Here is a 57671-nt window from a genome sequence, read left to right as displayed (position 1 = left end):
ACAAACGCTTTTTCGACTTCCTCATACCTTTGGGTGGTTAAGAAGGTACTGAACCATGCGTTGCAGATCTGCAGTCCACGAAGGTCCAATGCCTTCTTCAGTACAGTGGTATCTCGTGGGTATTTATTTCCCACTTCACTTCCTGTAAATCCCGCCAAGGCCATCTCGCTGATGCACTGCTCAAATGGGATTTCTCCACCAAGTTCTGGAAGATCATCATTCGTCCAACCAATCGGAGCGATAGCCAAATGAATTTTTTGTGTGCTCATGTCTCTATCCTTTTTTAGAATTGTCTTGACTTTTTGATTTCAGCCTGCATCTCTTTCCATGCCTGTTCAACTTCTGGATTGGTAGAGACTTCTGCAGTCCCGACACGCCACCATGATTCATAGCCTCCAGTCATAGACTTGGGAGCCACATGGCAATGAATCACTGTGGAGCGGTCTTCCTGAAGAGCTTGTTTCATTGCATCTTCCAATGCTTGTACAGTATCGGCATGAAGTCCTACTGCTCCCCAGCTCTCTGCATTCATGGCATAGTCAACGCTGAGTGAAGATCCGGTAAGCCTTCCAGTGGATGCTTCCCTTCGTTTCCATTCATTCCCATAATGCACGATGCCCTGGCTATGCTGAAGATTGTCAATGCAGTGGAATCCTGCATTATCCAGTATTACCACAATTATCTTTTTCCCCTCTTGGATGGATGTAAGCAGTTCTGTGTGGAGCATGGTATAGGCACCGTCACCAACGATTGCCACCACTTCAGTATCGGGGTGGGCAATCTTAGCCCCTAGGGCTGCAGCAATCTCGTATCCCATACAAGAGAATGCATACTCCATATGGTAGGTTCCTCTGACTCTCGTTCTCCAGACCCGTTGCATATCACTAGGAATGGATCCTGAGCCAGAAACTACGATTGCAGATTCTGGAAGCAGTCGGTCGTTAAGTTCACCCAAAACGCGTACTTGGGAGAGTGAAGAAGGAATGTCTTCACTATAGAGGCGGTCGACTTCCTTGTCCCACAGTGCCCGTTCTTGTTTGATTTGCTCTGCCCATCGGCTATGATAACCTTTTAGCAACTCTGTATCCTTGAGCGCTTCAAGTGTCAACTTTGCATCTGCAATAATTGGCATGCTATTGAGTTTGTAGGCATCTGCAGGTGCAACATTAACAGAGACGAACTTGCATTCCGGGTTCTGGAACAGCCACTTCGAACAGGTGGTAAAGTCTCCGAAACGAGTTCCGATACCAAGGATCAGGTCAGCCTGTTTTGCCAATCGATTTGCGGCCTGGCTTCCTGTATTTCCAATGCCACTCAGGTTGTATGGGTTGTCCCAACGGACCATCCCTTTCCCTGCCTGGGTTTCTCCGAATGGGATATGATACTGCTCACAAAACGAAGCAAGCGCATCCCCAGCTTCACTGTAGCGAATTCCACCTCCACAGATTACCAATGGCTTCTTTGCTTCTTTCAATAATTCGGCAAGGCGTGTAATTTGTCCTTCACTCGGGATTCGTCTCTCAATGTAGTGTACTCGCTTCTCAAAGAACTCAACAGGATAGTCATAGGCTTCACCTTGAACATCCTGCGGAAGTGCGACCGTGACTGCTCCTGTCTCGCTCGGGTCAGTGAGGACTCGCATGGCGTTGAGCATGGCACTCATCAGTTGTTCTGGTCTGTTTATTCGGTCCCAGTACCTGCTTACGGAGCGAAATGCATCGTTTGCTGTATTGGTATAGTCATGCGGTATTTCAATTTGTTGTAATACCGGGTCAGGTTGACGGCAGGCAAATACATCACCGGGAAGTAGCAATACAGGGATATGATTAGCGGTGGCAGTTCCTGCTCCCGTTACCATATTCAGTGCACCTGGTCCAATAGAGGAGGTGACTGCCATGATTCTTCTTCGGTTGTGCTCCTTTGCAAATCCTGCAGCAGCATGGACTGCACCTTGCTCGTTCTTTGCCTGGTAGAAGGGAAGCTTGTTCTCTTTTGCTGCCAAGGCTTCTCCAATCCCTACGACACAGCCGTGGCCGAAGATACCGAAAACTCCTTCGACGAATTTTTCTTCAACTCCATCGTAAGACACATATTGATTGTCTAAAAAACGTAACAAGGCACCAGCCATTGTCAGTCGAATCGTATCCATAGATTACTCCTTAATCTCTCTCAAAGGCCCAATTCATCTTTCATTTCTGCAATCGTTACTACTCGTCCTTCTTTCAGACTTTTTCCTGCAGCAAGCGCTGCAACCATGTCTTCAAGCCCGTCCTCTCCACTGACCACCACTTCCTTGTTTTCAAGGATTGCCTCTGCAAACGAGCTGATTTCGTCGACGAAAGCATCCTCATAGCGTTCTAGGAAGAAATAGAGCGGCTTATCCGTGGATACCTGTTCTGCAGTGGATAGTGTCACATTGGTGGGTCTATCATTCTCTGCTTGAGCGGCGCCCTTGCTCCCGAATACCTCAACGCGTTGGTCATAGCCATAGACTGCTTGACGAGAATTATCTATAACCCCGATTGCACCATTGGCGAATGTGAGGGTGACGATGGCGGTGTCTATATCTCCAGCTTTGCCAATCTCCGGGTCAACAAGAACTGCACCGGTAGCATAAACACTGGTGATTTCACTTCCTGCCTGGAAGCGTGCCATATCAAAGTCATGGATCATCATGTCCAGGAAGATACCACCAGAGACAGCCACATAGGCAGGAGATGGGGGAGCTGGGTCACGGCTGGTAATCTTAACAATATGTACATCTCCTACCTTTCCAGCAGTTCTTAGGTCATGGATGTGCTTGAAGTTATGGTCAAAGCGTCGGTTAAAGCCCAGTTGCAGCTTCACCTGGTGTTTTCTTGCGACTTTGATAGCTTCCAACCCCTTCGTTACCGAGAGATCGATGGGTTTCTCACAGAAGACATGCTTGCCGGCCTTTGCAGATGCCATGGTGAAGTCTGCATGCGTCGATGTAGAGCTGCAAACCAGGATCGCATCAATTTCCTCATGATTGATCAAATCAGAAGGATCTTTCGTTGCAATGCCAATTCCCAATGAGTGAGCCCATTTCTCCATCTCATCGTTCATCATGACATCGCTAATTCCAACCACCTGTACCGAGGGTACCAGCTTGGTAATGTTTTCTGCGTGTAATTTTCCGATACGGCCTGCACCGATGATACCAATGTTAACGACTGCACTCATGGTTTTTACTTCTCCCTCTTTGGTATAGTCAATATTGAAAACGTTATCAAATATCTAAAGGTTATACCATGTTTGTATGATTTGTAAAGGTAAAAAAATAGTGAGTAATATCGTGTATCACAGGAAAGTAATAAAAAAATGTTTGACAAATCGTAAAAGTGATGCAAGCATACATTTATGATAACGTTTTCAAATTTAGGGAGAATACCTCAGTTCTTTGCACGAATAGACAGAGGATGCAGATGCATATCCGTCTAAGGGGGGAGAAGTGAAAGAAGATACAAATATTTTGGAATTACGAAATATTACCAAACGCTATCCGGGTGTACTTGCTTTGAACGCAGTTTCCATGAACGTAAAACGAGGTGAAGTTCATGGATTGGTAGGGGAGAACGGTGCTGGCAAATCCACCCTGATAAAGGTACTCGCTGGTGCCCATGCACCGAATGATGGCGAAATTTTCTTTGATGGACAGTCCTTCTCTGCTTTGACTCCCCGCCAGGCAATGGGGTTAGGCATTTCTTGCATCTATCAAGAACTCAATCAAGTGAATTACATGACCGTAGCCGAGAATATCTTTTTAGGTCGGGAGTTGAAAACCAGTCACGCCTTCGTAGATAGGAAGACACAGGTTGAAGTGGCCCGTGAGTTGCTTGCTGATTTCGAATTGGATATTGATCCGAATACACCGGTAGGTCTTCTTGGTGTCGGTAAACGGCAAATGGTGGAAATATGCAAGGCAGTTCATTCCAAGGCTAAGCTCATTATCATGGATGAGCCCACTGCCAGTCTGAGCGAGAAAGAAGCTGGCGAGCTTTTTAAAATCATTAAGAAATTACGACAGCAGCAGGTCACCATGATTTTTATTTCTCACCGGCTTGAAGAAGTGAAATCTGTTTGTGATTCCCTCACGGTAATGCGCGATGGGGAGGTGGTTGCAAACCGTCGTATCGAAGATGTTTCAGTGGACAACATCATCAAGTTGATGGTCGGGCGTGATATCAAGAACAAGTATCCCAAGGTGGAGACACAGCGAGGGGATGTCGTACTCGAAGTCAAAGGTCTTACCAAGGCAGGAGAGTATGAGAATGTTAGTTTCAAGGTCCATGCAGGCGAGATTCTTGGGGTGTCAGGCTTAGTTGGGGCAGGACGGACTGAAAGTATTCGTGGACTGACTGGAGCCGATCCTATAGATGCCGGGGAGGTATACATCCATGGGAAGAAGGTAAATATAAAAACCCCTCAGGATTCCATCAGAAACGGCATTGCATTTCTCACAGAGGATCGTAAGGGTCAGGGGTTGGTTCTCCTTGAGACGGTAGAATTTAACACCACGCTTGTTGATCTGAAGCAGTTCAAAACCAGAAAACCGTTTCTTGATCTTAGAAAGATGAAGGATGTAGCAAAGCAAATGGTGGACAGCCTTCGTATCAAGGTGCCCAATGTCACTACCCTTGCCGGGCAACTGAGTGGAGGAAATCAGCAGAAAGTGGTTCTTGCCAAGTGGCTGCTGAGTGAATCAGATATCTTTATCTTTGATGAACCAACACGAGGTATCGATGTCGGTGCAAAGATTGAAGTATACAACCTGATCAATGAACTCGTATCCAACGGGAAGGCAGTAATCATGATCAGTTCTGAAATGGATGAGTGTATGGGTATGGCAGATCGGATCATTGTCTACCATGAAGGGCAGGTGATGGGTGAGCTGGACCGTGAAAACTTCTCGGACGAGAAAATCATGTACGCTGCAAGCGGTTACCACATTTAGGAGAACAACAGATGAAAAGACTACGATGTGCAGCGATTGGACTAGGCCGGCTTGGGTATCGTCATGCGGCAAATCTTGCGGGGATCATCCCCCAGTCAGAGCTGGTTGCCGTTTCCGATGTTTCCCAGGCCTCTCTTGATGCTTTCTCTGCCAGCTATCCCGACGTGCAAAAGTACCTAAATTATCAAGAAATACTGAAGCGTGATGATATTGATGCGGTCGTAATCGCCTCCTCAACGAGCAGCCACGGGCAGGTGCTGAAGGATACAATTCTTTCTGGGAAGCCTGCTTTCCTGGAAAAACCTCTATCTCTGGACTGGGATGAGGCAGTTGAGCTTGATAGGCTCGCCACCGAAAAGAAAGCTTTTGTACAGCTCGGTTTCATGCGACGGTTTGACCGATCCTATATGGAGGCCAAAGCACAGATAGCCAGTGGAACAATGGGAGAACCCGTTTCGATTCTGGGAATCAGCCGGGATCCCGGCTGCCCGCCGCTAGCGTTTGCGAAGACAAGTGGTGGCTTGGTGCTTGATCTGTGTGTCCATGATATCGATTTATGTCGTTGGTTTTTCAATGCAGAAGTAACCGAGGTATATGCCCGTGGAGCTGTAGTTCGTTATCCCGAGCTGGGGGAGATAGGTGATATTGATCACGTGAATATTGAACTGACTTTTTCAAACGGCAAGGTTGCCTCTCTCGAGGGCAGTCGTAACAGCCAGTACGGTTACGATGTACGGACAGAGATTGTGTGTAGCGAAGGGTCAATGAATGTGGGGAGTGTACAGCAACAAGGGCTTTCAGTGCTTGATGCAACCGGCACCCGTCAATATTCCGTGCCAGGATTCCTCGAACGATTTCTCGATGCATATCAGATGGAACTACAGCAGTTCGTTCTCGATGTGCTCGGGGAAAAGGATGCTCCGGCAGTAACCGTCACAGATGGAGTTCGCGTATTGGAGGTAGCACTCGCTGCCAATGAATCGATGCGGCTGAATAAACCAATAACAATAGATCAATGGAAGAGTGAAGTATGAACAGGAAGAAGAATGAAGAAGTACGCAAAGATGGTGCGGTAGAAGCGACACAGAGCGAAGAAACAAAGGAAAAGAAAAAAACAAAAAAGCGGGGAAGCCTGGGTATCATGCTGAGCTTGATTGTGCTCTGTGTGATTATCAGTATTCTCTCTCCACGATTCCTTACGGTGGCGAACTTGACGAACGTCCTGTCTCAGGCAACGGTCAGTGCCATCATCTCCGTAGGTGAGTTCCTCGCGATTCTGACAGCAGGAATTGACCTTTCCATTGGATCCATACTAGCACTTTCCATCATGATGCTCGGTATATTTGCAGTGAACATGCAGATGAATCCAATGCTGGCAATACTACTTGCCCTTGCAGTAGGAACTCTGATTGGGCTATTCAACGGTATTCTACTTACCAAACTCAGACTACCCCATCCATTTATTTCTACCATGGGTACAAAAATGATTGCTCGAGGTCTTGCTCTTGCAGTCACCGCTGCACAGCCGATCAGTGGATTTGCTCCATCCATCCAGTTCTTGGGGAATCGATCCATCGGCCCTGTTCCTGCAAGTGTCATTCTTGTAGCGATAGTGTACGGTATTATGTTCATTTTCATGACCCGCACCAGTACCGGTCGGCATATTTATGCTGTAGGGGGAAATGTGGAGGCAAGCCGCCTCAGCGGTATCAATGTGCATAAGGTACTATTGATTGTCTATGCCTTGAGTGGCTTCTTTGCTGCCCTTGCAGGTTTGTTGCTGGTTGGACGTGTGAATGCTGCCTATCCGCTGGCTGGAACCGATTATGAGACTGATGCGATTGCAGCGGTCATCATCGGTGGAGCAAGCTTTAGTGGTGGTGTAGGTAAGATTCTCAATACCGTCATTGGTGTTCTGATCATCGCTGTGCTGCGTAACGGATTGAACCTGCTGAATGTAAACTCGGCATACCAGACAGTTGCTATTGGTGTTGTCATCATCCTAGCGGTGTACCTTGATGTAATCAGACAGAAATCTGCACCTGTGCAGAAATAAGAAAGCGTATAGTGGAGACGTTGTCTCCCTTTGAATATGTGTTATTTCATGACCTAATAAGGAGGTTCACATGAAAAAAACAATGATGATTCTTTTGGCTCTCGTATTGATTGCCAGCCAGACAGCTCTATTTGCCCAAGGCCAGAATGAAACTGCTGACTCAGGCAAGATGAAGGTAGCTGTCGTCTTGAAGACTCTCAGCAGTGAATATTGGCAGAGAGTGGTCAACGGCGCAGAGGAAGCTGCTGCAAAGTATGATGTTGAGCTGATCAAACTTGGTCCTCCCACCGAGGATGCTGTTGAGCAGCAGATCAACATGGTTCAGGATGCCCTTACTGCAAATCCTGCAGCTCTGGTATTCTCTCCCAGCCAGCCTCCCACGGCAGTCAATGTAGTCAACCGGGCAAAGAATCAGGGAATTCCCGTGATTCTGGTTGACACTCCGATGGCTGATGGATTCGAAAACTATGACACCTTCATTGGTACCGAGAACTATGTTGCCGGTCAAATGGGTGCCAAAGCTATGGTTGATGCGCTTGGCCGTGCAGGGAAGGCAGTGGTTATTGAAGGCGCTCCAGGAAACCCGACCACAACACAGCGTGCTGATGGTGCAGAAGATGTATTCAAGGAAGCAGGTTTTGAAATTGTAGCTCGTCAGCCGGGATACAGTGACCGTGAACGTGCTTACACCGTTATGCAGAATATCCTGCAGGGCAATGCCGACATCGACGCAGTATTCTGCTCGAATGATGAGATGGCTCTTGGCGCTCTTCGTGCTCTCCAGCAAGTTGGTATAGATGCTCTGGTTCTTGGCACTGATGGTAACAAGAGTGCACTTGAATCCATCCTTGAAGGCGGTTTGTTTGGTACTGCTGCACAGAAGCCCGAGGCCATGGGGTATCTTGGTGTTGAATACGCGATCAAGGCTGCCAATGGGGAGACCATTGAGAAGCGTATTGATAGTGGCGTTGACATCATCACCATAGAGAATGCGCAAGCTGCATTGGATGCTTTGCAGTAAATCGTTGTTAATCAAAGGGCTCTCATTCCCCAACGGAGCGAGAGGAGAGGAATCAGCATGATGGTTCCTCTCTGGAGCGAGTGCCGGGAAAGCAAAGTGAGATACCCCGTCCCTTGGGGCGGAAAAGGAGGCAACGCCTCCTGAGTCCAGGGCTTGCCCTGGGGTATTGATACCTTTCATTGGAGAGCCCTTTCTTACCAAAGAGGATGAGATGAGTAGAACCATTAAGGTGGGAATTATCGGTACCGGAAGCATGGGAGCGAACCATGCAATTACGCTCTCTCGTAACTGTCCAGAGGTAGTCGTCACTGCCTTGGCTGATATGGATGGAAAGCGAATGGAGGTTCTCGCGCAAGAGCTCTCTAACCCGCACTGTTTTACTGACCCCTCTTCATTGATCGAAGAAGTCGATGCTGTGGTGGTTGCCAGTCCAGATGCCACCCATGCCGGGTATGTCATGGAAGCATTGGAGCTGCATAAGCCGGTATTCTGTGAAAAACCCTTGGCTGGCAGTATAGAGGAGATACACAGGATACTCAGCAAGGAACAATCCATAGGGAAAAAGCTTGTGAGTGTTGGGTTCAATCGACGCTTTGATCCGCATCATACTGCAGTCAAACAAGCAGTAGACGAAAAAAGTTTGGGTAGCCCACTGCTTTGGAAAGGCGAGCATCGCAATGCAAAGGCAATGTACCATAATACTGGGGCTTTTATTCTCAATAACAGTGCAGGCCACGATGTGGACTCAGCACGTTGGATTCTTAACTCTGAGCCAAGGGAAGTCTACTGCTATGGCATTAAATCACGGGAAACGCTGGGAAGTGATGCCTGTGACCTACTGGTAATGAATCTTCTCATGGATTCAGGAAGTCGTGCACTAGCGGAAGTGTACGTGAATGCATCCTATGGCTATGAAGTAACGTTGCAAGTGGTTTGCCAAGAAGGGGTCGTTCAGAGCAATCCTGTGCAGCTGACAACCCTCAGGCACGCGAACCATAGAAAGAGCTATGTGAGTGATGATTTCAGGTCATATTTTGCCCGATCCTATGCTTTGGAACTACAGGAATGGGCTGCCAGTATTGCAGAAGAGAGACCATTTCGTGGAGCTGATGCTTGGGATGGCTATATGGCACTTGTAACGACTGATGCGGCGGGAAAATCGTTGAAAGAGGGTACTGTTTGCCAGATTGAGGCTGTCAAGAAACCCGCACTGTATCAAGAAGGTGTATTGTGTTAACCTTTTCAATCATGACCGATTCCCTCTCTTCCCTCCCCTATCCACAAATGGTAGAAAAAGCCAAGGAGTTGGGTGCTGAACAGTTGGAGATTGCAACAGGGAATTGGTCGAAAGCTCCTCATATGCAGCTTGATACCTTGTTGGAATCTACCGATGCCCGACAAGAGTATCTTGGAATACTGGAAGAGCACGGTCTCAGTATTTCTGCATTAAATTGTAGTGGGAACCAGCTCGCCCCGAATGCAATGGGCGAATCACATATGAGCATAGTGAAAAAGACCTTTGCTCTTGCTCCTCTCTTGGGGGTGCACACGATAGTGATGATGAGTGGACTTCCTGGAGCTTCCGCTATTGATTCTCATCCTAATTGGATAACCACCAGCTGGCCTCCTGAGAATCTCGACATCCTTGATTGGCAATGGAGAGAGCGGCTGATTCCTTCCTGGAAAGAATTGGTAAAACGTGCCGGGGATTCCAAAATCAACCATATAGCATTGGAGAATCATGGTTGCCAGCTGGTATATAACGCACAAACGCTTAAGCAGTTACGTGCAGAAGTAGGGGAAACAGTAGGTATGAACCTCGATCCCAGTCACCTGCTTTGGATGGGTGGAGACCCACGATCGATGGTACGTTCGCTTGGTCCTATGATCTATCATGTGCACGCAAAGGATGTTCGCCTGGAGGAGGGGATATGGCAAGCACAAGGGTTGTTGGATACACAGCCCATCGCTGCATATGCAAATCGGAGTTGGAACTATGTAGCGCTCGGCTACGGGCATGACCTGTCCTGGTGGAAAGAGTTTTTCAGTGTACTGGTGATGGTTGGGTATGATGGACCGATAAGCCTGGAAATGGAAGACATGACCATGGACCAGCTTACCGGTGTCATGAAATCTGTTTCAGTTCTCAAGGCTGCGATGCCAAGAGTGTGGGAGTAGCGGGGGATGGTACCATTTTCAGCAAATATTGAGATGCTCAATGACCAAGAACCGTTTCTTGAACGTATTGGGAAAGCCAAATGTTCCGGGTTTGATGCGATTGAGTTTTGGTCTTGGGAAAATAAAGATCTGGTGGCAATCAGGGAATTATGCGAGGAATTTGGTCTTTTTGTGAGTTCAATATCGGGAGATGGGAGTGATTATTCGCTCTGTGATGATACCCAACTCAAAGGTTATGTCGATTATGCGCGAGCTTCCTTTGAAGCTGCCAAGCAAGTAGGCAGTTCTATCGTGGTGATACACTCCAATGCATTATCTGATGGAAAGGTGGTAGATTCATATTCCGATATACCGATAACCAGACTTTACATGAATATGGTAAAGACACTGCTTGCCTTAGCTCCCTATGCAGAAAAGGCTGGTATTACCTGTGTCTTGGAACCATTGAACCGGTATATTGATCATCAAGGGAACCTCCTGCATACACTGTATGATGCGGCACAAGTTGTCGAGGTGGTAGGGTCTCCCAATATTGCATTGTTGTATGATCTATATCACATGCAGATAGAATCAGGCAACCTTTGTGGAAACTATGACCGCTTTGCAGCGCATGTGAGACATATCCATGTTGCTGATTATCCTGGTCGTCATGAACCGGGAACCGGGGAGATCCAGTATGACCAGGTAGCATCTCATATTCTCAAACAGGGCTATTCAGGGGTATTTGCTTTTGAACTGAGTCCTTCAAGGACATATGAAGCAGCGGTGCGGTCAATTATGAATTTACGGAATACGCTCTTGTAGCAAAGGCTTTAAGCACAGTATGATTCCACCTATCATACCAAAATATAGGATGATTGCATGGTTAGTATCAAAGACATCGCTAGAATGGCAGGAGTTTCGGTATCAACAGTATCGCGAGTGCTGAATGACAGGACTTGTGTGAGTGCTGACAAACGAGCCAAAATCCTGGAAGCAATCAAGCAGACAGGGTATGTCCCCAATCGTGCAGCTCGGGATATGGTCAGTAAACATTCATCCACAGTAGGAATCGTAATGCCTGGTACTTTCAATATGTTTCAACGCCAGTTGTTCAGTACCATTGAGCATCACTTGGAGCAATTTGGGTATCATACCAGCTTCTATTTTGCTTCCTCTGATTTGGATGGTGAAAGAGCCTGCCTCAATCGGTTGAAGGCTGATCGTCTTGATGGAATCATCATTCTTCACGAAATTGAGCTACCTGAGATACAGCAGTATCTGCAGGAATATAAGATACCCACGGTATTGGCTACCTTTGAGAGAAGCGGGTGGAAAGCTACTTCGATTCATATCAGTGAGGAAGAAGCCGCACTTACCGCGGTGAATCATCTGCTTAAACTCGGGCATCGAAAGATTGCCTTCATCGGGGGAATGAAATATAGCTTCCCCGGGCAACGTTTTGCTGGATATAAAAATGCGCTTGAGTCAGCTTCACTGGAGTATGATGAGACATTGGTAGCGTATGCAGAGACGTATAATATGGAGGGTGGTTCCAAGGCACTCGAGGAACTTTTGTCTCGAAGTACTTCCTTTACTGCAGTCTTTGCTATAACTGATGAGCTTGCTCTTGGTGCAATGCGAACATTGGCTGACCATGACCTCAAGGTGCCAGAAGATGTCTCTGTCATTGGGTTTGACAATATCGAACTTGCCTCGTTCTCCATGCCCAGGCTTACCACCATTGCTCAACCGATGGTAGAGATGGGGCAAACAGCCGTGGCACTCCTGCACTCCTTGATTACCAGCAAGAATCGTTTTCCACTGAGTATTTCACTTCCTTTTACGTTTATAGAAAGAGAGTCAACTGCTCAGCTCAGGTAAACTGGGTTGGTCATTGCATCGAGCATTTCGAAAGCGAGTGTTTTACGGTAGAGTTCTGTCTGGTAGAATTTTCGTTTCTGCACCAAGAAGGGGAGTACAAGCGTTCCAGCATATGCAATTTCCCAGCTTTGTTCTAACCCCTCATTGCTATACAATACTATCCGATCACCAACCTTCGCCCCCATGATGTGAATGCTCCCTGTCATCCCTTCTATAAAGCAGACAGTTTCACCTATGTGTACATCAGCGATGACAAGATCGAGTTGTGCTGAACTTGGGGTTGCTGAAATGGATACACGCCCCTCTCTCAATGCTTCCAGAAGATCCTCTTTGCCTGCTGAACGTGCATGTATATATGTGGTGGGGGTGCCAAAACTCCTGCCCTGTTCAATGCGGTGCGTGTCTGATCCTCCTATAGCAACGAGGTGTTTCCCTTCCTTCAGTTGATTTCTCCACCATGCGATGGCCTTCGAATCAGATTCCTTGAAGAAAGCATTCCACACCTCAACCAAGCTGAAGGGAACGTCAAAGCCCCACAGCCAGGGGCAACTCTCATCAAATGGATGATTGATGCTTACCAAGGCTTCTCTCTGCTCTGCGGCTTCCAACGTGGAGAGCATTTCCTCGCGGGTATTGGATAGGGGGTTTTCAGCGAATTCAGTAGTGTCTGTAAAGAAAAGATTGGCATGTCCCCGGTAATTGGTATATTCCATCCCTGGTAGGACTGTTATTCCTTCCGGGTTCCCAATTTCCTGGTTTTGTTGGGTGTTGTTATGATCGGTAAGTGCAATGAAGTCGAGTCCCGCGTGTCTGGCATAGGTGATAACTTCCCCAGTTTTGTAGATTCCATCACTGTTTAGAGTGTGCATGTGCAAATCGCCTTTGAACCAACGACGTTCCTTTTCCTTTAGCTTGATAGTGATGCTTACTTTGGCCTCGTCTGTAACCTTGTAGATTCCCAATGCTAAATTCCATCTACCAGGGGGTATTGCTCCACGCTTATATCCAGGACTTGCGTCAGACGAGGAGATGTACACGGTGGTTCTTTCAGAGCCAGACCAACCACGAAGCTTTCCGTCGGGAGAGAAGAGTCCTAGGTCGATGATGTTCACTTCTTCCTTGGAAACACCTAATGCATGGTTTTTGAACATATGACGTTGATAGTTGTACGAGATTTCGATTTGTTCGATATTCTCTCCAACAGTAAACGGGATTTTTGTATAGCTCTGTTGTTCTTCCCTGCTATAAGATTTGACAATACTCAGTTCTTCCATGGTACTCCTTCCAAAGAGGGCGCAGCATTTGCTGCGCCCTGCATGTGTAACATTACTCTGCGCTTAGTCGATGAGCTTGTTTGCACGAAGCTCTTTTTCTGCTCCATTGATGGCAGCATCTGCGCTGATCTTGCCCATGATACAATCGGTCATCCACTTGCTCATGATATCATAGTATTTTCGTGTGTCCAGTTCCCCGTTGGCATAGCCCATCGGTGCAACTTCAACGTCACTTCTCTGTCCAATAGCAACTGACTCAAGTACCCCAGGGTTCATCTCACCCAGAAGGGAGAGATCAAACTGAGTAGAGATCGGGAATGGAGCCCCATGGTCCTTAGCGTGGGACTTCCCAACCTCGGTGTACTCGATCTTGCCGTTCTTCATGGTGTAGTCGTGCCCTTCGATGCCGGCTGAGAGCAGCAGGCCGCCTTCCTTGGTAGCCATGTATTCGAGAATCTCAAATGCTTCATCAGGATTTTTGGCATTGGAGGGAATCGCCCAGAGCGATGCGCCGCCCTGTTCGAGCATGTAGGTACCATCGGGTCCCTTGGTTCCAGGAAGTCCCACAACATTCACCTTAGCAGGATAGGTTCCTGCAGTTCGGGCGTTATTGTTGTAAAGTCCGGTCCAAGCTGCCCAGTCCACGTCCATCACGATGTCCTGACTCTGCCACATCTTGCTGCGCATATCACCAGTCTTGCCAGTGAAGGAGGCGGGATCCATCAAGCCCTCTTTATAGAGTTTGGCGAGCCACTCCCAGACAGGTTTTGCTTTCGTACTGACATAGGGGGCATACTTCTTCCCACTTGCATCGACAAAGACTCCACGTCTGAGTCCAACTGAACTAAACCAGGGCTGCAGGTCCCAGATGTCCGGCATGTAGGTGAAGAATGGATAGTAGGGTTTCTTGCCTTCCTTGGTTTCCATGTAGGTTTTCACCTCCTTGAGCATCTGGTAGTACTCGTCCAACGTATCGAGCGAATCCAGATTGATACCCACTTTGTCGGTAATAGCCTTGTTGACGTTGACCAACGGGAAAACCTCAAGCTTGTTGAATCCGGCATAGTATTTGCCGTTGAGACCGATTTTCTCGAGTTCTGCCTTGTCAACATTCTCGGCATAGACTTTGGAGTTCTGAATCCGGTCGGTGAGATCGGTCAAAGCTCCCTGCTTTGCCAAGGTGTACATCTGGAACTGATTGAGATAGATCAGATCATACTGTTCACCGGCACCAAGTTTCTGCATTAAAACCTGGTCGTACCCCGAGGGGACTTTCTCCCAGGTGATGTTCAGCCCGGTAGCCTTCTCCATCTCCTCCTCGAAAAGCTTGTTCTCTGCTTCATCCTTACCGCCTGTCACCCCTGCCAGGACCTTTACCTCTACGGTACTCTTGTCCACTTGGCCTTGGGCGAAGACGCCAAGACTGATCATCAGTAGAATCAGCAATCCAACGATCATGCGTTTCTTGTTCATATGATTCCTCCTTATTGGATATCATGTTTCGATATGTCAGCATGCCCCCACGTGTTGTGTGGGCATCATTCCTTGATCGACCCGATCATAATTCCACTCGAGAAGAATGATTGGGTGAAGAAATACAGTACTATCAAAGGTAGGGCGGTAAGCACCACCGCTGCCATTTTTGCGTTTGCAAAAATATAGCTGGTTCCACTTGTTGAAGTTTGGTCAAAGAGGATGAAGCGTAGTACCACCGGCAGTGTCCATTTCTTCATATCGCTGATGAGTGTTACCGTCATTGTGATGTTGTTCCATCGGCGGATCAGCTCGAGGGTTCCGATGGTCAGGAGACCGGAAAGTGCAAGGCGTAGATAGATTGCAGAGAAAATCCTCAGTTCGGAGGCACCGTCGATTCGAGCAGATTCGGCTAGACTTTGTGGGATTGCCTGGAAGTAGTTGCGCATCAAAAATACGCTGAAGCCACTGATCATACCGTTTACGATCAAGCCGGTATACGTGTTTATCAACCCTAAGTCCTTGTTGACCGCATAGATACCAATCATCGTCAATTCGTAGGGAACAGTCATCGTCAGCAAAACAAAAGTGGTCATGCCTTTCTTTAGGGGAAGGTTTGGTTGGCAAAGAATATATCCGGCGAGGGAAGCCAATATAACATGCAAAACAGTTCCAACTACCGACACATAGACGGTATTGAAGAAAGGAGTTGCAAGGTTCGTGTACTTCCAGATGAACTGATACCCCTCAAATGTCGGTGGGTTTGGCCATAGGACCATACCCGGGGAATCGCTTTTTGCTTGGGTGGAGAGAGAGACGGACAAGACGTTGAGCATAGGAAGACCCATCAGTACCACAACCAGTAGCAGCATCAGGATGTTGAATGCACGTATAGGAATTGGAAGCTGGTCTTTCCTGATCAGTCTCGGTTTCATGTCCTACTCCTCCTTGTCATACTCGGTCAGACGCCGGATCAAGGCAGTGAACAGGACCGTCCCAATCATTACCAAGGTGGCTCCTGCACTGGCAGAACCGGTGCGGAAGTTTAGGATTCCATTTTCATATACATAGAGTAGCAAGGTGTTGATCAGGCTTCGGTTCGCTGGGTTGACCATGACGTAAATTTCATCAAAGTGGGTTAGAACACCAATGGAGAGCAATACAATAATTGTTTTCATAGTAGGGAGAAGTGAGGGAACAATAATTTTCCGAATCTGCATCATCCTGCTGGCCCCATCAATACGGGAGGCCTCAAAGAGTTGTCGGTCGATATTCATAATTGCTACGGTGAAGAGGAGTGCAAAGTAGCCCATTGATCTCCACACTCCCATGGCGATAATCAAGGGACGGGCATAGGCTGGAGTTGCCAAAAAGAAAATTGGTTCGGTTCCAAATAGTGCTAGGAATCGGTTTACCAGTCCGTCGAGGTCGAATATCAAAGCCCATACACCGCCGATGACTGCCCAACTAAGAAGATAGGGGATATAGGCAATGGTTTGAATTCCCTGTTTTATTTTTTTTTGTGTGATTTCGTTGAGGACAAGGGCAAAGAGCAATGCAAGGGAGAAGTAGAGCACCATGTCAGAAAAACCAATGATTAATGAATTGAGGATTGAGCTAAGAAACGATGGATCAGAGAGGACCAGTTTGTAGTTTTCAAGTCCGGCAAATGGACGGGTGCCGATAAGACGGTTCTCCTGGAAACTCATAATCAAGCCACGGAAGAATGGATAGTAGGTAAAGATAATGAAATAGAGTGCTATGGGGATGAATAATAGATAAAAGATTCTGTGTTTTTTTATCTGCCTGACGAGCTGCTTATCCATGGTCCTTCCTTCTTTTGATACTCAATGCCTTTCATTGTGAATCCATTCCGTTTTCCTTTCGTATACGTAGGATACCATGGATTTTAAAAAATAGACAAGTAAAAATTGATGGAAATGATAAAAAATAGACATTTCTATTGAAGGTATGTATTAATTGATAGGTAATTATATACATTAAAACAAAAAATATTAACAAAGTATTAATTTTATTAATTTTTCACTATAAATATATATTTTTTATTTGTAAATTATTAGACATTTATGTATGATAGGTAGTGTGTTTAGACAGGATTTTTTCTCGATAGGCCCCGGGGGTTACCCCTTCGTTTTTCTTGAAGGCCGTAGTGAAATAACTGGTGGTTGAGTACCCCAGGTCTTTCGCTATTTCATTAATGCTATAGGAGGGGTTGGTGAGCATCTTTTTGGCTTGTTCAATCTTTGCAAGAATGATAAACCGTTTGGTTGAGTAACCTTCAGAGGCAAAAACGATTCGGGAGATCTGTTTCTCACTGAGATTGAGATAGGCAGCGATATCGGCAGGACAGAGTGGGCGATTGATATTGTCCTCCACAAATTCGGCAATTCTGTCCATTCTTGTTTTTTGGTTGTTCTTGGATGGAATAGGGCCTATTCCCATGCTTCGCGCAGCAGCAACGAGTATGGCAGGTACAAGGGAGAGGATGATGATTCCATAGGCTGGTCTGATATGCAAAGCCTCATCTAGTGCTTGCTCAAACAGGCTGATTACACCGTTTGTGTCCTGGAATGGGGTACAAGGAACAGAGAGGAAGAAGGAGTGGAGTTGACTCCATTCACTGTTCTCCTGTGTGGCGCTTTCCCGTCTGGGGTGGAAGGTGCAATCGAGGCTGTACTCGATGAGGTCACCCTCATTGTAGTTGCATTGTTCGTGATACACCCCAGGGGCGGTTAGGTAGAAACTACCCGCTTTCGCAGTGAAGGATTCGTTGTCAGTGGTTACTGTACAGGCACCACGGGCGATGATGTGGAATTCGAAACTTGAATGGGCATGACGGGGTATAATCCACTGTCCGGTTTTTTGCATAACGCGAAGCCATTTTACTTCAATGGTAAAGCCGGAGAGTTCAATAATGAAGGGGAGCTCCGATAAACGTCTGGATGCTTTGTTCAGTTCGTAATCCACAGTCAGTCCTCTGATAATAGTATGCCTGTGTTGTGGTTTTCATGCAAGCAGGAAAAAGGAGAGAGGCAATATGATCAAAACTATTCATCTGGTGTTCAAGACCCATCTGGATATTGGTTTCACTGATTTGGCTTCAAGTACCATTGATCGGTATCTCAATCAGTTCATACCTAACGCAATAAAGGCGGCAGACATATTGAGAGAACGAGACTCTGGAGAGAAGCTCGTCTGGACTACCGGTGCTTGGTTGATCAAGATGGCTCTCTGCTCCATGTCAAGCGAACAGGTAGAGGCGCTTTCTAAGGCAATTAAAAGGGGTGACATTACTTGGCATGCACTCCCTTTCACCACCCATACAGAGTTGATGGATGACACCCTGTTGGAATATGGACTCTCTCTATCCAAGGAGCTTGACGCAAGGTTTGGTCATACCACCATCAGTGCCAAAATGACCGATGTCCCTGGACATACGCTCGCCATGGTCCCTCATCTTGCCAGAGCAGGTGTTACATTCCTGCATATCGGAGTGAATGGCGGTTCTCCACTACCCAAGGTTCCTCCCCTCTTCGTCTGGAAGGCTCCTACCGGTGAGGAGATAATGGTACAGTACGATGCATCCTATGGGTCCTCTGAGCCTATCGGTACTCTGGAGGATTTGCTGGTCATTGAGAACAGTGCTGACAATACTGGCCCTCCCAAAGCTGAGGAAGTGATTAATGTCTATGAGAAACTTCGGAAGCGCTATCCAGGGGCTAAGATTATTGCCTCCAGCTTGGATGCGTATGCACGTGCACTTCTCCCTTATAAGGATCGTTTACCTGTAGTCAGAGAAGAAATTGGGGATACCTGGATCCATGGAGTTGGAAGTGATCCGTATAAGGTAAGTGCCTTCAAAGCACTGAGCCGGTTGGGAAGACGATGGATACATGAAGGAAAACTCAACGTTGGAAGTAAAGCCTATGATAGATTTTACGACCAGTTGCTCATGATTACCGAACACACTTGGGGGCTTGATTTCAAGAAATTCCTTGCTGACTATAAGAATTGGTCGGTTGATGATTTTCATGCAGCCAGGGAGAAGGATTTCGTTGGAGATGATGCAATCCCCCCTTCTTACCAGTTCATTGAAGATTTTACCCGTCGAGAATATGCTCAGGTTTTTGGGAAAGATGACAGACGTAGAGAAAAACGTACATACTCATTTTTCTCCTCAGCCCATAAGGAGCAACGTGCTTATCTTGATGGGGCTTTGGATGCTTTGCCTTTACCCTTGCAAGTGGAGGCGAAAGACATTCTAAGAACATTGAAGGCAGTTCCTATTGTGCCAAGAAAAGATGATAAGGTACTTGTTGCCGGAGAACCCTTTTCCATTGGAGATATGAGAATAATTGTTGGAAAAGATGGTGCAATTATCCAACTCCAGGATGCATCTGGCCACGATTGGGCAAAGGGCGAGGGGATTGGTGTGTACCGATATGAGGCCTTTGGGTCTGAGGACTACCAAAGATTCCATCATCAATACAACCGTGATTTTGAAACAGGCAAGCACTGGATTCTGGCTGATTATGGTAAACCTGGGATGGAAGAAGTCTTTCCTAAGGTAGAACATGGTTTGTACCGGGGTGAGGTAACCACCCTCTTCAAGAGGGAGGAAGGAGAAGAGATTCACATCATTGCTCTGCTGGATGCTGAGAAAAAGAGTCCTCGTGGAGCCCCACGACATCTACAGCTGTGTTATCAATTCTCCAAGCAGGGTACGCTCCTTGCATGCACGCTTGGCTGGATGGACAAGGAAGCGACCCGCCTTCCCGAGGCACTCTGGTTGGGGATGGGTTTTTCCATGGTGGGTGAAGGAACTTGGAAGATGGGTAAGCTAGGTTCCCTTCTAGCGCTTGACCAAACGGTGGAAAATGGTGCTCGATCGATTCATGCGGTGGAGAAGATTTCCTATCTAGGTAAAAGAAAGTTGGAGATTCAGAATCTGGACTCACCGCTGGTTTCCCTTGATGAGCGTGCGTTGCTACGCTTTACTGGCCAACTTCCAAAAGGAAAGGGGGTGTTTCATTTCAACCTACTTAACAATCTCTGGAATACAAATTTCCCCCTCTGGTATGAAGAGGATGGGATCAGCCGGTTTACTTTTTCCTGGTAGTGCTATCCTTCAGTCCCATACACCTCAATCTGGGTAAGAGCTGGGAACGGTGATGTGTCATCTGCTTTCTTCAGGTTGCAGAGTGTGAGGTAGGTAATGTTTTTTTGCTGGACTGGGAATCGCTGAGGCAATGACGATTTCTCCAAGGAGAGATGGGTGATGTCCCCATCACTGTCTATAAGCGTTGCTTCGCTCCACCAGCTGTCATGTGGCCAGTCTGCCCTGAGGGTGAGTCGAACCTCATCAATGATGACTGGTCTTCCAAAATCAAGATGAAGCTCGGCTTTTGGGTCCTGGTTTATCCCCCAGCTTGTCCAAGGATATTCCCCGTGATACTCATTGGCAAAGATGCCATCAATGGCATTCCTGGCAGCAAATACCATTTCCCCGCGGGTTTCCACATTGGCGCTTGCATGGGGGAATATACCTTTCGTCTCATGATGGTCATAGGGATTGCAAGCAAGATTCCTGCGGGGAAGACTGTCAACATGGCTGAGCGTGAGGAGATGTCTCGATCCTTGGAAGGCATAGCGGTTGTAACAGGTGCGTTTGGCTTCTGTGAAAGGGATGGGAAAGCTTGCCTCCCTCTCAAGATAGAGAGGATGAGCTGCCAAGGTATCATCGAGTTGCACGAGATAGATGCCTGGCTCTCCTGTTTCCAGTACGACTTGGTCTCCTTCCTGGTACGGTTCTTGATAGACCAGTGAGACCCCATATCCACTTTTCCTGCTCGAGGCAAGTATTGTTTCATTTGCATCAAGAATCATGATTTTCATACAACAATCCTCCGCATACCTTACTATACCACAGCTTGCAATTGCTTGACAGCAGATGGGGTGCCTGCGTTTCGGGTTGCATAATTTCTCCCATGCCCGTATCCTTTCTGATGTGAGGCAAGGAGGTTTTTCATGATTGTACAAAAACAAGAACCATTTGATTGGGGATATACTTCCATCACTAGCCTTGATGGACCACATAGTGATATGCTGCTTGATTTTGGTATTCTTAAATTGAAAGCAGGAGAGCATACCAGCTGCACGCTCCCCCTGGAACGTGCTTGGATGCTCCTGAAAGGAAAGATTACTTTCAGCTGGGATGAAGGGAGTGCAACGAGTGAACGACAGAGTTGTATTGACGAGTCTCCAGTAGTATTGCATGCCCCTTCCTCCGTTCCAGTAACAATCAAGGCAGAGCGTGATTGTGAGCTTGTTGTTGAACGGTGCAAGAACGAACAGTCCTTCCCCGTTCGGTTCTATGACAAGGGTGATGTAAAGACGGAGGTTTTTGGAGCCGGAGTGCTGCAGGAGACGAGCAATCGTACTGTGCGGACCGTATTCGACGGAGAGAGCGCTCCCTATTCGAACATGGTAATGGGGGAAGTCATCAACCACCCCGGTCGATGGTCAAGTTATCCTCCTCATGATCATCCACATCCGGAGATTTATCACTACCGATTCTTCCCGAGGCAGGGTTTTGGAATTTCGGTCTTGGATGAGGATGCTTTTGTTGTCCATGATGGGGATACCTCCCTGATCAAACCGAACACTACACATAGTCAAGGTGCAGCCCCGGGGTATGCAATGTATTATGTATGGATGATTCCTCACCTTCCTGGTGACAAGTGGTTGCCGACAACCCGCTACTACAGAAATGAGCATACCTGGCTTCTTGAGAAAGGGGTGAAGGTGTGGCCTGAAATTCCTGCTACCATGGAGTAAGAGGATACTATCAGGTATAGGCGGAGGGGTGGCAATGCTCCTCCGTTCTGAAAAATGTGTACAGCTCATTACCCAACTTGACAGCAACCTTCAATTGGTCCATGGTTATGCTATGAAATGTACATTCCTTGGACACAGTGCCTTTTTATTGGAAACAGATGCGTATCTCCTGCTTTTTGATTATACCAAAGGGGCAGTGAGCCTTCCATCAAGTACCAAGCCGTTGCTGGTATTTGCAAGCCATCGGCATGCCGACCACTATGACACCTCCATCTTCTCGCTTGCAGAAAGGGAAGGGCATACAGTCTTCTTCCTCTCCTCCGATATTCCTCCCACGGATATCCCATTCTCCTGTACCATCAATCCGATGGGACCGTATGAAGAGGACATTGTGGAAGGACTCGTAGTCAAGACGCTTAAGAGTACTGATGAAGGAGTCGCCTTTGTGGTGGAGGTAGAGGGTAAAACCATCTACTTTGCCGGAGACCTGAACCATTGGCACTGGGAAGGGGAGAGTAAGCAGTACAATGAGGAAATGGCTAATAACTACCATAAGGAGTTGGCCCTGCTCCCCGGTCACCTGGACATCGCTTTTGTGCCTGTTGACCCCCGTCTAGGTTCATTCTACAGCTTGGGTGCAAAGGATTTGGTGGAGACAGTGTCCGTAGACATGCTTGTGCCAATGCACATGTGGGAAGATTATTCGGTATGCAGTACATTACAAAAAGAACTCGGTGATCGTGTCAAGGATGTCATTCTCTTGGATACAGTTCCACAAACATGGAGGATATAATGCAGTTTCATTTTGCACATAACAATTTCAATGTCATGGATTTGGAGAAATCCCTTGCTTTCTATAAAGAAGCACTTGGGTTGGTGGAAGTACGGAGAAAGGAAGCCCCAGATGGTTCCTTCATCCTGGCCTTTCTAGGAGATGGATCTTCGAAACACCAACTTGAGCTGACTTGGTTGAAGAACTGGGAGAAGGACTCATACAACCTTGGGGACAACGAATTCCATCTCGCGTTCGAGACCGATGACTTGGAAGGGGCACGGGAGAAGCACCGTGCGATGGATTGCATCATTTATGAAAACAAGCAGATGGGAATCTATTTCATCGTTGACCCTGATGGGTATTGGATTGAGATTGTCCCTGAGAAAAAATGAGCGTTAGGTGAAACGGCTGGTGAATATTTGCTGGTATTGTTTCGGGCTCATGCCCATGACCTTCCTGAATTGCCTGCTGAAGTAGTTCGGGTCCTTGAAGCCACACGCTTCACTCACCTGTGACATGGAGAGTCCTCGTCTTTGGATAAGGGTGCAGGCGTGTGCAACACGCTTATGGATATGGAACTCAATGGGAGAGAGGCCGGTACTCTGCTTGAAGAGCCGGTTCAGGGTACTGGTGCTCATGTTTGCCACTTCTACCAAGTCTTCTGTTGAAAGGCTTGTATCAAGATGCTGATCCATATAGGAGATGACTTCCCAGAGCCTTCGTGTTCCCTGGTTGGTCTCTCGTGGAGTCTGATCCCAGATACGGGAGAGTGAGATGATCAACTCAATCAGGTAGGCAAGCGCCAAAGGCCGGGAACCCGAGCCATAACTCTGGTCGTCCGCTTCTTTCTCCATCATCTGGATCAGGGGGATGAGCTCAGCGGTTTGGGAAGGTGAGAGCAAGAGGTAGGGAATGCTCTGGGTTTCCATGAATATAGAGCAGTACCCTGGAAGGGACGGGAGGTCAAGAAATTTCCTGCCCAGCAGATTCCTTGCATAGATAATGTTGTAAAGCACCAGGTTCTCCGCATCTTTGTACCCATGTTCCACCCCTGGTGGAATGAAGAAAACTGATCCCTCTTGGAGTGGTTGCTGTTCACTCTTTGTGTAATTAACCCCACGCCCACTTACTACAAATACCAATTCATTGAATTCATGACTATGCAACCGGTAAGGGATTTCCGGATCACGTTTAATAACCTTCAACTGCATGGTTGGTTCCCAAAAATATGAGGTGTCAGACAAGATGGAATCGATCATAGCAAAATGGTTGTATATCCAGAAGGGTTTGTCAAGAACTACGAGAGAGATAGTTGTTCTCATCGCTCTTGTATGCCACACTTGAGATGAGGAGAAACCAAGCTATGGACCTACTACTCGATAGTGCTGACCTTTCGGCAATTGCACATGCTCTAGATCATTACCCACTCAAGGGAGTTACTACCAACCCTACCATGCTCACTGCTATTGAGAATGGTGATGTTCTTTCCCACTTGCAGCGTATCAGGGAGATGATTGGGGAAGAGAGGGAACTACATGTCCAGGTTATGGGTAAAGATGAAGCTACCATGATTAAAGAAGCCCATCATGTCGTTTCTTTGCTTGGTGAACACACTTGTATTGCTGTTCCGGTTACCGAGTGCGGGCTGAAGGTAATCAAGCAACTCACCTCTGAAGGTATTGACGTTACAGGAACGACGGTGTTTTCCACCTTGCAGGGTATTCTTGCCATGCTCAGTGGAGCTCGGTATATTGCGGTGTTCTATGATCGGATGCTCAATCTGGATATCGACGCAAAACGGGTTATAAAGGAACTATCAGGATTCCTCTGGACAAATACCAGCTCAACCCAAGTCCTTGCCGCGAGTTTTAGAAACATCAGTGAGTTGACCAGTGCTTACGCTAATGGGGCAGGGGCATGCACTGTCCGTCCCGAGTTACTCTCAACGGGATTGGCGATGCCCTCTATCACCCAGGCTGTTGATGACTTTTCCAGGGATTGGGAATCAGTCTTTGGCGAGAGGACTCTGCTGGAGCTCTAAGACGACAAAGCTTTGCTGACTGCTTTCTTCCATCCTTCATACCGTTTTGCTCTCTCCGTATCACTCATCATTGGTTGATAGAGTGCTTTTGCTGGGAGTTGCACTTGCTCCAGGATTCCTACTGCCTTTGCAGCGATGAGAGCAGGTCCCTGTCCACTCAATTCCTCCAATGCGGCAACACGAACCTCACAGCCAATGATGTCACTCTGGGCTTGCATGAGGAATGTATCGTTGGTGGGTCCGCCGTCAACCCTGAGACTGGTGATGTCCTGTTTTGAATGCTTGTGCATTAAAAAGACGATATCTGCGATTTGATAGGCAATCGATTCTTCTGCTGCCTTGACCAGTTCTGCTTTCTTGCACCGTCTGTCCAACCCTACAATTACCGCTCTCGCCCCTGGGTCCCAATAGGGAGCACCCAAGCCACTGAAGGCTGGCACCATGTAGAGGCCTTCGATGTCCTTGGCTTGTTTTGCAAGGATACCAGCCTCCTTTGCTGAGCTGATAAGCTGAAGATCCTCAACCAAGTAGGAGATTGTTGCTCCACTGTAGTTGATGTTCCCTTCCAAAACATAGGTGACCTTTCCGTCAATTCCCCAAGCAAGACTGGTGACCAGATCCTCACAGAGTACTTGTTTCTCCCCGATGTTCATCATGATGGAGGATCCCGTGCCATAGGTAGCTTTCGTCATGCCCTTGTGATGACAACCCTGTGCATAGAGGGCACCTTGGGAGTCTCCGAGCATTGCATGAATGGGGACTTCCCCTGGTAAAAGTCCATCTAGGTTAGTGTGGCCGAAGAGAGCATTTGAGTCACACAACTCAGGCAGGCTTTCTGGTGGGATGCCAAAAAGGGAAGACACGTATTTATCCCAGCTAAGGTCTGTAATATTCATAAGCTGTGTTCGAGAGGCGTTGGAGTACTCGCTGCGGACTGTTTTTTCCTTGCTCAAGTGATAGAGAACATAGCTGTCCATGGTTGAAAGTACCAGCTCTCCTGACTGTGCTGCATCTTTTACTGTCTTGACGTTTTGGAGCATCCAAGCAAACTTGGCGGCACTGAAATAGGGGGAGAGATGCAAGCCGGTCCTCCTATGAATTTCCTCTTTGTCTTTTTCCAGAGCAACACAAATATCCTTTGCCCTCCCGCACTGCCAGACTATGGCATGGTACAAAGCTTTTCCACTGTTTCTGTTCCAGGCAACAGCAGTCTCCCGTTGGTTGGAGATGGCAACGGCTTTAATAGAGGAGCGGTCCACAGCAGTGGTTTCCAGAAGGGTTTTTGCGGCTGAAAAGAGATTCTTGATGATCTGTTCAGCATCATGCTCCACCCACCCTTGGTCATTGATGATCTGGCGGTGTGGCACGTCTGAACGTCCCCGCAAAGCTCCTCTCTGGTCGAAAAGCAGGGCTTTCGTGGTAGATGTACTCTGGTCGAATGCAAGGATGAATTGTTCACTCATAGGGTACTCACTTGGGAAATAAATGTTGTCACTGAGGCAGCGATACCCTTGGCATCGAGGCCATAGTGGGCGAATAGTTCAAGACTGTTCCCGGTGACCAGGTATTCATCGGGGAAGGCAAGGGTTTTCACCGGTACCGGATGGTTGGCACAGACAATTTGGCTGACAGTTGCACCAAGTCCTCCGTTGATACTATGTTCTTCTATTGTCACCAGTGCCCCAGTCTCCTTGGCCGCCTTGATGATTGCCTCTTCATCAAACGGTTTGAGGGTAGCCATGTCGAGAACCCTGGCTTCAATTCCCTCGTTGCTGAGGAGTTTTGCTGCCTCGAGGGTGTGATAGACAAGTTCTCCGCAACTCACCAAGGTAAGGGAATCACCTTCTCGTAGGGTGTTTGCCTTTCCTAGGGTAAAAGGCTTTACTCCCAGTTCCTCAGTGTAGACTTGAGGAATTTTTTCTCTCCCAATCCTGATGAAAAAGGCACCTTTCTGGTGTGCGATGGTCCTGACTACCGCTTCGGTTTGGGCGGCATCGCTGGGAAGGATAATGGTAAGGTCAGGGATACAGCGCAGTGTAGCAATATCATGCAAGGTATGGTGGCTTGACCCCAGTACACCGTAACTGACTCCTCCGCTGACTCCCAACACTTTCACATTCTGGTGGGAGTAGGCTACATCGACTTTCAGTTGTTCGAGGCTCCTTGCCGTCAAGAAGCAAGCCGGTGCACAAACAAACGGATTCTTGCCTACCACAGAGAGTCCGGCTGCCACTCCAATTTCATTCTGTTCGGCGATGCCTATCTCGACGAACTGGTCGGGTAGCGTCTCGACGAAGGTATTCAATGAACAGGATCCACGAGCATCACTGCTTATGACGATAATCGAGGGATCTTCCTGAGCGAGGGTGAGGAGGGTTGTGGTATATGCCTCTCTGCAGGCACGGTAATCAGACATTCTGTAGCTCCTTTTCCATGGATTCAAAGTCGAGCATGGCTTGCTCATAGAGGTGTTGGTTTGGAACTCCGTGGTGCCAGGAGGGGATGTCCTCCATCTCCTTGACTCCTTTTCCCTTGGTGGTATTGGCTATGATAAGGGATGGTTTGTGTTCCTTGAACGGTGCAGCCTTGAGTGCATTCACCACCTCAAGCATGGAGTTGCCGTCAATCTCCTCCACCTGCCAACCAAAGCTTTCCCAACGCTCACGAAGAGGCTCCAAGCCCATGACATCTTCTGTTGACCCCGATATCTGCAGGTGGTTTCTGTCAACGATTGCTATTAAATTGTCCAGCTTGTAATGGCTTGCTGCCATTGCAGCTTCCCATACCGATCCCTCAGCGAGTTCTCCGTCTCCCATGAGCGTGAACACCCTATTGGGTTTTTTGTCCTTCTTCAAGCCAATTGCCATGCCTACCGAAATAGAAAGGCCATGTCCCAAGGCACCGGTGTTCATTTCTATTCCGGGTATTTTATTGTTGGGATGCCCGATCAACGGGCTTTTGTATTGGCAGAAGGTGGAGAGTAGGCTCTCATCAAAAAAACCACGCTTGGCAAGGGCGGAAAGGTATCCTTCCACACTATGGCCCTTTGAGAGAATGAAGTAATCCCTTCCCTCCCACTTGGGGTTTGAAGGATCGATATGCATAACTTCAAAGTAAAGTGCTGTGATCAGGTCTGTGGAACTGAGAGCTCCACCGGTATGACCTGTTTTCGCTTGGTAGATCATGGAAAGCAAGGTTTTTCGGACTTCGAGTGCCTGTTGCTTAAGTGCTTGTATTGTCATTACCATCCTCTTTTACTGCATCAGGGGGACATCTTCCCCACGGAGATAGGCTTTTACAGCTTCCTCAATTGGATCGTAGAAGTCAGCCTTTATTCCAATGTACTTGCAGGCTTCGTAGAGGATGGGGACGATATTTTGGTGAATACCGACGCAGTGGTGGATATAGGGGCCTGTGACGATTTTCTCTTCCAGGCGTTTGATATTGTCCACCTCAATCCAGAGATATGTTCCCATGCCTTTAGGTCCAGTGGTACCTTTTGCGCCCCCAAGTAGCAATGAATATTCTCCGTTGTCTCCGTCAAATCGGCAAAGGGTGAGGTTCCCTCCCTTGGCTTCTGCAGTAAGGCTTCCTGGGTGATTGAATGCAAGTGGGTAGCCGAGTACGGGTTTCTCTTTCGCCACCGATACCGGCCACGGTCCACAGTGTTGCAGGAGTTCACCGTTGGGGATGTCTGGGTGGCGAATGGTCCAGTCAGCGAAGAAAGAGCGACTCTTGCCCATGCCGGCTGCTTCCACCAAGAGTGCGGTAATTGCACCGTGGATGTCTGTCTCACAAACCACGGGGACTCCTTCATCATTAAGCAAGGCATTTGCAGCACAGGGCATGATGCCAAGTTCACCTTGCAGTGCATTCCAGCACTGGATGGCGACTGCATTACAGCTGTACTGCTCTCTCAACTTGGCCATTGCCACCTTGAGTGCAGCGACAGTCTCAAGCTGTTCCTCAGTAACCTTGATGATCATCGTTTCCTTAACGTAGGAGATGACCTCAGCCACTGCTTCCTTCTCATCTGCTTTGCATTTCTTGACAGTTTCTATCAATTCAGGCATGGGGATGGGAGCAAGCTGTACGTTGAATCGCTCCAGTAGTTCCCCTTCATTGCACATGGTGGTCATGAAGTCATAAGGACGGGTGGAAATCTGGAGAATCCTAATGGACTTGAAGGTCTTAACCGTATTACAGACAGCGAGGAAGTCCCTAATACCACGTTCAAAGACAGGGTCATTGAGCCTGCAGTTGGTCATATAGGTGAAGGGTACTCTGAACCGTCTGAGAACTTTGCCCGTAGCAAAAAGACCACACTGTGTATCTCTGAGTCGCTCCCCATTGGGCTCTGGCCGTTCATCCAACGGACCCCAGAGGAGGACAGGGACCCCAAGCTCCTTGGCCAGTCTGGCTGATACATACTCAGTACCAAAGTTGCAGTGGGGGAGAAAGAGTCCATCGACCTTCTCTGCCTTGAACTTCTCTAGGATTCTCACCATATCCTTGTCATCATAGAGGAGACCTTCCTTATTGATGTCAGTGATATCAACGAATTCGATACCAAGTTCAACCAGTCGATCTCGGGTGAGGTTGCGATATTTGATGGCATCCGGTGCACTGAAGATACTTCTACGGGTGGGTGCGTACCCTAATTTAATCGTTGGCATGATGCGCTCCTTAGATAGAAAAAGTATATATGCAGATTACGATAGTATGTTTTGTAAGTCAAGGAAGAAAACTTCATATACTTTCATTTGTTTTCATTTGATTTTTATTTTTACAGAAAGAATTGCGATTATATGGGGAAATTAAGGATTTTTACAAAAATTAGCTTGTATTTTCCCGATGTAATTTGCGAGTTTACTAAATGCTTGCTTTTCAAATTATCCAATATGCTTTAGGATGTTATGCATAAGAACATAAGGAAGACGAAAATAATGCTTGCAAACGAAAGGCGCAACAAAATACTGGAATTTATCCAAGAGGATGGAAGCGCACGAGTAAAAACTCTAAGCGAAATGTTTCATGTCAGTGAGCCAACCATTAGGCAAGATTTGGAGGTCTTGGAGAAGGATGGGCATATTGTCCGTGAACATGGAGGAGCGTTTTTAAAGACAATGTCTCGTCAGGTAAGCACCCTTACACTCCAGCACACAGAACATTTGGACGAGAAGAGAAAGATTGCGGAAAAAGCTTTGGAATATATTAAAGATGGTGATAGCCTTATTCTTGATTCTGGGTCAACTGTAACGGAACTAGCTGCAATTCTACATCAGAAAAAAAATCTTACAGTACTTACAAATGCTCTTAATATTGCTTTGCTGGTAGGTTCAAACCCAAATTTTCAACTCATGGTGTCAGGTGGAGAGTTTAAGCCACCAACGCTTTCTTTGACTGGATTGAAAGCTGCATCATTCTTTGAGACGGCTTTTGTCGACAAATTATTCCTAGCATCAGGAGGCGTCGCGCAGTCTTTGGATCTGACCTATCCAAGTTTTAATGATTTGGTTGTTAAACGAGCTATGATTAATTCTGCACATGAAACATATTTGCTCGTTGATTCAAGCAAGTTTGGTAAAACAAGTATAGCATCGCTTGGAAATCTATCGCAGATAGACTACATCATAACAGATGTAGGCATCGCTGCTGAATATGAGAAGAGAATACTTGATTTAGGAGTAAAACTTATAAAGGTTTGAGCAGTAGCCTACTGTGTTGTATTTGCAGCAAAGCACTTTGAGCCTTAATAGATATAAATAGAAAGTTTGTGGATTTTAGTTGGATTACAAAAAACAAAAAAAAACAAATAAAAATATTTAATAATCCTATAAACGAAAAAAATAGAAAATATTTTCATTGACAGCTCAAGTTTGCCATATTACCATCGAAGTACAAACTATGAAAAGGAGATTCTATTATGGGAAAGAAACTTGTTGTTTTTGTTTTAGTGGCTTTGCTTTCGTTTACTTTGTTTGCACAGGGACAAAAGGAAGCTGTCAAGAGTAATCTGATTGTAATTATTACTCCTTCACACGATAACCCCTTTTTTAAGACGGAGGCTTTAGTAGCTGAAGAGACTGCTAAATCGTTGGGCTATGAAACACTTGTACTATCACACGATGATGATGCTAATAAGCAAGATCAGCATTTTGACACTGCTATAGCAAGTAATGCTGCTGCAATTATTTGTGATAATGCTGGTGCAGATGCGACAATCGGTGCTGTCAGAAAAGCGAAAGAAGCAGGTATTCCTACCTTCTTGATTGACAGAGAGATTAATGAAACCGGTATTGCTGTAAGCCAGATTGTATCAAACAATTACCAAGGGGCATTGCTTGGCGGAGAAAAATTTGTTGAATTGATGGGTGAAAGTGGCAAGTATGTAGAGTTGGTCGGTAAAGAATCTGATACTAACGCCGGAATCCGCTCAAAGGGCTACCATGAAATCATTGACCAGTATCCTGGTCTCAGAATGGTTGCTCGGCAGAGTGCAAACTGGAGTCAGACAGAGGCTTTCGAAAAGATGGAGTCTATCCTGCAGGCTAATCCAGACATCAAGGGTGTAATCAGTGGTAATGATACGATGGCCATGGGCGCAATGGCTGCTTTGAATGCAGCTGGTATGGGCGAGGTTATTGTTGTCGGTTTTGATGGTAGCAATGATGTTCGCGACTCAATTTTGGCTGGTGATATCAAGGCTACAGTTCTTCAGACCGCTGCAACTAACGCTATTATGGCTGTTGAGCAGGCTGATAAGTATATTAAGACTGGATCTACTGGTCTGCCGGAAAAGCAACTTACTGATTGTATCTTGATTGATGAATCCAACGCAGCTAGGTTGGACAACTTCATGTTAAAATAAATTGAATAATAATATAGCTCCTCACAGTAGAGGAGCTATATTTACATTGGGTGAGTTCAAATGAAACTATTACGAAATACGTGTCTTATCTTAATAATTTCAGCGCTTTTCATGTCGTGTACGTTTGTAAAACATGACGGGTCAAGTAAGAATAAAAATAATGATGGCGTGTCCTTCTATTTTGAGGATGAGTCATTTGATGCTGTAGAATATGTACATGACATTTGGGACGATAGGGTCCTTACTATATTTGAAGAAGAAGCATATGACTTGAAAGAGTTATTATCTCTGCTGCGCACAGACACAGAAACTACGAAAAAAAAATATGGGATAAGAAAAGAAGAACTTTCTCCTTACACATTTATTGTCTCTGGAACATTTCCAATTTATGAGGTTAACAGGGATTCGTCGGCAGGGTTACTGGTGTTGGATTTGCCTGATCTGAGTCAGGAATCCAATTGCACTATACAGATTGGTCCAGTCATCAAGAAAAGCATGGTGCGAGATGCATTAGAGTTTATCAAGTTTGATGATTTTAATAACCAGATTGAATTTGCGAATATATCACGAGAAATCAATTTCTATATTAGAGATAATGTTGTATCTGTTGTTAATGAGTCATGGGAACCAGGGATGAATGTTAGTTTTCTTGGTGCATTCACACTTTATGATGGTTCAGAGGAAATCATGATAACACCGGTGTGGTTGGAATTGAATAATGGTGAATCGGATGAGTGATGCAGTAATTCTCAGGGCAGAAAATATTAGAAAAGTGTACCCTGGTACTATGGCATTAAAAGGAGTCAATTTTAATGTCTATGAGGGAAAAGTAAATGTACTGGTTGGGGAGAACGGTGCAGGGAAATCGACTCTTATGAAAATACTATCTGGAGTGGAAATGCCCACCAGTGGCAAATTCTATTTGCAAGATGAAGAATTGACTCATCTGACCCCCAAAACAGCTGCACAAAAAGGTATAGGGATTATCTATCAAGAGCTAAGCCTCTTCCCGAACCTCAATGTAGCTGAGAATATATTTATGAATAAGGAATTGTTGAAAAATAAAGGATGGATTGATCATGGGACTCAAGAACTGAAGGCAAAAGAGTTGTTGAGAAAACTAGAACAAGACATAAATCCTAGAAGTAAGGTCAGTTCTCTGAAGGTTGGGCAACAGCAAATTGTAGAGATTGCTCGTGCATTAGCTGAAGATGTTAACATCCTTATTATGGATGAACCTACTTCGGCTCTTTCAAAAACTGAAGTAGAAATATTGTTTAAGATTATTGACGAATTAAAATCAAACGGGGTCTCTATCATTTACATCTCTCACCGGCTAGAAGAACTAATACAGATTGGTGATTACATCACTGTTTTACGTGATGGTGAGTTAATTACAGAAAAACCGATGAGTGACGTCAATCTGCAATGGATCATCTCTTCTATGGTCGGAGGGGAAGCAAGTAAAATATTCCATTCTGGGAAACGCCAGATTGGCGATGTTGTATTGCAGGTTAAAGATCTTTTTTTGCATGGCCCTGCTGAAGAACCTTTATTGAAAAGCATTTCTTTTGATGTTCGAAGAGGAGAGGTGCTTGGTATATATGGCCTTCTTGGAGCAGGACGGACAGAGACTCTGGAATCAATAATGGGCCTGCATAGAGAGGCGAGAGGCAAGATATTTCTTGAAAATGAACTTCTTGGAGAACCAGATATTAAATCTAGAATTAGAAAAGGTATAGCGTTAGTTCCTGAGGATAGGCAACGAGAAGGGATTGTGCAAACGATGAGTGTTTCGCATAATCTCACATTGCCGGGGCTCTGGAGAATTGTTAAAAAGAAGATACACATTAGCGGGAGTGATGAATCAAGCTGTGTAAATGAAACAATTACTAGCATGTCAATTAAGACTTCCAATCCAGCGGATTCAATCATGTCTCTTAGTGGAGGCAACCAACAAAAAGTTGTGTTTGGCAAAAGTCTCTTAATCCAGCCAAAAGTATTGCTCTTGGACGAACCCACGAGGGGTATCGATGTAGGAGCAAAAGGCGAGATTTTCAATATTATGAACGATTTGGCTCAGAAAGGGCTTGCAATCATCATGGTTACAAGCGAGTTAAAAGAACTGCTAGCAATTTGTGACAGAGTGATTGTCCTTTCCAAGGGTAGAATTACAGGTAATTTTGGGAAGGAAGATATTTCAGAAGAAAATATCGTAAATGCTTCAACAATTGGCCATATGACTACAGCGCAGAGGGTCGGAGGAAAGAATAAATGAAGAATAGCATTAAAAATAATGATTTCTCGATTAGTATGATTTTACTCAAGATGAGGACAATTATTGCCCTCATACTTTTGGTAATAGTTTTTACTGTATTATTGAACACTACCCGCGGTATTAATTTCCTTCACCCGGTAAATCTCATGACCATTGCAAAGCATGTTGCAATTACTGGAATTATGGCAATCGGGATGACTTTTGTTATTTTAACTGGTGGTATTGATTTATCTGTGGGTTCGATTGTCGGGCTCTCTGGAATGATTGCTGGAGGACTCATAAATGAAGGAATAGTTCTTAATATGTTTGGAGGTACTCTATATTTACATGTACCTTTAATAATACTTGTTTGTCTATTACTCGGTACTGCAATTGGAGGCGTAAATGGATTACTCATCACAAGGTTGAATGTTGCCCCTTTTATAGGAACGCTTGGAATGATGTACATTGCGAGAGGCTTTGCAAATATTCGTTCAGGTGGAGCAACATTTCCTAACCTTCAAGGAAAACCTGAACTTGGAAATACTGGATTCCCAATCCTCGGTGCTGGAAGGTTCCTTGGTATGCCCTTTTCTGTTTGGCTGATGATCCTATTGATGATAATTGCAATATACATTGCAAAGAAAACCCCCTTTGGAAGACATATTTATGCCATTGGAGGTAATCAACGAGCAGCGGAATTATCAGGAATTCAAGTCAAGAAAGTGACAACACTTGTCTACATGTTCTCTGGTTTTGCTTCTGCATTGGTTGGTTTGATCATTGCCAGTCAATTGGTTGCTGCCCATCCAGCTACAGGAGAAAGTTATGAAATGAATGCTATTGCTGCAGCTGTCCTAGGTGGTACGAGCCTCTCAGGAGGAATAGGAAGTATCGGAGGGACTGTCATTGGTGCTTTTGTAATTGGAGTGTTGAGCGATGGTCTGGTGATGCTTGGTGTTTCTGAGTTCTGGCAGAATGTTATTAAAGGTTTGGTGATTCTCGCTGCGGTCATCCTAGACCAAACCCAGCAGCGAATTAACGCCCGATCATCAGAAACTCGCGATAAGAAGCAAAGAAAGATTGTAAAGAGTGCATAATCTGTAGAAATATAAAATACCCCTGTGTTTCTTGTTTGCACAGGGGTTTAATTGCAGCAAGGCAGGAGATAGCAACCATGATACCGATGGTTCCTGCTCCTACTACAAGAGCGGTGTCCCCCGGTTTCACCTGGGCTTTCTTTGCTGCCTCAATGCCTGTTGCCAATGGTTCCATCATGGCGCCTTCCTGCACACTGACCCCTTTGGGTAACTTGAAACAGAAGCGGGATGGATGCACAACCTGTTCACGCAGACAGCCATGAATCGGCGGAGTGGCCCAGAAAGAGATACCTGGATCTAGGTTGTAGTTTCCTTCAAGCACCTGGTCGGACTGCAGATCGGGGACCCCTGGTTCCATGCAGACCAAATCTCCGATTTCCAGGTTTGTAACCTGCTCTCCCTTGGCTACCACGACTCCAGCTGCCTCATGGCCGAGGATCATTGGTTCCTTGACAACAAACTCCCCAATGGCTCCCTCGGTGTAGTAGTGGACGTCACTTCCACAGATACCACATGCTTTTACATCCACCGTAACATCATAGGAGCTCATGTGCTCCTCAATGGGAACGTCACGTACGTTCAGTCGTCCCTTTTCTTCCAATACCAGTGCTTTCATTATATGCTTCTCCTGGTAATCATTCTAAGCTGTTGCAGTAAGCATGCAACTCAAAAATACTGCCTATAGGGTACTTTCCTAGAACTTCAGCATCCCCCAGCGACCGATGGTCTCAAATCCAAGCCTGTGATAGAGAGCTCCGGCGGTAGGATTACTGTAGAAGAGGCAGAGGAAGGACCGTCCTCGAGAGAATTCGACTGCACAAAGCTCATTCATGACCGTGGAGGCAAAACCTTGGTTGCGGAAGGAAGGATGGGTAGCAACCCCTACAATCATGGCGCCACTCTTGGTGGATGCAGTTGTATAGGCAGTAGAGACGAGGTTTCCATCCTTGAAAATACCATACCCGTTGCCACCCTTTTCGAAGTTGTTGCGTATTTCCTGGAGCTTCTCTGCTTCTTTTTCAATATATGGTTTTGCAAACTCCTCAATCTGCTTGTAGAGGTTCACGACATCCTGGGCATCCTCTCCTGCAAGCTTGGAAACTGAAGAAGGCTGATTCGATTGTTTGCAAAATGATTCTCTCTCAAGACGGCAGAGATAGGTTCCGTGGATCTCCCCAAAAGGGTAGTAAGGCTGGATTTGTTTAAGCAGTCGCTCATCCGCACTCAGGCACTGCATCTCCTTTCCCTTCAGAAACTCAGCAACCTGGTGTGCATCATAGGTTTTCTTGTTGCTTGCAATCATGTAGTTGGAGTAGTACTTCAGGAGCAGGCAATCCCAATCATGGCCGAATGCATACAGTGTGACCGCATCATTCTCAAGACCATAGTGCTCAATATCCCCTTCAATGAAGAGGTTCATCTCTTTCTCTCCTGCGATATAGGCACGAACTGCAGGAATATCCTGGTTTGTGAGCTTGATCGGTGTTTCCATGGAACTACTATAGGAGTTGTACTGTGTGGTTTCAATACATATGTACGGCTTCTTTCTGAGAATAGAATCCAAACCTTCGAAAATTAACATTTGACCTCGACCCATAAGCCCTCTATGATTAACAACGTTGGGGGAGCTTCATTGCCCTCGTGCGAAGTCAACTTCTCCCCCTATTCTTTTATCCCCGGAGGTTCTCTATGGACTTCTTGCTGGAAGGACTTCTTAGCACTACGTGGAAGCAACTGGTAATGTTCGGTGTGGGAGGTCTTCTCATTTATCTTGCAATTGCAAAGAAACTCGAGCCCCCGCTTTTGCTTCCCATGGGCTTTGGTGCCATCTTGGTCAACTTGCCGTTCTCTGGAGCCATCACACAGATGATGGTTGGAATCGGAGAGGTCCCAGGCATACTCGACTGGCTCTTCGAGCTGGGAATAGAATCAGCAGAGGCGTTGCCCCTGCTGTTGTTCATCGGTATCGGGGCTATGATCGATTTCGGTCCTTTGTTGGCCAATCCCAAGTTGATCCTCTTTGGCGCAGCTGCCCAGTGGGGTATTTTTGCCACCATTAGTGTGGCCACCTTGCTTGGGTTCAGTTTGATCGATGCTGCATCAATAGGGATCATTGGCGCCGCAGATGGACCCACCTCTATCCTGGTCTCTCAGGTGCTTGGGAGCAAGTATGTAGGGCCGATTGCCATTGCCGCCTATTCGTATATGGCTTTGGTGCCAATCATACAACCCTTTGCCATCAAGTTGGTGACCACTAAGAAAGAGCGAATGATCAAGATGCCGTACAATCCCCGTTCCGTATCGAAGCGAGCAAAGATTCTCTTCCCGATCATCGTAACAGTGGTTGCTGGCTATGTAGCCCCTGCCTCTGTTTCCTTGGTGGGGATGCTGATGTTCGGCAACCTTATCAGGGAGTGCACTGTCTTGGATACGCTTTCCAACGCTGCGCAAACCGTATTGGTTAATCTTATTACTTTGTTGCTTGGTATCACGATTGCTTCCACGATGAAAGCAGAGTCATTTGTGACCGTGCAGACCATTATGATTATGGCGCTTGGATTGCTTGCCTTCATCTTTGATACCATTGCCGGGGTTGTGTTTGCAAAGATTTTGAACTTGTTTGTGAAAAAGAAGGTCAACCCGATGGTTGGGGCTGCAGGTATTTCTGCCTTCCCTATGTCAGCAAGGGTTATTCAACGGCTAGGGCAGCAAGCAGATCCTCAGAATCATCTGTTGATGCATGCAGTCGGGGCAAATGTCGCTGGGCAGATTGCATCAGTCATTGCCGGCGGTGTCATCCTGGGACTGGTCCCGGGATTGTTATAGGAGGAGGCTTATGCAGTCAATTTTTTCAAAATCACTGACACTGATGGGACAAGGAATGCTGGCCATCTTCGTGGTCATCTTCATCATATTTCTGGTTCTGCTTTTTCTTGGGAAGAATAAACAGAAAGGGGAGTGAGTGCGTGGAGAAAAAGGATATTAGAAGCTTTCACTCGATATGCATATATCGATATTGATATACTATAATAAAATAATGTAAAAAAGTGATTGACATATAACACTTGTATGATAACCTATCAGTGGTACTGACTTGGAGGGAAGTTTTCGATGCCGCAACAAAATTCAACGAAAATTGTAAGACAAGAGAAGATTTCTAGCCAAGTGTATGAGCAATTGCTTGCCCAGATCAAGAGTAATAAATGGAAGGAGGGTGAAAAACTCCCTTCCGAAAATGAAATGAGACAGGAGTTTGGAGTGAGCCGCATCAGCATTCGTGAGGCGATGCAGAAGCTCAAGGCCTTGGGAATCGTAGAAACACGTCATGGAGAAGGATCTTTCATCAGAAGGGTGACCAGCGAGAATTACCGTGACATGTTGTTTCCCATGTTCATGATTGACAAGAACTCCTTGCAGGAGATTCTTGAGTACAGAATGGTAATGGAAGTAGGGGCAACGGAGATAGCCGCTACGAGAATCACGAAAGAGGAATGTGACGCACTTGAGGCGATTGTTGTTCGGATGGAGCAGAATACCCAGGACATTAAGGTATTTGCTCATGATGATATCCAGTTCCATATGGCTATCGCAAAAGCAACAAAGAACAACATGCTGATCAATGTAGCTCTTTTCATGCAGGATTTGATGAATGCAAGCATGGAGTCCATTGTTACTCACTTGGGTATGCGAGACGGACGGTATTATCATCGCATCATCCTCGAAGCACTAAGGGTACATAATAGGGAAGAGGCAGCCAGGCTGATGCGTGAGCATGTGGCCAAGACTGTTGATCGGATTTCAGAGTTAGCTGAGCTGTAGTTTTGTTTGCAGATGAAGCTTTTACCTGAAATGTTTTGTATGAGTCTTGTAGCTTATAGGACGTCATACAACATATAAGTAATTTTATGGCTTATACCATAAAAAAATAAAAGGAGAGTTTTGTATGAAGAAAAACAGAATTCTTGTTATCCTTCTGGTACTGTTGGTTGCGACTTCACTGTTCGCAGAAGGTCAGAAAGAGGCTGCAAGCACCAAGCTTTGGCCGAAAACACAGCCGGTAGTCTATGTTGGCTTCGGAGCCGGTGGTGGCACTGATACTGCTGTTCGTCCGGTTATCGCAAAGATGGAAGAGTATCTTGGGGAAACCATCAATGTGGTGAACCAGGAAGGTGCTGCATCCGCTGTTGCTGCAAATACTGTAATGTACAGTAAGAAGCATGATGGGTATAGCATGTTTGCAACCGGTAGTGGCCCTATCTCTGGTTTTCGTGTAATGGGCACCAGTGACACCTACTGGGCTGATTGGGCTTCCTTCCACCCGTATATGGGTGCAGCTGTTCTTGTTGTTTCCCCAGATTCAGACATCAAGACCTATGATGATGCAATGGCTTACTTGAAGAGTGGAAAGCAGAACATGGCAATCAGCGGCTTCGGCGTTGGTCCTCACGTTCTCTTTGAGGCAATTCGTGACATCGCTGGAGTTCCCTCTCCTAACTACATGACCGCTGGTTCTTGCCGTCAAGCTGGTATCAACGTCATTGCAGGCGATGCAGAGATTGCCATGGGCACCTTCTCCTCCTTGATTGACTTCATCAAAGCTGGACAGCTTCGCGCCCTCGCCATCACTGACACCAGTGACTACACTGACTTCGGTCTTAACATTCCCTCCATCATGAAGGTACAGGAAAATGCAGAGAACATCCCCTTGCTCAGTGAGACATGGCCTCTCATGATCCCTCGTGATGTACCTCAGGACATTCTTGATGGTCTGACTGAGGCATTCTACTGGGCAGTTGAACAGCCAGAGATCGTCGACTATGCAAGACAGCAGGGATTGGTTCTTGCTGGGTATGCTGGCGAAGATGCTGACAAGTTCCTTGCCATCCAGGAAGCTGGATACGCTTGGACCCTGGACAACGTCGGTTCCACAGTCAAGAGCCCTGCTGAGTTTAATATCCCCAAACTTGCAGACTTCGACTGGGAAGTGGCTAAGCAGAACATCAAATAACACGTCTTGTTTCGGGGGATGGGGGTTCCCGTCTCCCGAAATTATTAGGAAAAGGATAGTTGCATGAGCCAAATTAAGAAAACAACTGCTTCCGATCTCATTATGGGTGTACTCCTGTTAGCTTTCGGAATCTATCTTATTGTTGAATCGCTCGGTATGAAGGTATTCAACAGTTTTCTCGACGCACCAGGATTCTTCCCGTTCATTCTGGGAATTATCTTTTGTCTGTTCGGAATCGTTATGTTGATTGGATCAATACGAGGCGGGAGTGTTGCAGCGACAAAAGCTACCTTTCGTAAGGATAGCTTGATTGCTTTATTCCTTAGTCCCGAATCAAAACGCGTAGTCATTCTCTCATTCTTTATGGTGGTATATATCTATGGTCTGATTGGTAGAATACATTTTGCAATAGCCACCTTCATCTACCTTGTTGTTACCTTCTGGTATCTGAAATCTACGACCTGGTTGAAAAATATCATCATTTCAGTCCTTTCAGCGGTACTGATCAGCGCTATTTTCCAGTATGTCTTTAAAATTCCTCTTCCATAGAGGTGGGAGCACCTATGTTTGAAGCATTTGCACAGCAATTTGCCCTGTTCGGATCCGCAGCAGCACAGGCGTTCGGATATCCACAGGTATTTGTAACAATGATTGCAACCGTGGCCGGTATCGTGGTTGGAGCAATTCCAGGACTAACCGCTACCATGGCCCTCGCCCTGCTGATCAATCTTACCTACTCAATGCAGCTTGCTACCGCTGTAGCATTCCTTCTCGGAGTCTACGTTGGAGCTGTCATGGGTGGTTGTTATTCAGCAATTATGATTAACATCCCTGGAACACCATCAGCAGCGGCAACCGCCTTGGATGGGTTCGTACTAGCCAAACAAGGACATGGTGGACAAGCTATCGGAGTTGGTATTGTAGCCTCGTTTGTTGGTACACTGATTTCCATTCTCTTGTTGATTTTTCTTACCCCATTCCTTTATAAAATTGCTTTGAAATTCGGTCAGTGGGAGTATTTCCTCATCTCCGTCTTCGGTATCATGATTTGTGGCAACCTCTCGACGCAGAGTACCCCACTCAAGGGTTGGATTGTAGGATTCCTGGGATTCTTTACCGCTATGATAGGCTTGGATGCCGTCTATGCGTTCCCAAGGTTTACCTATGGGAGTTATGACTTAATGGGTGGTATCTCCCTAATTCCAGCTTTGATCGGTGTATTCGGTATCTCCGAGATTCTTTCTGTTTTGCAGGAAGACGTTCCTTATTCCATTGAGAACCAGCTTGGGAAGGTGCTTCCAGATAGAAGCATGGTTAAGCAAGTGCTTTCAACAGCAGTCCGCTCTGGTTTAATCGGAAGCGGTATCGGGGCAGTCCCGGGTGCTGGTGAAGATATTGCTGCCTGGGTCAGCTATGACGTTGGTAAGCGACGTAGCAAGCATGGACATCTTTTCGGAAAAGGAAGTTATGAAGGACTCGCATCAGCTGAGACAGCTAATAACGCCTGTATCGGTGGTGCCATGATTCCCCTGCTTACCCTTGCTGTCCCTGGATCCCCTCCAGCAGCCATGTTCCTGGCAGCCATCTGGCTTCACGGGATAAAACCAGGTCCGATGCTCGCGCTTGAATCTCCCGATTTCCTTTATCTGACTGCAGTGACGCTCTTAATCGCAACCGCATCCATGTTGGTTTTCGGTCTCCTGCTCACCAAACCAATGGTGAAGGTTCTGAAGATCAACCGAAAGATTCTCATGCCAATCATCGTCCCCTTGACAGTTATCGGGGCTTATGCCGGAAATGTGAACATCTTTGACATCCATGTCATGTTCATATTCGGTATTCTCGGATACATCCTGCGCAAGCTTAATTATCCGATGGCTCCTCTGGTGCTGGGAATTATTCTTGGACCTACGGCTGACATCAGTTTCCGTCAGGCCCTCATGCAGGGACAGGGTTCGATCATCCCGTTACTGGGTCGTCCCGTTGGTATCGTTTTGATGGTTGCTATTATCTGGATTTTTATCAGTGGTGTGAAAAATAGCCGCTTACAGAAGAATACCAGTAACAATCAACCAATATAAAGGAAGTATATAGTGAATGTTAAAGATAAGGTTATTCTGGTCACCGGCGGAGCCGGAGGCTTAGGCGCGGTTATGGTTGAATTGCTCTGCAAGAATGGTGCAAAGCTCTACATCCTTGATCTTGATGAGACGAAAGGTAAGGAGCTGGAAGCTCAGCTCACTGAGAACAAGGTTACTGCCACCTTCATTCAAATGGATTTGACCAGCGAAGAAGCTTGGAAACAGACCATTGATACTATTGTGACGAAAGAAGGCAGGATTGATGTCTTGGTGAACAACGCCGGGATCAACATCAGGAAGCCCATCGAGGAAATGGTCATCAGCGAGTTCAACACCATGATGCTCGTGAATGTTGGTTCTGTCTTTCTGGGTACAAAGTATGTAATCCCTGTCATGCGAAAGCAGGGTGGTGGGGCAATCATCAACACCTCTTCTGTTTGTGGTTTGATCGGTCATCGCTATACACCAGAAGCATATACCACCACCAAGGGTGCGGTAACGCTCCTTACCAAGGCAATCGCCAGCAGATACGGAAGTGAGAATATTCGGTGTAACTCAATACACCCCAGCACAGTCGATACTCCTCTTGTACAGGAGATGTTCAAAGATCCAGCAAAGAAACAACAGCGGTTTGACGAGGTTCCCCTGGGGCGTCTTGCAACCCCTGAAGATGTAGCAAATTCAGTATTGTACCTCGCAAGCGAAGAGGCGTCGTTCATCAACGGGGTTGCTCTGCCGGTAGATGGCGGAGTGACCTGCTGCTGAACACGATTCCTGTACAAGTTAGGAGAGAGATGAAGATGAACTATTCTCAAGAATTAGTAAAGGAACTGCAACTCAAGGCAATCCAGGTGCGTGCAAACATCCTGGAGATGATTCCCCCTGGAAAGGTGGGGCACCTTGGCGGAAGCAGCTCGATAGCGGATGTGATGGCAGCCTTGTACTTCCACACGATGAAGGTGAACAAGGATGACCCGAAGGACCCGGCTCGAGACCGCCTTATCATGAGCAAGGGCCATGCAGTCCTGGTGCAGTATGCATGCCTTGTGGAGCTGGGATATTTCGACCGCAGCGAGCTGGGCAAGGTGAAGACCTTCAAGGGACTCCTGCAGGGACACCCAGACATGGACAAGACTCCGGGCATCGAAGCTGTCACAGGATCGTTGGGCCAGGGACTCTCAGTCTCCCTCGGTGTTGCCCTTGGGCTCACCCTGGACAAGAGCGAGAACCACGTGTATACGATCCTGGGCGACGGCGAGCTTGCAGAGGGCCAGGTGTGGGAGGCCGTGATGGCTTCTTCTGTGTACAAGGCAAGCAACCTGACAGCTATCGTGGACTGGAACGGCGTGCAGGCAACGAGCACGACCGCCGAAATCTTCCCGATTGAGAACCTGGTGGAGAAGTGGAAGGCCTTCGGGTGGAATGTCATCGAGATCGACGGGCACGACATGGTCCAGATCCTCGGGGCACTTGATGCAGCGAAAGCATACAAGGAAGGCCCGACGGTAATCATGGCGCACACAGTGAAGGGCAAGTGCTTCCCGTTTGCTGAGGGGAAGGCCAAATACCACAATGCGGCGATGAGTGAGGAAGAATACAAGATAGCATGGCAGTGCATAGCCGACATGAGGAAGGAGGTAGAGGCATGAGGACTACAGACAGCCTGAGGACAACCTACGGCGAGACGCTGGTCGAGCTGGGAAAGGACAACAAGGACATCGTATTGCTGGAGGCCGACCTGGGCAACTCCACGATGAGTAAGCTGTTCGCAGCCGAGTACCCCGATCGCTACTTCCAGATGGGTATCGCTGAACAGAACATGGCAAGCGTATCGGCGGGGCTCTCGCTGACGGGGAAGGTACCGTTCATGAACTCGTTTGCGGTGTTTGCCTCCGGACGTGCCTATGACCAGATTCGCTCCTCGATTACGATTGCGAACCTGAACGTGAAGATTTGCGGTTCGAGCGCCGGACTTTCCGATTACGGGGATGGCAAGACCCACCAGAGCATAGACGACATTGCCCTGATGCAGGTATTGCCACACATGACCGTTCTCAGCCCCTGTGATGCAGTGGAGACCGAGAAAATGGTAAAGGCCATGGTGGAGCAGAAGGGGCCGATGTACATACGCATCAACCGCAACGACCTCCCTATCGTTACCAACCCCGATGAGGAGTACCATATCGGAAAGATGACCCAGATGGTCGACGGCAAAGATGTGGTGATCTTTGCCACGGGCGTGATGGTGCAGCAATCGATGGAGGCAGCAAAGATCCTTGGGAAGGAAGGCATATCAGCGCGCGTGGTCAATGTATCGACGATCAAGCCACTGGATACCAAGGCGCTTGAGGCGTATGCCGAGGGTATGAAGGGTGTAGTAACGGCAGAGGAGCACAACGTCATCGGAGGCCTCGGAAGCGCAGTATGCAGCGCTCTTTCCAAGAAGCGAGTTCCGATTGAGATTCTGGGGGTGGGTGACCGCTTCGGCACCAGTGCGGAGAACTATTCCATCCTGCTTAAGCATTACGGCCTAGAGGCTGAGGATGTCGCGAAGAAGGTCAGGAGCGTCCTGGCCTACAAGTAAGGAGCGAAAACATGAAGATTGGATTTATTGGACTCGGGATCATGGGCAAGCCCATGGCAAAGAACCTATTGAAGGCAGGCTATAGCCTGGTCGTCAACGATATCAACAAGGAAGCTGTGGCCGAGGTTGTCGCTTCCGGGGCGACTGAGGCTGCCAGCGCTAAGGAAGTCGCACAGCAGAGTGACGTGGTGATCACGATGCTTCCCAACAGCCCTCACGTACAGACGGTCGTACTGGGTGAGGGTGGAGTAATCGAGGGTGCGAAGGAAGGCCTGATTGTGGTGGACATGAGCTCCATCAGCCCGATTGTGAGCCGGGAAGTGGCAGCTGAACTGGTGAAGAAGGGTGTGGTCATGCTTGACGCGCCGGTCTCCGGCGGGGAGCCAAAGGCAATCGACGGAACCCTTGCAATCATGGTCGGCGGACCGGGGGAGACCTTCAAGGTGGTCGAGCCAATCCTGCAGGTCATGGGAAGCAGTGTGACCTTGGTTGGGGAGATTGGTAGCGGGAACACGACCAAGCTTGCGAACCAGATCATGGTAGCAGCAAACATTGCAGGCATGAGCGAGGCACTGGTGCTTGCAACCAAGGCTAATGTCGACCCAGAGAAAGTGTTCAAGGCAATCCGCGGGGGATTGGCCGGTAGCACAGTGCTTGATGCGAAGGCACCTCTGGTGCTGGAGGGAAACTTCAAACCTGGGTTCCGCATCGACCTGCACATCAAGGACCTGCAGAATGCCATTGATACCGCCAGTAGCGTGAAGACCCCGACTCCCATCTCCAACTCGGTCATCGAGATGATGAGAGCCCTCTCCTCCGACGGAAAAGGCTCCGACGACCACGGCGGACTTGTCCAGTGGTACGAGAAGGAAGCAGGTATTAAGGTTCGTAAGTAACAATTGAGTTGGGTCAGGGTTCTAGATTAGGACTCTGACTCAATTCTTTTGCGAAGAATCTCATCAAAATTTATTAATGGGTTTTTAAGAAGGGTTGCATGAATTATCTAGAATGGCTTTCAAATGAGACAGACTCAATATGGTGGCATGACTCTGCCAATATAGAAGAACAAGAGCGAGCGTTTTCTGATGGTGCGGTAGGGATGACCACCAATCCATTCCTTGTAACCCAGACACTGTATGCATATCCAGAAGTGTGGAAAGATCGCATACAGGCTCTTGCCAAGAATCTGAGTGGTGATGAAAAGGTATTGGCTTTGATCAAGGCTGTTACAGGCTACTATGCAGAGTTGTTCACCTCCATGTATGAGAAAGGCGATTTCGGACAAGGATATGTCTGTGCACAGACCAATCCATTGAAGACTGGTGATTATCCCTACATGCTCGCTCAGGCGAAGCAGTATGCAGCTTGGTATAAGAACGTAGTCATCAAACTCCCTGCAACCAAAGCAGGCCTTAGGGTATATGAGGAGTGTGTGGCCCTTGGTTTCAATGTTGCTGCAACAATTAGCTTTACAGTTCCCCAGGTCCTCAAGGTTGCCGAGGCTGCAAAACGTGGCAAAGAACGGGCAAGAAAGGCAGGGATCAAGGAGCCTCTTACCATTGCGGTATTGATGGTGGGCCGTTTGGATGATTACCTACGCGATGTTGCACAGGATCAAGAATCCATAGTCAGTGAATCAGATATCAGGCAGGCAGGTACAGCCTGTATTAAAAAGGCATACAAACTTTTTGCAGAACGAGGGTATGATACCGTTCTTATGCCTGCAGGTTGCCGAGGTGCCTATCATGTAACGGCACTCTCAGGGGCGAAGATGATTATGTCCATATCCAAAGGAATCCAGGACGAATTGCTTGCCGAGAAAGGCCCCTATGAAACCCAGATTGACAAGCCTATAGACCAAGATGTCATTGATCGATTGATGACCCTCGATGAGTTCCATAAGGCCTATGAAGAGAATGGTATGGATGAAAAAGCATTCATAACCTTCGGAAGTTGCAACCGAACTACCGATCAGTTCATCAATGATGGATGGAAGCCGTTGCTCTCCTATGAGGTGTAGCCATGAAGAGAAATCCGTTTGATTTGACTGGAAAGAACGCAGTAATCACTGGCTCGTCCCAAGGTTTGGGATGGGGGATGGCAAAAGGCCTTGCTGAAGCTGGAGCCTTTGTCATCCTGGTAGATATCAACCCAAAGGTAGTGGAGAAAGCTGAGGAGCTTAGGGAACAAGGGCTGCAAGCAGAAGCTATTATATGTGACTTGCTTGACCGATTAAAGCGTTCTGAGTTGAAGAAAACAATTGAAAAACGATTGGAAGGTAAGCTGGATATCATCGTTAACAACGCTGGTATCCAAATTCGGTATCCTGCTTTGGAGTTTCCCATGGAAGATTGGGACAAAGTGATTGAGCTCAACCTTACCAGCGTCTTTGACTTAGCCCAGTGGGCTGGAAATCTGATGGTGAAATTGGGTAAGGGCAAGATCATCAATATTGCTTCAGTGAACTCAATTGCTGCGGGAATCAACACAGTTGCATACTGTTCAGCGAAGGGAGCGGTGATGCAGATGACCAAGACGATGGCCAACGAACTTTCCTCCTTGGGTATAAATGTGAATTGCATCGCTCCTGGTTATATGGCTACCCCGATCAATACCGCCTTGGTCAATGATGAAGCGCGGTTTGCCGAGTTGAGTCAGCGCATTCCTGCCAAACGCTGGGGACAACCGCAAGATATGGCAGGAGCGGTCGTGTATCTTGCCAGCGATGCTTCAGACTATGTGTGTGGCGTCATGCTTCCTGTTGATGGAGGGTATCTGAGTAGATAGATGATAAATATATCTCATTGACATAAAAAGATACCAATCTCAAGAATATTGCACCACAAATTAGTGTATTGCAATGATTTTGTGCAAATTAAATAATTATATATATTATAATAAGATTTATATCAATAAATTGGATATCAATAGATAGATTAAATTTAAAAATGTCAAGATAACATATGTAAAAACTATAATAGATATTCTTCTCTTCATAGTTAGGATTTAGAGTTATAGCCAAGATGATTATGCTTAGTGTGTACCACTAGTGCATAGAGAGCTACATTTCTTAAGGAGGTTTTAGAATGAAAAGGTTGCTAATTTTTGCATGCGTTCTGTTGGTTTCAACAGCGATGCTCTTTGCTGCAGGTTCTTCAGAAGCTGAGGCAAAAAATGAAAAGGACATTACACTCACTGTCTGGCACATCGGTGTTGATGTCTCTCGTCGTGAGACTATGGAGAAGGCTATTGCTCGCTACCAAGCGGCCAACCCGAAAGTGAAAGTAGTTGAACAGGCGATTGAGAACGATCCCTACAAAACCAAGCTGAAGACCGCTATGGGAGGTGGAAATCCTCCTGATCTGTTCATCACTTGGGGTGGCGGTTGGATGGAAGAGTTCATCAAGGCTGGTAAGGTGCTTGATATCTCTGAACAGGTTAAGAGTGTTGCACAAAACTATCTTGAACCCGGTATCTCCATTAGTATGAGCGGCGACAAGGTCTATGGGCTTCCAATTACTTGTGGACCTTCTTCTGTGTACTACAACCGCGAACTGTACGAAAAATACAATCTTAAGGTTCCCACAACTCTTGCTGAGTTCGAGTACAATTGTGACGTCCTAGAAGCTAATGGGATTATTCCTATCGCTCTTGGAAATGCCAGCAAGTGGCCTGGCGCCATCACTTTCATCTATCTTTCGATGCGTTATGGTGGGGCACAGGTCTTTATTGATGCCTTCAATAGGGAAAATGGAAAGACCTTCGAAGACGAGAGCTTTATCAAGGCTGGTGAGAAGATTCAAGAATGGGTCCGTAAGGGTTACTATCCTGAAGGCATGAACGGTATCAACTATGATACCGGCGGGTCCAGAATGTTGTTCTACAGCTCAAGAGCTGCACACCTCATCCAGACTAACGGTTTGCTTGGAAACTGCCGCAATGAAGCTCCTGACTTCTACGAGAACAATCTTGGTCTGTTTAAGTTCCCGGTCATTGAAGGTGCTGCAGGTTCAGCCGACGAGATTGTCGGTGGTGGAAATGTTATCCATATCTATAGTGGCACCAAGTATCCGAAGGAAGCTTTTGATTTGCTCGTAGTCCTTTCCGATCAGGTGTATGGTCAGGACATGATTGATGGCTCCTCCATGATTTCCGGTGTCAAGGGCATCGAGATTAAGGATCCACTCATCCAGAAGCAATATGATGTGCTTATGGGTGCGAAGGTCATGCAGAACTTCTACGATCAATACATGCCTCCTGCTCTCGCAGAAGTGCATAAAGATACCACTCAGGCCTTGTTTGGTTTGACCATGACTCCCGCTCAGGCTGCAAAGCTGGTGGAAGCGAAGGCTGTTGAAGTCTTGGGTCCCGCAAAATAAGGAGTGTGGCGTTGAAGCCATCTTACGGGAGGCTGCTCTTTCAGCCTCCCCTCTTCTTCAAAAGGAATATATTCATGGTTCTAACTAAACGTCGAGCGAACAATCATAAAGAGATTTTCTTTGTTGTGGCAGCCTTGGTGCCCGGTCTTCTGTTTTATGGTATTTATAATTTGTATGGTATATTAATGACCTTCCAGTTTTCTACCTTGGACTGGACAGGTATCAGTCAAGACTCGAGATTCGTCGGATTTGCAAACTACTTAAAGCTTTTCAAGGATCCCATGATGGGCGTTGCAGTTAAAAACAACTTGATTCTGATGATTACTTCGATAGTCATTCAGCTTCCCTTTGCACTATTACTCGCCCTGGCATTGAATAGCGCTATCAAGGGAACACGCTTCTTCCGTACCATCTTCTTTCTGCCCATGCTCTTTTCAACTGTTGCTACCGGTATTATGTGGCAGCTCTTTTTTGATCCGATGTTCGGTATTCTCGCCTATGTGATGAATGCAGTGGGGCTTGGACAATATGTAATTGGATTTCTTGCAGACGTAAGGACAGCGATGCCTGCGGTGCTTTTTGTCATCTGTTGGCAGTTTATCCCTTTTTATATGATTATCATCAAGGCAGGTTTGACCAACATTTCTATCGAGCTCTATGAGGCTGCCACCATCGATGGTGCGAACCGTTGGCAATCCTTCTGGAAGATTACCCTGCCTCTAATAAGTCCGACGCTAAGAACAGCAGCGGTCATGTCCATGGTGGGTTCGCTTAAGTATTTTGATTTGGTCTATATCATGACAGGAGGTGGTCCTAGCGGGGCAACTGAACTCATGGCAACGTATATGTACAAGAAAGGATTTGTGGAATTTGGCATGGGCTATGCTTCAGCCATCGCAGGTCTGATGTTCATTATCTGTTTTGTATTCGCCTGTGGTTTCCTCTATATCACTAGGGTGAGGGAGGCTCATTGATATGAAGAAAGAACCTGTAACCGATAAACTGTTCAAAGTCTGCATTTACTTTTTCTGTATTGTGGTCCTCGTCCTTACCGGCTTCCCACTGGTTTTTTTGGTTTTCAATAGCTTCAAGAGTCTGCCTGAGTACATGATGAACATTTGGCAGCCCCCGAAGAAGCTCTTTTTCGGAAACTATAAGCTGGTATTTGCTCCGACTTTCCTTAGGTACTTCATCAACAGCCTCATTGTCAGTGTCAGCGGGGTAAGCTTGGTGATATTGGTCTCCTCATTGATGGCCTTTGTCTTTGCAAAGTTCAACTACCGTGTGACCAAGGGAATCTTCTTTTTAGTCATTGCCGGCATGATGATTCCGATTCACACTACCTTGATTCCCATTTATTCAATGAGCATCAATGTCGGGGTGTACGATACCTTGTTTGCTCTCATCGGGCCGTACGTGTCGTTCAACATCCCTATTTCGGTCTTCATTATGACCCAGTTTTTCAAGGAAATGCCTAAGGAACTGGATGAGGCTGCCATGATCGACGGTGGTTCACTTTTTTTAATCTACCGTAAGATTGTGATGCCGCTCTCAGGTCCTGCTATCTCCACTGTCGGTGTTTATACCTTCCTGACCATGTGGAATGAGTTTGTCTATGCTCTGGTCATGATTGATACTCGTTCCAAAAAGACTCTTTCGCTGGGTATCCGTGACTTCTATGGTTTCCAGACAATCAATATTCCTGCAGTGCTCACAGCTATCTTGGTTGGTTCCCTGCCGGTACTCATATTCTACTTCCTGGCACAGGACAGGGTCATCAATGGCCTTACCCAAGGTGCTTTGAAAGGTTAAGAGGAGATGTCATGACATACGTTACTAATCCAATTCTCAAGGGGTTCAACCCCGATCCTTCCATTCTCAGGGTTGAGGATGACTACTATATCGCTACCTCGACTTTCGAATGGTTCCCCGGTGTGCAAATCCACCACAGCAGAGATCTAGTCAACTGGAAACTGCTAACCCGTCCATTGGACAGGGTTAGCCAGCTCGATATGCGTGGATGTCCTGACTCCACCGGGGTGTGGGCCCCCTGTTTGAGCTACGATAAGGGAATCTACTACCTAGTGTACACAGTAGTTCATACCAAGGAACACTTCAAGGACACGCACAACTATCTCGTGACTGCTCCTTTGATTACGGGACCTTGGAGTGAGCCGATCTATCTTAACAGCTATGGCTTTGACCCCTCACTCTTCCATGACGATAATGGGCGAAAGTATATAGTGACCATGACCACGGATTTCAGGAAAGACAGAAATCGGTTTGCTGGAATTCTCCTAGAGGAGTTCAGTCTTGACCAAAAGCGCTGTCTTGGTAACCCAAAGCTTATCTTCGAGGGTACTGAGATTGGATGGACAGAAGGACCTCACCTCTACCACATTGAGCAGTACTACTACCTTCTGGTGGCTGAAGGGGGTACCTTCTACAACCATGCTGAGTCTGTTGCTCGTTCCAGAACGATTGAGGGGCCCTATGATATGATGCCCGGGAATCCCTTGGTCACCAGTAAGGATAGGCCCAATCTCCTTATCCAGAAAGCAGGCCACGCTGATTTGGTGCAACTCCAGGATGGTAGCTGGGCATTGGTGCATCTCTGTGGAAGGCCAGTCAAGCAGCACTGCATGCTTGGTCGTGAGACATCCATTCAAAATGTGTATTTCGACCAAGATGGTTGGCTCAGGATAGAGGGTGGTGGCAATGCGCCAAATCCTGTATTTAAGAGTCCCTTTGATGTAAAACCATTGCCTCCCTCTGATATTCTCTATCAGTTTGATGGTCCAGAGCTTCCTCTCGATTTCCAGACGCTGCGTATTCCTCTTAATGAGGACACGCTTTCTTTTAAGGACAGGCCGGGATATTTGCGGTTGTACGGAAAGGAGAGCATGAGCTCTCTCTTTAAGCAAGCTTTGGTGGGAAGAAGACAGCAGTGTTTTGTGTGTGAGGTGACCACAAAACTGGAGTTCGATCCCACGTGGTACAAGGAGATGGCTGGAATTGCCTACTACTACGGTACTAGGGAGTACTACTACCTACGACTTTCTCATGATGAAGCCTTGGGTAAGGTGGTTTGCATTATGAGTTGTGACAACGGCAAGCATGAGGAACTATTTCCACCGGTCGCTGTAGGGGATATTCATGAAATCTGGATGCGGATTGAAACTGATTATGATACGGTGCGATTTTCCTACTCACTTGATGGAATGGAATATGTTCAGTATGGCAATGATTGTGATGCGTTGAGGATCAGTGATGATCATATTGATAACTCTGCATTTACAGGAGCCTTTTTTGCATTGGCTTGTCAGGATCTGTCCGGCTTCAACAAGCCTGCTGATTTTGCCTTTATGCAGTACAAGGAATTACAATAAGAGGAGAAACTATGTCGGAAAAAAGGAAAGCATTGTTACTTGTAGGTGGTTGGGATGGGCATGAGCCCGAATTGGTTGCTGAACGATTCGGTACCTATTTGGAAGCAGAGGGCTTTGATGTTCGCATGGAACATGATCTTGAGATTCTTCAAGACAGAAAGTATCTCTTCAGCCTGGATCTCTTCGTGCCGGTATGGACCATGGGGACCTTCGAGAGCAAGCAGACGGGTATTCTTGCTGATGCCATTGCCAGTGGAGTAGGAGTTGCTGGTTGCCACGGGGGAATGTGTGATGCATTCCGTACCAACGTACTCTGGCAATTCATCATGGGAGGTAATTGGGTTGCCCATCCAGGTTCTGATGGAGTGCCCTACGAAGTGAATATCAAGCAGAGTTCCAGTCCTCTGGTAGCTGACATCAAGGATTTTTCAGTTTCCAGTGAACAGTATTATCTCCATGTCGATCCTGCGGTGGAGGTTCTAGCAACCACCAAGTTCCCGACGGTTGACTGGTATCACTCAACTAATGGAGTGGTGCAGATGCCAGTAGTTTGGACCAAGAAATGGGGGCATGGAAGAGTTTATTACAACTCACTTGGTCATCATAATGATGTCTTTGATATCCCTGAGGCATGGGAGCTGATGAAACGGGGGCTTCTCTGGGCAGCAGAAGGGAAAAAGGTTGCGAAAGAGAATCATTTGGGAATTGAAATGTTCGCCAGTGAAAGGAAGATGTTCTGATATGAAAAAACTCAACGTAGCTATCATTGGATTGGGCAAGATCAGCGGAATCTACTTGGAAAACCTTACAGGAATGTTCAAGAAGCATGTGGAATTGGTTGGTGTGGTTGATTTGGTCCAGGAGCGCGCCAAAGAGGTTGCAGAGACCTACCAGATAAAACAGTATACATCAGTTGAGGAACTGCTGGGAGATCCCTCAGTGGAATTGGTTCTCAATCTTACCACCCCACAAAGTCATTTTGCTCTCTGCAAGCAAGTATTGGAAGCGGGCAAGCATGTCTATGTGGAGAAACCGCTTTCTCTTACTACGGAAGAAGCCTCACAGTTGGTAGCATTGGCAAATGAAAAGCACCTTGTACTTGGAGGTGCTCCTGATACCTTCCTAGGCTCAGGTATCCAGACCTGTCGCAAGCTCATTGATGATGGATGGATTGGTCGGCCGGTTGCCGCCTCTGCATTCATGATGAACCATGGGCATGAGAGTTGGCACCCTGCTCCAGAGTTCTACTATCAAGCTGGTGGTGGCCCCTTGTTCGATATGGGACCCTATTACATAACTGCACTTATCAATCTGCTTGGTCCGGTGCAATCAGTTGCAGGATATGCGAAAAAAAGTTTTTCAGAGCGATTGATTACCAGTGAGCCAAAGAACGGGACGTCAATTCGTGTCGAAGTGGATACCCATATTGCAAGTCTCTTGCAATTCCATTCTGGTTGTATTGCAACCTTGGTAACCAGCTTTGACGTATGGAATCATAGCATGCCGAGGATTGAGATATATGGAACTGAAGGGTCTCTTCGCGTTCCCGATCCTAATACCTTCGGAGGGCCAATTTCTTATTGTAGGATGGGTGAGAAAGAGTGGACAGATATGCCCCTGCTCTTCGATTACCCTGAGAACTCTCGAGGTCTTGGTATTGCCGATATCGCAGAGGCGCTTGAAAGTGGCTCCGAACATCGAGCCAATGGAGATGTGACCAGGCATGTTGTTGATGTCATGGAGAGCATCCTGAAAGCATCTCGAGAGCATGTACAAATTCTGCTCTCATCGACGTGTAAACAACCTTCCCCTAGGTAGTGGTCTCAAACACACCTTTGTCCTTGTTTTTTCTGCAGTTGTCATACAGGAAAACCCTTCCACTCATGGTGATATACACCCCGGGTGGAAGGAGCTGTACAGCGGTGAGGGCACAACCCAGATTGAATACTGCATCAGAATTTTCCAAGGAGTAGGGGATCATGGCACCCGTTAATACAACCGTCTTGCTTGCATCCCCTTTCAGTGTTTCAGCGATTACCTTTGCAGTGTTGCACATCGTGTCAGTGCCATGGATGACCACAATCTTTTCTTCTGCACTATGAAGGCAGGTTTGGGCTATTTCCTCCCTCTGTCCATCGGTCATGAAAAGACTGTCTACCGCTAAAGGCCCTTCCAAGAGGATACTGAGTGTACAGCGAGACTGATTCAGTATTCTTGGCAACTGAGACTCTCTGAATGTCAGTTCTCCACTGATTGCGTCGTACTGTTTGTCAAATGTCCCGCCAGTGGTGATAATTCGAACTTCTTGAGCCATAGCAATTCCTCCTGGATTTCTGCAGTAAAGTATAGCATAGGTTTTCCTCGGGATTGTTAGCATTGCAACCCAACTTTTCTTGTGCAATACTCAATTCCATGATGGACAAGAAAACATTTCGCAACATCGTGCACCTTCTCCTCCTCGCAGCAGTTCTCGCCCTTATCGTAGTGTATTTCTCTACCATACAGGCTGGGCTTAAGAAGCTCTGGGGACCGCTTATGCCACTTCTTCTTGGTATTGTATTTGCTTATCTGGTCGACATACCCGCCAAATGGATAGAAAAACGGATTTTCGGGAAGTGCAAGAAGCCTCTTGCAGCAAGAGTCTTTGCGGTATTTATCTCCCTCATATTTTTCTTGGTGTTGATCACAGGTGTGTTGATACTACTGTTGCCCCAATTGGGATTGGCGATCAGCCAGTTCAGTACCAATTTGCCGGTGCTCTATCAGGAGGCGGTATCCTCACTGGAACAATTCATGCGTACCCGTCCGGAGTTGGAACAGGGATTCTCCACCATTGAAGGATATATGAATACCTTTGTAGATAATTTGAAGGCTTCTTCCCCTAAAATTGCAGACTATGCACTCTCTGTCTTGGGGGGTGCAATAAACGGAGTGGTCAACGGTGCGATTGCCTTGGTATTCAGCCTCTACCTGCTTTTTGGTAAGCGTAGGGTGTTGTCCCAACTTGCATATTTGATGGAACGTTTCATTCCTGAGAAGTACAGCAAAAAAATTGTACATGTGAAAGTGGTAGCCAATAGAACGTTTGGCAAGTTTTTTACAGGTCAGTTTGTTGAGGCGATCATCCTTGGTTCTCTCTGTACACTAGGGATGTTGCTCTTCCGCTTTCCCTATGCCCTGACCGTGGGTTCTGTGGTGGGCATGACTGCCATCATCCCATTGGTTGGTGCCTATCTGGGAGGAGCAGTTGGATTTGTGCTCCTCTTTAGCCAAGGGTATCAGACGGCACTCCTGTTTGTCCTTTTTCTGGTAATTCTCCAACAGTTGGAAGGGAATATCATCTATCCCAGGGTAGTAGGTACCTCTGTTGGACTGCCAGGGGTGTGGGTGTTTACTTCCGTCATTCTTGGAGGGGGTCTCTTTGGTATTCCCGGTATCTTGTTTGGTGTTCCTTTTGTTGCAACAATCTATCAGTTGCTTAAAACAGTGAAAGATCAAGAGATCCTTGTTATGTAAGTAAAAGGCGGTATGATGAAAATGTTACTGACATGTGTAACTTGTTTAACATATACGAGATACAATCTTTTTGAAAACTAGTCTTAAAGTGAGGAGTGACATGGAATTTAAAAGTGCCTGGGTCGATAGAAATGAACAAATCAAAATTGTGAAGAAAACACTGCCAAAACCCAAAGCCAATGAGGTGGTGGTACGTATAAAGGCGTGTGGAATCTGTGGGACCGATATCCACTTCGTCAAAGATCTTCCTACAGGGTCCTTGACTCCTCTTGGGCATGAAGTGGCTGGATACATCTACGAAGTTGGTTCTGATTTCCCTGGACTCAAAGTAGGGGATTCAGTAGTGGTGGAGAACAATGTTGCCTGTGGGAAATGTGAACAGTGTTTGAACCAGAAGCCTCAGGCTTGTGAGCACATCTACAGTTACATGGATGATCAAGCAGGAATGGGCCAGTTTCTGGTGGTTCCCCGGGAGATGGTAATACCGTATGAAGGTCTCGATTATCCTGAAGCTACCCTTGCTGAGCCCATTACCGTTGCCCTTGATCTCAGCCGGGAGGCCGATGTCCAGCTGTTTGATGATGTCCTTATCATGGGACCGGGAATCATTGGCCTGAGTTGCATCAAGCTCGCCAAGTTGCGAGGTGCGCGGAATGTGGTCATGGTAGGCCACCATCTTGATACTCCCCGGGGAGCCTATAGAAGTGATGTTGCCAAGAAGCTTGGTGCAGACCTGGTCATTGATAGCACCAAGGCGGGGTGGAAGGAAGCGCTCAGGCAGCAGTTCCCCAAGCTGTTCAACCGAGTGATTGTCACCTCTCCTCCTGCAACGCTTGGTGATGGTATTGAGCTTGCTGGGTTCTGTGGTTCCATTGTCTATGATGGTATTGATTTCAAAGATGACCAAGTGACATTCTCAGCGAATGATTTCCACTTTTCCAAGAAGCGTCTTATCGCCTCTCATGCCATCCCCAACTGGGGATTTCCACAAGCCTTTGAGTTGTTGAAACAGCACCATATCCCTAGTTCGCTCTTGCTGACGCATCGGTATTCCATGGATGAGTTGGATGCTGCGTTTGCTGTGTTTGGAAACAAGGAGGAGCAAGTTATCAAACCAGTGATACTCATTGATTAGGAGACTGTTGCAGACCACCGCTTGAGGTGGCCTGCATAAAAGACTTAGTGGGGCAGAACACCTTTGCGGATGATGATACATCCATATTTTACGATGGAACCGGAAACCACTACTGCATATGCACGCGTCGCTCTGTCATAGAATGCTTGCCGTTCGATTTTTTGGATTTTTGGTGTAGCAGGCCAGTATTTGTCCAAGACTGCCTGGAACGACTGCTCCACCGCAGGGTCTGCACTATCGCCCTCAGAGGGTTGCATCATCACTACAGGATCTTTGACATAATCATCAGGATTCATCAGACGGAAGATGCCGTCCAGTAGGTCTTCAACTTTGATTCCATCAGCTCTGATACAGCGGGAGGAACGGGTGTCTCCGGGATAGAACGCATCGACGATAACAATTTCGTCACCGTGACCCATTCTATCGAGTGCTTCCAGCAGTTCTGGACCGATGTAGGGGGAAATTCCGATTAACATGAGGCCACTCCTTTTCTTCTCTCACCTGGAGAAAGACCAGATAAGGTAGGTTTATAGTTCTAGTATAAAACTGAATTAGAAGGGAGTCAAATTATTATTATATAAAAAATTAACTGTGTTTTTACAGTCGATTGTTTATGTTCTGGATTGTCTGGTACCTCTCTCAAATACACGGGGCTCAAGAGACGGTAATAAACACCATCGAGAAGGTACTAAAAATCCAGGGATGGTTCCAACGATATGCATTTAATGAACGTCAAAAAGCAATGTTGGAAAGATTGACTACAGACTTCTATGGGGAACTGACTACCCAAAAATGGGCCAAGCTTTCGCATTGCAGCCATGATACTGCAATACGAGA

The 57671-nt window shown here is 46.8% G+C and carries 56 protein-coding genes and 1 pseudogene (1 of these 57 running past the window's edge); 39 read left to right on the top strand and 18 right to left on the bottom strand.

Going from position 1 to position 57671, the window contains the following annotated elements; all coding sequences use genetic code 11:
* The 3 genes in view from iolE to iolG are tightly spaced (at most 20 nt apart) and all read right to left on the bottom strand, a layout consistent with a single transcriptional unit that may run on beyond the window.
* Positions 1-269: the 5' end (the start) of a myo-inosose-2 dehydratase gene (gene iolE, locus DYP60_RS12050; protein ID WP_117331265.1), read on the bottom strand. The gene continues 625 nt to the left of window position 1, outside the view; 269 of the gene's 894 nt are visible here — the first part of the coding sequence; its start codon is at positions 267-269; its stop codon lies off the left edge, out of view.
* A gap of 14 nt (positions 270-283) precedes the next feature.
* Positions 284-2149 carry a 3D-(3,5/4)-trihydroxycyclohexane-1,2-dione acylhydrolase (decyclizing) gene (gene iolD / locus DYP60_RS12045; protein WP_117331264.1) on the bottom strand — a complete coding sequence of 622 codons (1866 nt, stop codon included), beginning with the start codon at positions 2147-2149 and terminating at the stop codon, positions 284-286.
* A 20-nt stretch (positions 2150-2169) separates the two neighbouring features.
* Complete coding sequence (gene iolG, locus DYP60_RS12040; protein WP_117331263.1) at positions 2170-3204, bottom strand: inositol 2-dehydrogenase; 1035 nt, start codon at positions 3202-3204, stop codon at positions 2170-2172.
* 268 nt (positions 3205-3472) lie between these two features.
* Here iolG and DYP60_RS12035 point away from each other — a divergent pair, with 268 nt between their 5' ends.
* The 8 genes from DYP60_RS12035 to DYP60_RS12000 all read left to right on the top strand — a co-directional run bounded on the left by DYP60_RS12035 (position 3473) and on the right by DYP60_RS12000 (position 12093).
* Positions 3473-4975, top strand: coding sequence for a sugar ABC transporter ATP-binding protein (locus DYP60_RS12035; protein WP_240622880.1), 1503 nt, complete (start codon positions 3473-3475; stop codon positions 4973-4975).
* 11 nt (positions 4976-4986) lie between these two features.
* On the top strand, positions 4987-6009 hold the full coding sequence (locus tag DYP60_RS12030; protein ID WP_117331262.1) for a Gfo/Idh/MocA family protein: 1023 nt from the start codon (positions 4987-4989) through the stop codon (positions 6007-6009).
* On the top strand, positions 6006-7031 hold the full coding sequence (locus DYP60_RS12025; protein ID WP_117331261.1) for an ABC transporter permease: 1026 nt from the start codon (positions 6006-6008) through the stop codon (positions 7029-7031). The genes DYP60_RS12030 and DYP60_RS12025 overlap by 4 nt, the downstream gene beginning before the upstream one ends.
* Before the next feature lie 70 nt (positions 7032-7101).
* The gene (locus DYP60_RS12020; protein WP_117331260.1) at positions 7102-8052 is read left to right on the top strand and encodes a sugar ABC transporter substrate-binding protein; all 951 of its coding nucleotides are present in this window, start codon (positions 7102-7104) and stop codon (positions 8050-8052) included.
* 211 nt (positions 8053-8263) lie between these two features.
* The gene (locus tag DYP60_RS12015) at positions 8264-9289 is read left to right on the top strand and encodes a Gfo/Idh/MocA family oxidoreductase (protein ID WP_117331259.1); all 1026 of its coding nucleotides are present in this window, start codon (positions 8264-8266) and stop codon (positions 9287-9289) included.
* Positions 9283-10230 (top strand): sugar phosphate isomerase/epimerase family protein, encoded by a 948-nt coding sequence (locus DYP60_RS12010; RefSeq protein ID WP_240622879.1) that lies wholly within the window; start codon positions 9283-9285, stop codon positions 10228-10230. Before DYP60_RS12015 ends, DYP60_RS12010 begins: the two co-directional genes overlap by 7 nt.
* 6 nt (positions 10231-10236) lie before the next feature.
* On the top strand, positions 10237-11034 hold the full coding sequence (locus DYP60_RS12005) for a TIM barrel protein (protein ID WP_117331257.1): 798 nt from the start codon (positions 10237-10239) through the stop codon (positions 11032-11034).
* 57 nt (positions 11035-11091) lie between these two features.
* Positions 11092-12093, top strand: a complete 1002-nt coding sequence (locus DYP60_RS12000; RefSeq protein WP_117331256.1) for a LacI family DNA-binding transcriptional regulator — start codon at positions 11092-11094, stop codon at positions 12091-12093.
* Here DYP60_RS12000 and DYP60_RS11995 read toward each other — a convergent pair.
* The 5 genes from DYP60_RS11995 to DYP60_RS11975 form a co-directional block, all read right to left on the bottom strand.
* Positions 12081-13367: a CehA/McbA family metallohydrolase gene (locus DYP60_RS11995; protein ID WP_117331255.1), complete on the bottom strand. Its 1287-nt coding sequence runs from the start codon at positions 13365-13367 to the stop codon at positions 12081-12083. The two genes, DYP60_RS12000 and DYP60_RS11995, sit on opposite strands and share 13 nt — an antisense overlap.
* 63 nt (positions 13368-13430) lie before the next feature.
* Complete coding sequence (locus tag DYP60_RS11990; RefSeq protein WP_117331254.1) at positions 13431-14840, bottom strand: ABC transporter substrate-binding protein; 1410 nt, start codon at positions 14838-14840, stop codon at positions 13431-13433.
* Between the two features lie 65 nt (positions 14841-14905).
* Entirely contained in the window at positions 14906-15775 is an 870-nt protein-coding gene (locus tag DYP60_RS11985) for a carbohydrate ABC transporter permease (RefSeq protein WP_117331253.1), read from the bottom strand.
* Between the two features lie 3 nt (positions 15776-15778).
* The gene (locus DYP60_RS11980) at positions 15779-16666 is read right to left on the bottom strand and encodes an ABC transporter permease subunit (RefSeq protein WP_117331252.1); all 888 of its coding nucleotides are present in this window, start codon (positions 16664-16666) and stop codon (positions 15779-15781) included.
* A 259-nt stretch (positions 16667-16925) separates the two neighbouring features.
* A complete protein-coding gene (locus DYP60_RS11975) occupies positions 16926-17828 on the bottom strand; it encodes a helix-turn-helix domain-containing protein (RefSeq protein WP_117331251.1) in 903 nt (300 codons plus the stop codon).
* A gap of 70 nt (positions 17829-17898) precedes the next feature.
* Here DYP60_RS11975 and DYP60_RS11970 point away from each other — a divergent pair, with 70 nt between their 5' ends.
* Complete coding sequence (locus tag DYP60_RS11970; protein WP_117331250.1) at positions 17899-19980, top strand: DUF5054 domain-containing protein; 2082 nt, start codon at positions 17899-17901, stop codon at positions 19978-19980.
* Positions 19981-19982: 2 nt separating this feature from the next.
* Here the strand turns inward: DYP60_RS11970 and DYP60_RS11965 are convergent, their stop codons facing one another.
* Positions 19983-20756 (bottom strand): carbohydrate-binding protein, encoded by a 774-nt coding sequence (locus DYP60_RS11965; RefSeq protein WP_117331249.1) that lies wholly within the window; start codon positions 20754-20756, stop codon positions 19983-19985.
* 132 nt (positions 20757-20888) lie between these two features.
* On the opposite strand from DYP60_RS11965, the gene DYP60_RS11960 reads away from it, so the two are divergent.
* From DYP60_RS11960 to DYP60_RS11950, 3 genes are all read left to right on the top strand, one after another.
* Positions 20889-21698: a 5-deoxy-glucuronate isomerase gene (locus DYP60_RS11960; protein ID WP_117331248.1), complete on the top strand. Its 810-nt coding sequence runs from the start codon at positions 20889-20891 to the stop codon at positions 21696-21698.
* Between the two features lie 112 nt (positions 21699-21810).
* On the top strand, positions 21811-22491 hold the full coding sequence (locus DYP60_RS11955) for an MBL fold metallo-hydrolase (protein ID WP_160527769.1): 681 nt from the start codon (positions 21811-21813) through the stop codon (positions 22489-22491).
* Positions 22491-22865 (top strand): VOC family protein, encoded by a 375-nt coding sequence (locus DYP60_RS11950; RefSeq protein ID WP_117331246.1) that lies wholly within the window; start codon positions 22491-22493, stop codon positions 22863-22865. Before DYP60_RS11955 ends, DYP60_RS11950 begins: the two co-directional genes overlap by 1 nt.
* A gap of 3 nt (positions 22866-22868) precedes the next feature.
* Here DYP60_RS11950 and DYP60_RS11945 read toward each other — a convergent pair whose 3' ends face one another.
* Positions 22869-23795, bottom strand: coding sequence for an AraC family transcriptional regulator (locus DYP60_RS11945; protein WP_237446352.1), 927 nt, complete (start codon positions 23793-23795; stop codon positions 22869-22871).
* Positions 23796-23836: 41 nt separating this feature from the next.
* On the opposite strand from DYP60_RS11945, the gene DYP60_RS11940 reads away from it, so the two are divergent.
* Positions 23837-24514 carry a fructose-6-phosphate aldolase gene (locus DYP60_RS11940; RefSeq protein ID WP_117331245.1) on the top strand — a complete coding sequence of 226 codons (678 nt, stop codon included), beginning with the start codon at positions 23837-23839 and terminating at the stop codon, positions 24512-24514.
* Here DYP60_RS11940 and DYP60_RS11935 read toward each other — a convergent pair.
* Genes DYP60_RS11935 through DYP60_RS14575 form a run of 4 tightly spaced genes read right to left on the bottom strand, consistent with a single transcriptional unit; the run spans position 24511 to position 29190 of the window.
* Positions 24511-25977, bottom strand: a complete 1467-nt coding sequence (locus DYP60_RS11935) for an FGGY-family carbohydrate kinase (RefSeq protein ID WP_117331244.1) — start codon at positions 25975-25977, stop codon at positions 24511-24513. The genes DYP60_RS11940 and DYP60_RS11935 overlap by 4 nt on opposite strands.
* A complete protein-coding gene (locus tag DYP60_RS11930) occupies positions 25974-26930 on the bottom strand; it encodes a transketolase family protein (RefSeq protein WP_117331243.1) in 957 nt (318 codons plus the stop codon). The genes DYP60_RS11935 and DYP60_RS11930 overlap by 4 nt, the downstream gene beginning before the upstream one ends.
* Positions 26923-27756 carry a transketolase gene (locus DYP60_RS11925; protein WP_117331242.1) on the bottom strand — a complete coding sequence of 278 codons (834 nt, stop codon included), beginning with the start codon at positions 27754-27756 and terminating at the stop codon, positions 26923-26925. The genes DYP60_RS11930 and DYP60_RS11925 overlap by 8 nt, the downstream gene beginning before the upstream one ends.
* 12 nt (positions 27757-27768) lie before the next feature.
* Positions 27769-29190, bottom strand: a complete 1422-nt coding sequence (locus tag DYP60_RS14575; RefSeq protein WP_117331241.1) for an L-fucose/L-arabinose isomerase family protein — start codon at positions 29188-29190, stop codon at positions 27769-27771.
* 270 nt (positions 29191-29460) lie between these two features.
* Between DYP60_RS14575 and DYP60_RS11915 the strand changes: the two genes are divergently transcribed.
* The 5 genes from DYP60_RS11915 to DYP60_RS11895 all read left to right on the top strand — a co-directional run bounded on the left by DYP60_RS11915 (position 29461) and on the right by DYP60_RS11895 (position 34742).
* Positions 29461-30222, top strand: a complete 762-nt coding sequence (locus DYP60_RS11915; protein ID WP_117331240.1) for a DeoR/GlpR family DNA-binding transcription regulator — start codon at positions 29461-29463, stop codon at positions 30220-30222.
* Between the two features lie 218 nt (positions 30223-30440).
* Positions 30441-31385 (top strand): D-ribose ABC transporter substrate-binding protein, encoded by a 945-nt coding sequence (locus DYP60_RS11910; RefSeq protein WP_117331239.1) that lies wholly within the window; start codon positions 30441-30443, stop codon positions 31383-31385.
* Positions 31386-31445: 60 nt separating this feature from the next.
* Positions 31446-32123, top strand: a complete 678-nt coding sequence (locus tag DYP60_RS11905) for a DUF2291 family protein (RefSeq protein WP_117331238.1) — start codon at positions 31446-31448, stop codon at positions 32121-32123.
* Positions 32116-33663, top strand: a complete 1548-nt coding sequence (locus tag DYP60_RS11900; protein WP_117331237.1) for a sugar ABC transporter ATP-binding protein — start codon at positions 32116-32118, stop codon at positions 33661-33663. The genes DYP60_RS11905 and DYP60_RS11900 overlap by 8 nt, the downstream gene beginning before the upstream one ends.
* Positions 33660-34742, top strand: coding sequence for an ABC transporter permease (locus DYP60_RS11895; RefSeq protein WP_117331236.1), 1083 nt, complete (start codon positions 33660-33662; stop codon positions 34740-34742). Before DYP60_RS11900 ends, DYP60_RS11895 begins: the two co-directional genes overlap by 4 nt.
* Here the strand turns inward: DYP60_RS11895 and DYP60_RS11890 are convergent.
* Positions 34681-35358, bottom strand: coding sequence for an alcohol dehydrogenase catalytic domain-containing protein (locus DYP60_RS11890; RefSeq protein ID WP_117331235.1), 678 nt, complete (start codon positions 35356-35358; stop codon positions 34681-34683). The genes DYP60_RS11895 and DYP60_RS11890 overlap by 62 nt on opposite strands.
* Before the next feature lie 78 nt (positions 35359-35436).
* Positions 35437-36234: a GNAT family N-acetyltransferase gene (locus DYP60_RS11885; protein ID WP_117331280.1), complete on the bottom strand. Its 798-nt coding sequence runs from the start codon at positions 36232-36234 to the stop codon at positions 35437-35439.
* Positions 36235-36431: 197 nt separating this feature from the next.
* On the opposite strand from DYP60_RS11885, the gene DYP60_RS11880 reads away from it, so the two are divergent.
* The 18 genes from DYP60_RS11880 (at position 36432) to DYP60_RS11800 (ending at position 54001) form a co-directional block, all read left to right on the top strand.
* Positions 36432-37568 (top strand): sodium ion-translocating decarboxylase subunit beta, encoded by a 1137-nt coding sequence (locus tag DYP60_RS11880; protein WP_117331234.1) that lies wholly within the window; start codon positions 36432-36434, stop codon positions 37566-37568.
* A 10-nt stretch (positions 37569-37578) separates the two neighbouring features.
* A complete protein-coding gene (locus tag DYP60_RS14640; protein ID WP_272916411.1) occupies positions 37579-37704 on the top strand; it encodes a hypothetical protein in 126 nt (41 codons plus the stop codon).
* Between the two features lie 149 nt (positions 37705-37853).
* Positions 37854-38561, top strand: a complete 708-nt coding sequence (locus DYP60_RS11875) for a FadR/GntR family transcriptional regulator (RefSeq protein WP_117331233.1) — start codon at positions 37854-37856, stop codon at positions 38559-38561.
* Between the two features lie 124 nt (positions 38562-38685).
* Entirely contained in the window at positions 38686-39750 is a 1065-nt protein-coding gene (locus tag DYP60_RS11870; RefSeq protein WP_117331232.1) for a tripartite tricarboxylate transporter substrate-binding protein, read from the top strand.
* A gap of 63 nt (positions 39751-39813) precedes the next feature.
* On the top strand, positions 39814-40299 hold the full coding sequence (locus tag DYP60_RS11865; protein ID WP_117331231.1) for a tripartite tricarboxylate transporter TctB family protein: 486 nt from the start codon (positions 39814-39816) through the stop codon (positions 40297-40299).
* 14 nt (positions 40300-40313) lie between these two features.
* Positions 40314-41831, top strand: coding sequence for a tripartite tricarboxylate transporter permease (locus tag DYP60_RS11860; RefSeq protein WP_117331230.1), 1518 nt, complete (start codon positions 40314-40316; stop codon positions 41829-41831).
* Positions 41832-41843: 12 nt separating this feature from the next.
* Positions 41844-42596 carry an SDR family NAD(P)-dependent oxidoreductase gene (locus DYP60_RS11855; RefSeq protein ID WP_117331229.1) on the top strand — a complete coding sequence of 251 codons (753 nt, stop codon included), beginning with the start codon at positions 41844-41846 and terminating at the stop codon, positions 42594-42596.
* Positions 42597-42625: 29 nt separating this feature from the next.
* The gene (locus tag DYP60_RS11850; RefSeq protein ID WP_338067797.1) at positions 42626-43480 is read left to right on the top strand and encodes a transketolase; all 855 of its coding nucleotides are present in this window, start codon (positions 42626-42628) and stop codon (positions 43478-43480) included.
* A complete protein-coding gene (locus DYP60_RS11845) occupies positions 43438-44415 on the top strand; it encodes a transketolase family protein (protein WP_338067796.1) in 978 nt (325 codons plus the stop codon). The genes DYP60_RS11850 and DYP60_RS11845 overlap by 43 nt, the downstream gene beginning before the upstream one ends.
* An 11-nt stretch (positions 44416-44426) precedes the next feature.
* Positions 44427-45311 (top strand): 2-hydroxy-3-oxopropionate reductase, encoded by an 885-nt coding sequence (garR, locus tag DYP60_RS11840; RefSeq protein WP_117331227.1) that lies wholly within the window; start codon positions 44427-44429, stop codon positions 45309-45311.
* A gap of 98 nt (positions 45312-45409) precedes the next feature.
* On the top strand, positions 45410-46435 hold the full coding sequence (locus tag DYP60_RS11835; protein ID WP_117331226.1) for a transaldolase family protein: 1026 nt from the start codon (positions 45410-45412) through the stop codon (positions 46433-46435).
* 2 nt (positions 46436-46437) lie between these two features.
* Complete coding sequence (locus DYP60_RS11830) at positions 46438-47202, top strand: glucose 1-dehydrogenase (RefSeq protein ID WP_117331225.1); 765 nt, start codon at positions 46438-46440, stop codon at positions 47200-47202.
* A 299-nt stretch (positions 47203-47501) separates the two neighbouring features.
* Positions 47502-48794: an extracellular solute-binding protein gene (locus DYP60_RS11825; RefSeq protein WP_117331224.1), complete on the top strand. Its 1293-nt coding sequence runs from the start codon at positions 47502-47504 to the stop codon at positions 48792-48794.
* 185 nt (positions 48795-48979) lie between these two features.
* The gene (locus tag DYP60_RS11820; RefSeq protein WP_240622878.1) at positions 48980-49768 is read left to right on the top strand and encodes a carbohydrate ABC transporter permease; all 789 of its coding nucleotides are present in this window, start codon (positions 48980-48982) and stop codon (positions 49766-49768) included.
* Position 49769: 1 nt separating this feature from the next.
* Positions 49770-50606, top strand: a complete 837-nt coding sequence (locus tag DYP60_RS11815; RefSeq protein ID WP_117331222.1) for a carbohydrate ABC transporter permease — start codon at positions 49770-49772, stop codon at positions 50604-50606.
* An 11-nt stretch (positions 50607-50617) separates the two neighbouring features.
* Positions 50618-52183 carry a glycoside hydrolase family 43 protein gene (locus DYP60_RS11810; RefSeq protein WP_117331221.1) on the top strand — a complete coding sequence of 522 codons (1566 nt, stop codon included), beginning with the start codon at positions 50618-50620 and terminating at the stop codon, positions 52181-52183.
* Between the two features lie 11 nt (positions 52184-52194).
* Positions 52195-52923: a ThuA domain-containing protein gene (locus DYP60_RS11805; RefSeq protein WP_117331220.1), complete on the top strand. Its 729-nt coding sequence runs from the start codon at positions 52195-52197 to the stop codon at positions 52921-52923.
* 1 nt (position 52924) lies between these two features.
* Positions 52925-54001 (top strand): Gfo/Idh/MocA family protein, encoded by a 1077-nt coding sequence (locus DYP60_RS11800; protein WP_117331219.1) that lies wholly within the window; start codon positions 52925-52927, stop codon positions 53999-54001.
* Here DYP60_RS11800 and DYP60_RS11795 read toward each other — a convergent pair.
* Complete coding sequence (locus DYP60_RS11795) at positions 53994-54497, bottom strand: asparaginase domain-containing protein (protein WP_117331218.1); 504 nt, start codon at positions 54495-54497, stop codon at positions 53994-53996. The genes DYP60_RS11800 and DYP60_RS11795 overlap by 8 nt on opposite strands.
* A gap of 98 nt (positions 54498-54595) precedes the next feature.
* Between DYP60_RS11795 and DYP60_RS11790 the strand changes: the two genes are divergently transcribed.
* Positions 54596-55699 (top strand): AI-2E family transporter, encoded by a 1104-nt coding sequence (locus DYP60_RS11790; RefSeq protein WP_117331217.1) that lies wholly within the window; start codon positions 54596-54598, stop codon positions 55697-55699.
* A gap of 100 nt (positions 55700-55799) precedes the next feature.
* Complete coding sequence (locus DYP60_RS11785) at positions 55800-56834, top strand: zinc-dependent alcohol dehydrogenase (protein WP_117331216.1); 1035 nt, start codon at positions 55800-55802, stop codon at positions 56832-56834.
* Between the two features lie 44 nt (positions 56835-56878).
* On the opposite strand, the gene fucU is transcribed toward DYP60_RS11785, so the two are convergent.
* Positions 56879-57310, bottom strand: coding sequence for an L-fucose mutarotase (gene fucU / locus DYP60_RS11780; RefSeq protein ID WP_117331215.1), 432 nt, complete (start codon positions 57308-57310; stop codon positions 56879-56881).
* A gap of 137 nt (positions 57311-57447) precedes the next feature.
* Between fucU and DYP60_RS11775 the strand changes: the two are divergent.
* Positions 57448-57671 (top strand): annotated as a pseudogene (locus DYP60_RS11775) (hypothetical protein); the annotation flags it as partial.

Source organism: Sphaerochaeta halotolerans, from assembly GCF_003429665.1.
In the GTDB taxonomy this organism is placed as follows: domain Bacteria; phylum Spirochaetota; class Spirochaetia; order Sphaerochaetales; family Sphaerochaetaceae; genus Sphaerochaeta; species Sphaerochaeta halotolerans.
This window is presented reverse-complemented; position numbering and strand designations above follow the sequence as displayed.

What these genes read in the sequence shown, in the direction of transcription:
- DYP60_RS11835 (WP_117331226.1), top strand. Translation starts at nt 45,410, where the DNA reads ATGAATTATCTAGAATGGCTTTCAAATGAGACAGACTCAATATGGTGG.
- DYP60_RS11790 (WP_117331217.1), top strand. Translation starts at nt 54,596, where the DNA reads ATGATGGACAAGAAAACATTTCGCAACATCGTGCACCTTCTCCTCCTC.
- DYP60_RS11820 (WP_240622878.1), top strand. Translation starts at nt 48,980, where the DNA reads ATGACCTTCCAGTTTTCTACCTTGGACTGGACAGGTATCAGTCAAGAC.
- DYP60_RS11950 (WP_117331246.1), top strand. Translation starts at nt 22,491, where the DNA reads ATGCAGTTTCATTTTGCACATAACAATTTCAATGTCATGGATTTGGAG.
- DYP60_RS11875 (WP_117331233.1), top strand. Translation starts at nt 37,854, where the DNA reads ATGCCGCAACAAAATTCAACGAAAATTGTAAGACAAGAGAAGATTTCT.
- DYP60_RS11985 (WP_117331253.1), bottom strand. Translation starts at nt 15,775, where the DNA reads ATGAAACCGAGACTGATCAGGAAAGACCAGCTTCCAATTCCTATACGT.
- DYP60_RS11965 (WP_117331249.1), bottom strand. Translation starts at nt 20,756, where the DNA reads ATGAAAATCATGATTCTTGATGCAAATGAAACAATACTTGCCTCGAGC.
- DYP60_RS11925 (WP_117331242.1), bottom strand. Translation starts at nt 27,756, where the DNA reads ATGACAATACAAGCACTTAAGCAACAGGCACTCGAAGTCCGAAAAACC.
- DYP60_RS11990 (WP_117331254.1), bottom strand. Translation starts at nt 14,840, where the DNA reads ATGAACAAGAAACGCATGATCGTTGGATTGCTGATTCTACTGATGATC.
- DYP60_RS11890 (WP_117331235.1), bottom strand. Translation starts at nt 35,358, where the DNA reads ATGAAAGCACTGGTATTGGAAGAAAAGGGACGACTGAACGTACGTGAC.
- DYP60_RS11995 (WP_117331255.1), bottom strand. Translation starts at nt 13,367, where the DNA reads ATGGAAGAACTGAGTATTGTCAAATCTTATAGCAGGGAAGAACAACAG.
- DYP60_RS11800 (WP_117331219.1), top strand. Translation starts at nt 52,925, where the DNA reads ATGAAAAAACTCAACGTAGCTATCATTGGATTGGGCAAGATCAGCGGA.
- DYP60_RS11935 (WP_117331244.1), bottom strand. Translation starts at nt 25,977, where the DNA reads ATGAGTGAACAATTCATCCTTGCATTCGACCAGAGTACATCTACCACG.
- DYP60_RS11825 (WP_117331224.1), top strand. Translation starts at nt 47,502, where the DNA reads ATGAAAAGGTTGCTAATTTTTGCATGCGTTCTGTTGGTTTCAACAGCG.
- DYP60_RS11910 (WP_117331239.1), top strand. Translation starts at nt 30,441, where the DNA reads ATGGGAAAGAAACTTGTTGTTTTTGTTTTAGTGGCTTTGCTTTCGTTT.
- DYP60_RS11845 (WP_338067796.1), top strand. Translation starts at nt 43,438, where the DNA reads ATGGCAGTGCATAGCCGACATGAGGAAGGAGGTAGAGGCATGAGGACT.
- DYP60_RS11960 (WP_117331248.1), top strand. Translation starts at nt 20,889, where the DNA reads ATGATTGTACAAAAACAAGAACCATTTGATTGGGGATATACTTCCATC.
- DYP60_RS11900 (WP_117331237.1), top strand. Translation starts at nt 32,116, where the DNA reads ATGAGTGATGCAGTAATTCTCAGGGCAGAAAATATTAGAAAAGTGTAC.
- DYP60_RS14575 (WP_117331241.1), bottom strand. Translation starts at nt 29,190, where the DNA reads ATGCCAACGATTAAATTAGGGTACGCACCCACCCGTAGAAGTATCTTC.
- DYP60_RS12025 (WP_117331261.1), top strand. Translation starts at nt 6,006, where the DNA reads ATGAACAGGAAGAAGAATGAAGAAGTACGCAAAGATGGTGCGGTAGAA.
- DYP60_RS11895 (WP_117331236.1), top strand. Translation starts at nt 33,660, where the DNA reads ATGAAGAATAGCATTAAAAATAATGATTTCTCGATTAGTATGATTTTA.
- DYP60_RS11940 (WP_117331245.1), top strand. Translation starts at nt 23,837, where the DNA reads ATGGACCTACTACTCGATAGTGCTGACCTTTCGGCAATTGCACATGCT.
- DYP60_RS12030 (WP_117331262.1), top strand. Translation starts at nt 4,987, where the DNA reads ATGAAAAGACTACGATGTGCAGCGATTGGACTAGGCCGGCTTGGGTAT.
- DYP60_RS11785 (WP_117331216.1), top strand. Translation starts at nt 55,800, where the DNA reads ATGGAATTTAAAAGTGCCTGGGTCGATAGAAATGAACAAATCAAAATT.
- DYP60_RS12005 (WP_117331257.1), top strand. Translation starts at nt 10,237, where the DNA reads ATGGTACCATTTTCAGCAAATATTGAGATGCTCAATGACCAAGAACCG.
- DYP60_RS11885 (WP_117331280.1), bottom strand. Translation starts at nt 36,234, where the DNA reads ATGGAAACACCGATCAAGCTCACAAACCAGGATATTCCTGCAGTTCGT.
- DYP60_RS11865 (WP_117331231.1), top strand. Translation starts at nt 39,814, where the DNA reads ATGAGCCAAATTAAGAAAACAACTGCTTCCGATCTCATTATGGGTGTA.
- DYP60_RS11880 (WP_117331234.1), top strand. Translation starts at nt 36,432, where the DNA reads ATGGACTTCTTGCTGGAAGGACTTCTTAGCACTACGTGGAAGCAACTG.
- DYP60_RS11905 (WP_117331238.1), top strand. Translation starts at nt 31,446, where the DNA reads ATGAAACTATTACGAAATACGTGTCTTATCTTAATAATTTCAGCGCTT.
- DYP60_RS11860 (WP_117331230.1), top strand. Translation starts at nt 40,314, where the DNA reads ATGTTTGAAGCATTTGCACAGCAATTTGCCCTGTTCGGATCCGCAGCA.
- DYP60_RS11795 (WP_117331218.1), bottom strand. Translation starts at nt 54,497, where the DNA reads ATGGCTCAAGAAGTTCGAATTATCACCACTGGCGGGACATTTGACAAA.
- DYP60_RS11805 (WP_117331220.1), top strand. Translation starts at nt 52,195, where the DNA reads ATGTCGGAAAAAAGGAAAGCATTGTTACTTGTAGGTGGTTGGGATGGG.
- fucU (WP_117331215.1), bottom strand. Translation starts at nt 57,310, where the DNA reads ATGTTAATCGGAATTTCCCCCTACATCGGTCCAGAACTGCTGGAAGCA.
- DYP60_RS12000 (WP_117331256.1), top strand. Translation starts at nt 11,092, where the DNA reads ATGGTTAGTATCAAAGACATCGCTAGAATGGCAGGAGTTTCGGTATCA.
- DYP60_RS12015 (WP_117331259.1), top strand. Translation starts at nt 8,264, where the DNA reads ATGAGTAGAACCATTAAGGTGGGAATTATCGGTACCGGAAGCATGGGA.
- DYP60_RS11945 (WP_237446352.1), bottom strand. Translation starts at nt 23,795, where the DNA reads ATGAGAACAACTATCTCTCTCGTAGTTCTTGACAAACCCTTCTGGATA.
- iolD (WP_117331264.1), bottom strand. Translation starts at nt 2,149, where the DNA reads ATGGATACGATTCGACTGACAATGGCTGGTGCCTTGTTACGTTTTTTA.
- DYP60_RS11870 (WP_117331232.1), top strand. Translation starts at nt 38,686, where the DNA reads ATGAAGAAAAACAGAATTCTTGTTATCCTTCTGGTACTGTTGGTTGCG.
- iolG (WP_117331263.1), bottom strand. Translation starts at nt 3,204, where the DNA reads ATGAGTGCAGTCGTTAACATTGGTATCATCGGTGCAGGCCGTATCGGA.
- DYP60_RS11955 (WP_160527769.1), top strand. Translation starts at nt 21,811, where the DNA reads ATGAAATGTACATTCCTTGGACACAGTGCCTTTTTATTGGAAACAGAT.
- DYP60_RS11970 (WP_117331250.1), top strand. Translation starts at nt 17,899, where the DNA reads ATGATCAAAACTATTCATCTGGTGTTCAAGACCCATCTGGATATTGGT.
- DYP60_RS11810 (WP_117331221.1), top strand. Translation starts at nt 50,618, where the DNA reads ATGACATACGTTACTAATCCAATTCTCAAGGGGTTCAACCCCGATCCT.
- garR (WP_117331227.1), top strand. Translation starts at nt 44,427, where the DNA reads ATGAAGATTGGATTTATTGGACTCGGGATCATGGGCAAGCCCATGGCA.
- DYP60_RS11915 (WP_117331240.1), top strand. Translation starts at nt 29,461, where the DNA reads ATGCTTGCAAACGAAAGGCGCAACAAAATACTGGAATTTATCCAAGAG.
- DYP60_RS11830 (WP_117331225.1), top strand. Translation starts at nt 46,438, where the DNA reads ATGAAGAGAAATCCGTTTGATTTGACTGGAAAGAACGCAGTAATCACT.
- DYP60_RS11930 (WP_117331243.1), bottom strand. Translation starts at nt 26,930, where the DNA reads ATGTCTGATTACCGTGCCTGCAGAGAGGCATATACCACAACCCTCCTC.
- DYP60_RS11850 (WP_338067797.1), top strand. Translation starts at nt 42,626, where the DNA reads ATGAAGATGAACTATTCTCAAGAATTAGTAAAGGAACTGCAACTCAAG.
- DYP60_RS11815 (WP_117331222.1), top strand. Translation starts at nt 49,770, where the DNA reads ATGAAGAAAGAACCTGTAACCGATAAACTGTTCAAAGTCTGCATTTAC.
- DYP60_RS12020 (WP_117331260.1), top strand. Translation starts at nt 7,102, where the DNA reads ATGAAAAAAACAATGATGATTCTTTTGGCTCTCGTATTGATTGCCAGC.
- DYP60_RS11980 (WP_117331252.1), bottom strand. Translation starts at nt 16,666, where the DNA reads ATGGATAAGCAGCTCGTCAGGCAGATAAAAAAACACAGAATCTTTTAT.
- DYP60_RS14640 (WP_272916411.1), top strand. Translation starts at nt 37,579, where the DNA reads ATGCAGTCAATTTTTTCAAAATCACTGACACTGATGGGACAAGGAATG.